General features: G+C 39.4%; 45 protein-coding genes (2 of these 45 running past the window's edge). 20 read left to right on the top strand and 25 right to left on the bottom strand.

Features of this window, described 5'->3' with window-relative positions:
* Both R2Q84_RS18030 and R2Q84_RS18035 read right to left on the bottom strand, forming a co-directional pair.
* On the bottom strand, positions 1-2013 hold the 5' portion of the coding sequence (locus R2Q84_RS18030) for an SLBB domain-containing protein (RefSeq protein ID WP_410478432.1). It extends 462 nt beyond the left edge of the window; the window shows 2013 of its 2475 coding nt (coding positions 1-2013); the start codon lies at positions 2011-2013; the stop codon falls past the left edge of the window.
* Positions 2014-2314: 301 nt separating this feature from the next.
* Positions 2315-3007, bottom strand: coding sequence for a hypothetical protein (locus R2Q84_RS18035; RefSeq protein ID WP_316817978.1), 693 nt, complete (start codon positions 3005-3007; stop codon positions 2315-2317).
* 178 nt (positions 3008-3185) lie between these two features.
* On the opposite strand from R2Q84_RS18035, the gene R2Q84_RS18040 reads away from it, so the two are divergent.
* Entirely contained in the window at positions 3186-3911 is a 726-nt protein-coding gene (locus tag R2Q84_RS18040; RefSeq protein ID WP_316817979.1) for a tyrosine-protein phosphatase, read from the top strand.
* 197 nt (positions 3912-4108) lie between these two features.
* Here R2Q84_RS18040 and R2Q84_RS18045 read toward each other — a convergent pair whose 3' ends face one another.
* The 6 genes from R2Q84_RS18045 to R2Q84_RS18070 form a co-directional block, all read right to left on the bottom strand.
* Complete coding sequence (locus R2Q84_RS18045; protein WP_316817980.1) at positions 4109-4303, bottom strand: hypothetical protein; 195 nt, start codon at positions 4301-4303, stop codon at positions 4109-4111.
* A gap of 99 nt (positions 4304-4402) precedes the next feature.
* A complete protein-coding gene (locus R2Q84_RS18050) occupies positions 4403-4942 on the bottom strand; it encodes a peptidoglycan-binding protein (RefSeq protein WP_316817981.1) in 540 nt (179 codons plus the stop codon).
* A complete protein-coding gene (locus R2Q84_RS18055) occupies positions 4861-5226 on the bottom strand; it encodes a hypothetical protein (protein ID WP_316817982.1) in 366 nt (121 codons plus the stop codon). The genes R2Q84_RS18050 and R2Q84_RS18055 overlap by 82 nt, the downstream gene beginning before the upstream one ends.
* Before the next feature lie 158 nt (positions 5227-5384).
* Complete coding sequence (locus R2Q84_RS18060; RefSeq protein WP_316817983.1) at positions 5385-6032, bottom strand: DUF6266 family protein; 648 nt, start codon at positions 6030-6032, stop codon at positions 5385-5387.
* A gap of 209 nt (positions 6033-6241) precedes the next feature.
* Positions 6242-6892, bottom strand: coding sequence for a hypothetical protein (locus R2Q84_RS18065; protein ID WP_316817984.1), 651 nt, complete (start codon positions 6890-6892; stop codon positions 6242-6244).
* Entirely contained in the window at positions 6889-7533 is a 645-nt protein-coding gene (locus R2Q84_RS18070; RefSeq protein ID WP_316817985.1) for a DUF6266 family protein, read from the bottom strand. Before R2Q84_RS18070 ends, R2Q84_RS18065 begins: the two co-directional genes overlap by 4 nt.
* 494 nt (positions 7534-8027) lie before the next feature.
* Between R2Q84_RS18070 and R2Q84_RS18075 the strand changes: the two genes are divergently transcribed.
* Positions 8028-8210, top strand: coding sequence for a hypothetical protein (locus R2Q84_RS18075; protein WP_316817986.1), 183 nt, complete (start codon positions 8028-8030; stop codon positions 8208-8210).
* 47 nt (positions 8211-8257) lie between these two features.
* Here R2Q84_RS18075 and R2Q84_RS18080 read toward each other — a convergent pair whose 3' ends face one another.
* Positions 8258-9088, bottom strand: coding sequence for a LytTR family transcriptional regulator DNA-binding domain-containing protein (locus R2Q84_RS18080; RefSeq protein WP_316817987.1), 831 nt, complete (start codon positions 9086-9088; stop codon positions 8258-8260).
* 361 nt (positions 9089-9449) lie between these two features.
* Here R2Q84_RS18080 and R2Q84_RS18085 point away from each other — a divergent pair, with 361 nt between their 5' ends.
* From R2Q84_RS18085 to R2Q84_RS18100, 4 genes are all read left to right on the top strand, one after another.
* On the top strand, positions 9450-10058 hold the full coding sequence (locus R2Q84_RS18085; protein ID WP_316817988.1) for a hypothetical protein: 609 nt from the start codon (positions 9450-9452) through the stop codon (positions 10056-10058).
* Positions 10059-10293: 235 nt separating this feature from the next.
* Positions 10294-10776, top strand: coding sequence for a MauE/DoxX family redox-associated membrane protein (locus R2Q84_RS18090; protein WP_316817989.1), 483 nt, complete (start codon positions 10294-10296; stop codon positions 10774-10776).
* A 25-nt stretch (positions 10777-10801) separates the two neighbouring features.
* Positions 10802-11053 carry a hypothetical protein gene (locus R2Q84_RS18095; protein WP_316817990.1) on the top strand — a complete coding sequence of 84 codons (252 nt, stop codon included), beginning with the start codon at positions 10802-10804 and terminating at the stop codon, positions 11051-11053.
* 62 nt (positions 11054-11115) lie between these two features.
* Positions 11116-12156: a hypothetical protein gene (locus R2Q84_RS18100; RefSeq protein WP_316817991.1), complete on the top strand. Its 1041-nt coding sequence runs from the start codon at positions 11116-11118 to the stop codon at positions 12154-12156.
* 6 nt (positions 12157-12162) lie between these two features.
* Here R2Q84_RS18100 and R2Q84_RS18105 read toward each other — a convergent pair whose 3' ends face one another.
* From R2Q84_RS18105 to R2Q84_RS18115, 3 genes are read right to left on the bottom strand one after another with little or no spacing between them, the layout of a single operon-like run.
* Entirely contained in the window at positions 12163-13482 is a 1320-nt protein-coding gene (locus tag R2Q84_RS18105) for a TlpA disulfide reductase family protein (protein WP_316817992.1), read from the bottom strand.
* Positions 13483-13489: 7 nt separating this feature from the next.
* Positions 13490-14914 carry a RagB/SusD family nutrient uptake outer membrane protein gene (locus R2Q84_RS18110; protein WP_316817993.1) on the bottom strand — a complete coding sequence of 475 codons (1425 nt, stop codon included), beginning with the start codon at positions 14912-14914 and terminating at the stop codon, positions 13490-13492.
* 22 nt (positions 14915-14936) lie between these two features.
* Positions 14937-17942 carry a SusC/RagA family TonB-linked outer membrane protein gene (locus tag R2Q84_RS18115; protein ID WP_316817994.1) on the bottom strand — a complete coding sequence of 1002 codons (3006 nt, stop codon included), beginning with the start codon at positions 17940-17942 and terminating at the stop codon, positions 14937-14939.
* Between the two features lie 884 nt (positions 17943-18826).
* Here R2Q84_RS18115 and R2Q84_RS18120 point away from each other — a divergent pair.
* A complete protein-coding gene (locus tag R2Q84_RS18120; protein ID WP_316817995.1) occupies positions 18827-19414 on the top strand; it encodes a helix-turn-helix transcriptional regulator in 588 nt (195 codons plus the stop codon).
* A gap of 359 nt (positions 19415-19773) precedes the next feature.
* On the opposite strand, the gene R2Q84_RS18125 is transcribed toward R2Q84_RS18120, so the two are convergent.
* The gene (locus tag R2Q84_RS18125) at positions 19774-20772 is read right to left on the bottom strand and encodes an Rpn family recombination-promoting nuclease/putative transposase (protein WP_316817996.1); all 999 of its coding nucleotides are present in this window, start codon (positions 20770-20772) and stop codon (positions 19774-19776) included.
* A 193-nt stretch (positions 20773-20965) separates the two neighbouring features.
* Here R2Q84_RS18125 and R2Q84_RS18130 point away from each other — a divergent pair, with 193 nt between their 5' ends.
* Positions 20966-22012 (top strand): hypothetical protein, encoded by a 1047-nt coding sequence (locus R2Q84_RS18130; protein WP_316817997.1) that lies wholly within the window; start codon positions 20966-20968, stop codon positions 22010-22012.
* Between the two features lie 95 nt (positions 22013-22107).
* Positions 22108-22686, top strand: coding sequence for an XRE family transcriptional regulator (locus R2Q84_RS18135; protein WP_316817998.1), 579 nt, complete (start codon positions 22108-22110; stop codon positions 22684-22686).
* A 33-nt stretch (positions 22687-22719) separates the two neighbouring features.
* Here the strand turns inward: R2Q84_RS18135 and R2Q84_RS18140 are convergent, their stop codons facing one another.
* The 8 genes from R2Q84_RS18140 to R2Q84_RS18175 all read right to left on the bottom strand — a co-directional run bounded on the left by R2Q84_RS18140 (position 22720) and on the right by R2Q84_RS18175 (position 34499).
* Positions 22720-23403, bottom strand: coding sequence for a phosphonatase-like hydrolase (locus tag R2Q84_RS18140; protein ID WP_316817999.1), 684 nt, complete (start codon positions 23401-23403; stop codon positions 22720-22722).
* Positions 23404-23450: 47 nt separating this feature from the next.
* Positions 23451-24737 carry a DUF5690 family protein gene (locus tag R2Q84_RS18145; protein WP_316818000.1) on the bottom strand — a complete coding sequence of 429 codons (1287 nt, stop codon included), beginning with the start codon at positions 24735-24737 and terminating at the stop codon, positions 23451-23453.
* 118 nt (positions 24738-24855) lie between these two features.
* Complete coding sequence (locus R2Q84_RS18150) at positions 24856-26052, bottom strand: DUF4998 domain-containing protein (RefSeq protein WP_316818001.1); 1197 nt, start codon at positions 26050-26052, stop codon at positions 24856-24858.
* A gap of 12 nt (positions 26053-26064) precedes the next feature.
* Positions 26065-27261: a DUF5000 domain-containing lipoprotein gene (locus R2Q84_RS18155; protein WP_316818002.1), complete on the bottom strand. Its 1197-nt coding sequence runs from the start codon at positions 27259-27261 to the stop codon at positions 26065-26067.
* Between the two features lie 19 nt (positions 27262-27280).
* Positions 27281-29218 (bottom strand): RagB/SusD family nutrient uptake outer membrane protein, encoded by a 1938-nt coding sequence (locus R2Q84_RS18160; RefSeq protein WP_316818003.1) that lies wholly within the window; start codon positions 29216-29218, stop codon positions 27281-27283.
* A gap of 50 nt (positions 29219-29268) precedes the next feature.
* The gene (locus R2Q84_RS18165; protein WP_316818004.1) at positions 29269-32724 is read right to left on the bottom strand and encodes a TonB-dependent receptor; all 3456 of its coding nucleotides are present in this window, start codon (positions 32722-32724) and stop codon (positions 29269-29271) included.
* A 32-nt stretch (positions 32725-32756) separates the two neighbouring features.
* The gene (locus R2Q84_RS18170) at positions 32757-33806 is read right to left on the bottom strand and encodes a FecR family protein (protein ID WP_316818005.1); all 1050 of its coding nucleotides are present in this window, start codon (positions 33804-33806) and stop codon (positions 32757-32759) included.
* Between the two features lie 117 nt (positions 33807-33923).
* Positions 33924-34499: a sigma-70 family RNA polymerase sigma factor gene (locus R2Q84_RS18175; protein ID WP_316818006.1), complete on the bottom strand. Its 576-nt coding sequence runs from the start codon at positions 34497-34499 to the stop codon at positions 33924-33926.
* A gap of 249 nt (positions 34500-34748) precedes the next feature.
* On the opposite strand from R2Q84_RS18175, the gene R2Q84_RS18180 reads away from it, so the two are divergent.
* Positions 34749-34946: a hypothetical protein gene (locus tag R2Q84_RS18180; protein ID WP_316818007.1), complete on the top strand. Its 198-nt coding sequence runs from the start codon at positions 34749-34751 to the stop codon at positions 34944-34946.
* Positions 34947-35018: 72 nt separating this feature from the next.
* Here R2Q84_RS18180 and R2Q84_RS18185 read toward each other — a convergent pair whose 3' ends face one another.
* The 4 genes from R2Q84_RS18185 to R2Q84_RS18200 form a co-directional block, all read right to left on the bottom strand.
* Positions 35019-36842 carry a RagB/SusD family nutrient uptake outer membrane protein gene (locus R2Q84_RS18185; protein ID WP_316818008.1) on the bottom strand — a complete coding sequence of 608 codons (1824 nt, stop codon included), beginning with the start codon at positions 36840-36842 and terminating at the stop codon, positions 35019-35021.
* Positions 36843-36864: 22 nt separating this feature from the next.
* Positions 36865-40236 carry a TonB-dependent receptor gene (locus R2Q84_RS18190; RefSeq protein WP_316818009.1) on the bottom strand — a complete coding sequence of 1124 codons (3372 nt, stop codon included), beginning with the start codon at positions 40234-40236 and terminating at the stop codon, positions 36865-36867.
* 228 nt (positions 40237-40464) lie between these two features.
* On the bottom strand, positions 40465-41670 hold the full coding sequence (locus R2Q84_RS18195; RefSeq protein WP_316818010.1) for a FecR family protein: 1206 nt from the start codon (positions 41668-41670) through the stop codon (positions 40465-40467).
* A 62-nt stretch (positions 41671-41732) separates the two neighbouring features.
* Positions 41733-42338, bottom strand: a complete 606-nt coding sequence (locus R2Q84_RS18200) for an RNA polymerase sigma factor (RefSeq protein WP_316818011.1) — start codon at positions 42336-42338, stop codon at positions 41733-41735.
* Between the two features lie 177 nt (positions 42339-42515).
* On the opposite strand from R2Q84_RS18200, the gene R2Q84_RS18205 reads away from it, so the two are divergent.
* The 10 genes from R2Q84_RS18205 to R2Q84_RS18250 form a co-directional block, all read left to right on the top strand.
* On the top strand, positions 42516-43112 hold the full coding sequence (locus R2Q84_RS18205) for an RNA polymerase sigma-70 factor (RefSeq protein WP_316818012.1): 597 nt from the start codon (positions 42516-42518) through the stop codon (positions 43110-43112).
* 57 nt (positions 43113-43169) lie between these two features.
* Entirely contained in the window at positions 43170-44096 is a 927-nt protein-coding gene (locus R2Q84_RS18210; RefSeq protein ID WP_316818013.1) for a FecR family protein, read from the top strand.
* A 177-nt stretch (positions 44097-44273) separates the two neighbouring features.
* Entirely contained in the window at positions 44274-47762 is a 3489-nt protein-coding gene (locus tag R2Q84_RS18215; RefSeq protein WP_316818014.1) for a SusC/RagA family TonB-linked outer membrane protein, read from the top strand.
* A 35-nt stretch (positions 47763-47797) separates the two neighbouring features.
* Positions 47798-49330: a SusD/RagB family nutrient-binding outer membrane lipoprotein gene (locus R2Q84_RS18220; protein WP_316818015.1), complete on the top strand. Its 1533-nt coding sequence runs from the start codon at positions 47798-47800 to the stop codon at positions 49328-49330.
* A gap of 22 nt (positions 49331-49352) precedes the next feature.
* A complete protein-coding gene (locus tag R2Q84_RS18225) occupies positions 49353-51212 on the top strand; it encodes an alkaline phosphatase (protein ID WP_316818016.1) in 1860 nt (619 codons plus the stop codon).
* Between the two features lie 159 nt (positions 51213-51371).
* Positions 51372-52508: a GDP-mannose 4,6-dehydratase gene (gene gmd, locus R2Q84_RS18230; protein WP_316818017.1), complete on the top strand. Its 1137-nt coding sequence runs from the start codon at positions 51372-51374 to the stop codon at positions 52506-52508.
* Positions 52509-52671: 163 nt separating this feature from the next.
* The gene (ileS, locus tag R2Q84_RS18235; RefSeq protein ID WP_316818018.1) at positions 52672-56067 is read left to right on the top strand and encodes an isoleucine--tRNA ligase; all 3396 of its coding nucleotides are present in this window, start codon (positions 52672-52674) and stop codon (positions 56065-56067) included.
* Between the two features lie 7 nt (positions 56068-56074).
* The gene (locus tag R2Q84_RS18240; protein WP_316818019.1) at positions 56075-56455 is read left to right on the top strand and encodes a TraR/DksA family transcriptional regulator; all 381 of its coding nucleotides are present in this window, start codon (positions 56075-56077) and stop codon (positions 56453-56455) included.
* Positions 56455-57057 carry a lipoprotein signal peptidase gene (locus R2Q84_RS18245; RefSeq protein WP_316818020.1) on the top strand — a complete coding sequence of 201 codons (603 nt, stop codon included), beginning with the start codon at positions 56455-56457 and terminating at the stop codon, positions 57055-57057. Before R2Q84_RS18240 ends, R2Q84_RS18245 begins: the two co-directional genes overlap by 1 nt.
* An 82-nt stretch (positions 57058-57139) precedes the next feature.
* Positions 57140-57671 carry the 5' portion of an SIMPL domain-containing protein gene (locus tag R2Q84_RS18250; protein WP_316818021.1) on the top strand. The gene runs 176 nt beyond the window's last position, so the window shows 532 of its 708 coding nt (coding positions 1-532); it begins with the start codon at positions 57140-57142; its stop codon lies beyond the right edge, outside the window.

Genomic DNA, 57671 nt, shown 5'->3' on the forward strand with positions numbered 1-57671 from the left:
CTTTTCTTCAGCTCCAACTTCCTCTGCACGTTTCAAATTAAGAAACTTTTTATCCTCCTCTTCCTTGTTATTAATGGCATTTTTATCCCCAGGGCTCACCTTTTCTGCACCTGGTCTTTTTAAAGATGCGCCATCCACATAAGCAATTGGGGTTAAACCTCCAGCTCTTTTAATCAAATCAGAAATTCGCTCATTTTTTTGAGTAATTGTATACATACCAGGATACAATACCTCTCCTTCTAATTTAACTTGTTTTTGAACCTGATAACCTTCAGAGCTCCTTACAGTCACCAAATCAAAAGGCTGAAGTAAAAATTTGTCATCAGATAATTTAAGATTCTGATCTACACCTACAATGAAAACTCTTGCAGTTCTTGCAGAATCCGAGCGTACATTACTATTTCTAACCCTTCTCGATATCTCTATACGATTTGGAGTTGCCCCTTCTTTAAAACCACCAGCCATTTGAATCAATGCTTCTAAACTGGTATTATCTGCATACTCAAAAGTACCAGGTGCTCTAACTTCACCTTGTATACTTAATTTATACTCATCGCGTAAATCAAATAGTGAAGAAATGGTTACCTTATCTTCTCTTTGTAAAGTGATATCTGGTTCTGTACCCGTTTGGATTTTAGCTACATCAAATGATATTAAAGCCAGGGTATTATCAGCATTTAAACGATTGATATAACCTCTGTTCAAAAAAGCATCTTCCGTTACACCTTCAGCTTTAGCGATCAGCCCTTTTAACGTAATTCCATTATCTAGAGCATAAACTCCCGGGCGAAAAACCGCACCCAAAATCTCTACTCTATTCTGGAACCTATCCAAAATTGCCTCTACAACATACTTGTCGCCATTTCTAGGTTCGTAAGCTGTAAAGTCTGCTGCATTGATATCTGTTATACGACGCTCTTTGTCTGTATTTTGGAAAGTCTTTATTTTAGCGGTATATGCCTGCGGTGTAAATCCACCTGCAAAACCAATCAAATCCTGCAAATGCTCCCCAGAAACCACCTCAAACAAAGCAGCTGTTTTAACTTCACCTTGAATCTCTACCCGTTTATCAAAAACAGGTACATTGATCACATCCTGATCCTGTAAACGAATATTATTTTGCTGAATTCCTTTCAAAAGAAAATCATACACATCAATCGTAGCTACGACCTTATTGTTACGTATGACCTGAATTTTACGGAATGACCCATTTAAAGAAGGTCCTCCAGATGCATACAATGCATTGTAAACAGTTGCCAATGAAGATAAAGTGTAAGTACCTGGTTTAGTGATCTGCCCGGTCATTACTACTTTAATGCTCCTGATATTTCCTAAATTGATAGATAAACTTGTAGCCCCAGAACGCAATGAAGGATAAGTTTTTGCCATAGCTGCACGAATCTTCGATGTGGCCTGATCAATTGACAAACCTCCAACCGAAACTCTACCTACATATTGTAAGTTAATTACCCCTTCAGGGCTTACCAGCAAATTATAACTAGCTTCGTTGTCACCTGTCAAATCGATCAGCAACTTATCATCAGGACCAATAATATATCCTTTTGGGGTAGCGATTCTTAAATTTGGTTCAAATTTGATATTGCCATTTCTGAAAAGCTCAGAACCAAATACTTTAGGCCCAATCTCCTCATCTTTTATCTTCTTTTCGTTGTCTACAGCTCCACCATCTGTAGTTTCACTCATTTCCCTACCAGTACTTCCAGTATTATCATCAGTTTGGATAGTGGTCACAGCCCCTTGCTTACGTACCTTTTCAACACGCAATTGAAGCTTTTGAATTTCCTCCTGCTTCATCCCCTGCGCTGCAGCCATTTTCCCTAATTGAGCTTCCGTATAGCCAATAGATTCTGCCTTTTTAATCATCTGCAAAATCTGCGCGTCTGATAGCTCATCCACCTTCACATCTGCATAATTCGACTGGGAAAAAGCCGTCTCCGTCATTAAAATAGCAAAGAAGAATATTATTGTAGTTATCGTTCTTTTAAAGTTCATATTATTGAGTAGAGAGTTAATGGTTATTATTTTGTTCATGAACGGCTTTTTATACAAAAACGTATAAAACCTGGTGATTTTGCGGAGTACGGATCAAAACTTGCCTAAACGGCTTGAAATCGGCATATCTATTTAGATTTGAGAGGTTAAAAAAAGCAGTTTTTAAAAAAAACATCACGTTTTCTTTATTACTGTTCAAAAATATATTGGTTAACTTAACTTTCATGTGGTAGATGTAGTTTAGTATCGGCTGCAAATATATTAATTTAATTGAATGTTGATTAAAAACGAGCATAGCGAACTACTTGGCCCTGCATATATTTACCTGAATACCTACAGAAATTGCATTGGTTAAAAATTCTGATTTGTTATATTTATTAACTGTCCGGGTATTGTTCGCATCCTGTGCTATTGTTTCTTGCCGCTCGTAAAAATAAAACCATTGAATACTACTTTCTGCAAACAGGGCCACCTGGCGTATTGGATAAATTTTAATCCCTATTACAGGTGCAGCAGTAAAACCGGTCTTACTTGTCTCAACAACACCAGAAAGTGCTGCATCGGGACCGTTCGTCAAAATCTTTTTCGAAATTACCGTTCCATCAAATTTATTTTCCCTGAAACCAATGTCAAATCCGAAATAAGGCTGTATTCTCGAAAAGTTTAGGTTTTTTTCGAAACCAATGGTAAAATTAAAATCCTTCACTTTTCCGTTCAACTGCTCGCAGTTTAAACAGTTATTGACAACTTCCATATCTCTTCTTATGTAGCTTCCTCCCAATCGATAACTGATCTGATTGTCGTTAAATTTGATCATCCCTCCATGAAAAACTACGTCTTTAAATTCTTCTTTCTTTTTTTGATTTAAAACTTTGGGCATTTGCATAATGCTATATCCCTTTACAGCTAAGCTGTAATTGTAATCATCACTCGTTTGGGAAAAAGCTGCATTGGATAACAATAGGGAGAGCGCGATAAGTAAAGTTTTTTTCATTAACATTGCTTAGGGCGGATTATATGTTTTCGGTTCAAATGTAAAATAATAATTACAATATCGAATATGTTTATGGTTTTCCATCCCTATGCACTTTTTGTGCCACAAATCAGAAATCACTACATTTATTATATAATTATAAAAAGTTAACATATCCTAAGCACCATAATTTTTATAGATGTTTTTTTTCAATAGGTCAAAATCCTCATATAACGATTTCAGTGCGATAGCAACAGACATGCACTCTCATCTGATACCAGGAGTAGACGATGGCGCTAAAGATATTGCAGACAGTTTACAGCTGATAAAAGGCCTAAGTGAATTGGGCTTTACAAAATTATATACCACACCACATACCTTACAAGATATACACCCGAATACTTCGGAAACCTTAAAAAATGGCCATGCGCAGTTGGATGGGAAATTACCGCATGGCATGACCCTAAACCTTTCTTCCGAATATTACCTGGACGAAGAGTTCAAAAAACAGCTAACAAGCAACCAGTTAATACCATTACCGGGCAACAGATTACTTGTAGAATTCAGCCAGATTTTCAGACCACATGATTTAGAAGAAGTGATATTTGATATTGGTATTAAAGGATACCAGGTTATTTTAGCACACCCAGAGCGCTATTTATTTTTTCATAAACAATTCAACTATTATACCCGGTTAAAAGAAATGGGCATTGAATTTCAGGTCAACGCCATGTCTTTAACCGAACATTATGGGAAAGGTATCAAATCCATCGCCGAAAAACTCATTGAGAAAGGCATGATTGATTTCATCGGGACTGACATACATCATGTGAAACATCTGGATGTGCTAAAAAAAGTACCATCCACTAAACATTATGCAAAATTAGTGGACAGCGGTTTACTTAAAAATACTGAACTGAATTAAGGGGTACTTCTTCCCTTTGAATTCCCCCAAACATATCTATACAAAACGTAGCTCATCACCACAGCAATGATCACCACCACATATAGCCAGCTACTTAGTGGTTCGGCTACTTTTACCCTAACACCCTGTTTAGCCTCTAATCTTTCTTCCTGGCTTATTTTACCAACCTTAACCTGATCAACCTGCTCTTTAACGTGCTAAATTTGGTAAAATCCGCTATCGTTCCAATATGTAAAGGTTCGGGTTTCTTTATCCGCATTTTTTAAAACCAGCTGAGTAGATTCCAGCTGGTTGGTTGATGATTGTGTAGCAGTAGCATTTGTTTTACTTGTTTTTTTGAATACACCACAGCCGGAAAGGCAGAAGAGTATTAGAAGAAGTATATTTTTCATAATCTTAAGCTTTTTTCTTTCTATGATCTAAAAAATTAGTATCTCAGAAAAGGCCTTTGCGCTTTTGCTCTTCGCAAAAGATGCCAGCCTTAGAAGAGATCACTCATTTTTTACCCAATCCGCAAAACGGTTTATACTTCTCACATGCCGCGTGCGGCGATACACACCATCACCTTCCCGACTCCCATTTACGTTGGTATTTCCTTCCATACTGAACACCCAGTTATTTCTAACTTCTTCAACAATCCCACAATGTGCAATTCTCTTTAATGAAGGATAATAAACACCAAATACAATACCCGGCCGCACCGCTTTGACCAATCTTTTAGCGGGGAATAAATCCGGGCTCCAAGCCGTCTTAGGCGCTGAATATCCAGCTTCTCCAAAAACAAAGGACACCCAAGCGGCACACCAGGGTGCCGGGGTTTTGATCCCGACGTAGCGGAGGTATTGCGCAATGCGCTCGCCACTGTTCGGAACATCGCTTTCGTAAACGCCCTCTTCTTTTCTCGCGGCAGCGATGATTGCCAGATAATGTCCATCATGCCCATAGCTACTTAAATTACTGCCGAAAACACGCCCAGAACTGTTAATAACAATAAGGCAAACGAAGCCCAGAAAAAACTTAATTGCTGCCATGATTCGAGTGTTTTAAATTGTGAAACCATATTGCCCAAAACAGGCAGACCTAAACTTGTCCAAAGCCTTTGCAAAAGCCACCAACATAATCCTGTGATCAGCAAAAAGGAAATGAGACTTAATAAAAGCAATAACCATATATTGGGATCGATCACACCAATAGTTGGGTCACCATTTATCACCAACCGCTGCACAACCGGCCAAAGCAATAGTAATAAACCCAATAACAACACCAGCAAATAGCTGCCTGCTGACTTTGTATTCATACCTGTTAATATATTCATGATTTCTATTTTAAGGTTCATTTAAATAATTTCAATCTCCCAAAACGGAAGCTTAAAAAGACCATTCGGAACTCGTGGGTTAACTGCACGTCACACAGGTGTCCGTCTTAGCCACGATTCACAAGCTCCAAACAATCTTCAATACTTAACTGCGCTGATTAAGCCACCGGTAACAATCCGATGTACACACTTCTGGAATGCAACTTTTTCTTCTTAGTAGAAGTAAAGCTGAAGAAACAGTGTACAGAATCACCTACGAAGTCGAGTGGAAGTGGCAAAGAATAATTGAGTGCCGAACGTGGGGCCGCAGCCTTTAACGACACAAATTGATTCTTTGTAGGGTTGTAAGCCAGCACATTGATCACATCCGTAGCATCTTTGTACTTGTTATCTGCACCATCCAGGCTCCAGTTAAAATCAACCGAAGCCGGAGCAGCCGTATCTACAGTAGACACTGACGGTACACTCAGTTTACCCTTGCTGAAGCTAAACTTGGTATAATCAAGCGTAAAGTTTGGGGCAACCCCGGTCACTGCATTTTTCAAGTGATAGGCAACCGCATCATTCATCGGCGAAGTTGAACCATTACCAGTGCGGTATCCCTCATCAATAAACTCACTCATGATGCTCAGGAAAGCGGTAACCAGACCAAATTTCATACGCTGATCAAGTTGCGTTTGAGTTGGTGGTTTATTGCTTTTACGAGGTAACGATTTGATCACGTTTAGATCCCTCCAGAATGCACCGGAGATGTTGCCTACTTTTTTGCGGAATCCACCAAGGATCCCATTTCTGATAATTCCCATTTTAAAAAATTAAAGTTTAAAAAATCTGTTAATTACATCCGTTGCGAGAACAACGATGCAGTACCACAAAGTCGAATGCAAATGATGATACAAAGAGAAATAATAAAATAACGCTGTGGCAGTCCCAGGGGGTACCGTACGCTACCTCTGAAAGCAGTAAAAAACCTCCTTTAAACCACTACGAGCCCAATAAAATTTTAATCAAAAAATTATGAAATTGTAAATTCATCATCCAGTTGCTTTGTCATTTTCACCAGCAAAGCCCTTACGGACTTTGCTGTAGTTTGTACCACCTGTTTATATTTGGTCATTAAACTACCGGAAGACAACTGCGCATTTCCCACACCCCGGGTAGTAAAATTTTTAGAAAGTGACACGATCAAACGACTTACTGGCCCGCTATCCAATACACCTGCTTTGTACAACAATTTGAAAAAGTAAGCCAGTGCTTCTGCAGATAATAAAACCCGAATGCGGTAATCCTCCGCAGCCCTCCCATACTCGGAATCTTGCTGAAGTCTGAAACTAACCGTGTAGCGTTCATCGAGATCCATAAGTATATGCTGTAGACAAGACTCAGTAAATTGATACAGACAGGCAGCGGCATCGGGTTTATCCGTATATTTGTACAATGCATTTAGCAAAAAAGTACAATCGTACTGCAACTGTTTCAAATGGCGCTCAACCAAACTATTCTTCAAACCTCCCATTACTTCAGTCTGCAGGATGTTCAATACCTCTGCCTCTATTAACGGAATCTCCTTTAGCCAGTAATCAACCTGTTTCTTATCCAATTGGTAATACATGGGATCAAGCTCTTTCAGGACTAATGTCCGGAGTGTAGTTAGCTGCGCATTCATAGTGGATCTATCCTTCCCAGGTATTCGCTATCCGCTACCTTTTTACCGTTTAAAGAAACCACACTTACATACACATCCAGCGGCTTACCAATCAGCTTAGGATTTAGATTAAGATCACATTTCAAATCAGATCTATTGCGGCCACCAACGAAACCATCGACCAGCTTAAGCTCCCTGTTGTAAACGATCAACATCACCTGATCATCGTAACACGAATCGTCATTTCGGTTTTGCTGCCAGGTAAGGCTGAGCAAATCTGGTGCTTTCAGCTCAAATTGCACAGCATACAACCGCGGCAACCGGCCTCTACTTAATACTACTTTAGCATAATCGATACTTAAATCAGGATACCTACCTACGATAGCCAAACGATAATTCTTCGAGAATGCCGCATTGATTTCAGTTTTATCCTTTGCATGATTTCTAAACCCAACGGTAACATAAGGATAGAAAGGCACCAGCCAATCCTGGACGAATTTGAATTTTTCTCTACTTGCTATTTGTGCAGGTGTTGCCTTTACACCCTCTTTATTTTCGCGCGGCATGGTACGCAAATACGGGGTTTGTTTCCATACTGCGCCAACTACTGAACCTAATTTACCGTGGATTGGCCCAAATATTCCACTACTTAATCTTGCCATGATGTTTATAATTTAAATGATCTATAATTTTTATTGATTTTTTTCAGATCCTTCGTCCGACGATTAGCCGTTTCCGAAGAAATTTTACTATCAGTTCTGTTTTGAACTATTTTTTATTGAAATTTTACCGAACAAAGCCGAACGAGGTCCGAACAAGGTCCCTCTTAAACACGACTTATTTATCCGGCTAAACACAGCCATCCTATAAGCCTGACATTGATCCAAAATTGTGTTTAAAAATGAGTGGTTAAGGGTATTTTTCTGTTCCATAACCTAAATGTAAATGGAATAAAAATAGCGCTTTGCGTTCTATGCGCCTAAAAACACTGCATGCGTAAAAGACATAAATAACACGTTTTCTGCGCTTTATATGACATTAATTTTATAAATTAGCGCATAAACTAATCTTTAACCTACTGCCCTTGTAGGTTCCGTGTAAGCAGTCGCTTGTACGCTATGTGCCACCTAATGAGCGGTTCTAAAAACCTTACGACATGGAAAGACTATATGTGGTTCCCAACGATGTGTGCAAAATAACCGGAAAGAAAATCAGGTACGCACAACAACTGCTAAAAAAATTAAGAGAAGATTTAAAAAAAGGCAAGCACCAGCTGATTACCAAAAAGGAGCTGGCCGACTACCTGGGAATTGATGTTGAAAATATCGTGTTGGATTAATATGCAATGATGTAGAAGGAGGGCGCAACATATGTTGAGCGCCCTTCTTATTCTCTAAACCACCATTCATTAAAACCAGCAATCCTTTCAGCAGAAATCTTTACATTCTCATTAAATTGGGATTTTAACACGATCTCGAGTTTATTTCGTTTCGGATTAGAAATCAATTGATCGATAATAGATCTATGTACAATATGGCGACGGCTAACCTTATGAAAATCCTCTTCGGATAACACAGCTATGGATTCCTCGAGCGTATGATGCCAATGTTCGTACACTCCCTCTGTATTCTTTGCAAAATGTACTTTACTTGAAATGGAAATATAAACCAGATTTTTTTGTCTAACATACAATACAAGCTTGTCGATCCCATTTTCAGCTAACATAGGTTGATCCTCTAAATTATGTTGTAGCCCCGACTTCTTACCAGTTAAAGTAATTAAGTAAGCGTAGTTATAATAAATATTGATGACCGTAATATAAATACAGATACATAAACTGTAAAGATTGAAAAACTGGGCATCAGCTATACGGATATCCTTGCTATCCAGATACCAGATATAAACTGCAAAATCAATAAACACAATGCTAAAAACACCATAAAAGAACTGAAGGAAGAGCCTCATCCATACTCCGGTATCCCATGGCCTTTTTTTATCCAGATAGCGCGTAGCAAATTTCACCAAAAGAATCATCAGGAATGCCAGGGTAGATCTAAATGAAATATCCAGCCAATAACCTTCATCAAGAAAGAGTTCAAGACAATTTCGCCCTCTTTTCAGTGCCATAAAGAAGTGAGTAGAAATTAACGCGAAAGGAATAGAAAAAAATAATTCATTAAAAATGGGTTCCTGGGCTTTTGATTTATTAGAGCGCATTGTTCAAAGATTTAGTTAAAAAAATTCGAATTTATGATTTTTCAGCAAAGAACAAATATCGTGATCATCTGAAAACCATGTAACTAAAAGAATACAAACGCCACTAATTCTCACAACCCATATAAATACCAATAAGTCTAAACAGGTCATTTCTGCGAAAATGGCCAAAACAACATCTACAGCTTATTGATAAAATTCATCTTTCTTAATTCAGCTTTAAAAACACTAAGAAGCGTTCATCTCACTTCGGAAACACTCGTCCAAGCTCGGAAACAAACTTTCTAAAATCCTAGGTAGTACTTCATAACGCCCTTTAAATTAGCTTAACGAAGACAGAATCGATCTCCAAACAAATGCGATTATGGAAACTTTTAAACTAAATACCATTGAAAAATATTTGCTAACCACGATGCATATTTCCCCGGAAAGAACCGAAGTGATACTTCCATATCTTGTTGAATTCGCGAGACTACAGAAGGTATTAAAAAATCAACTGATAGAAGTACCCGGCCCGGCAGCCGAGGGCAGGATATGGCTATCACTCAATGCGATGACACATAGTTACTCCATTTGTCAAAACAACCACAACTTGTGTGGCTGTATGATTTGGAAAAAACTTGAACTCATGGTATTTAGCGGCAGCTTAATTAATCATGTGGACCGCATTAACTATATACAGATATTGGAACCTGGTTATGTACTATCCATCTCCTATCCTGATGCACTTATTTTAAAAAGAGAATTTGACGAAATTAACAAACACCTGGAACACATTGCAGCCAAAAACGAACTGGCTTATCTACACCGTAATGTATTACTCCACGAACTACCGCAGCAGCGGGTACAACAATTTGAAGCCGAAAACCCATTATTTATAAAAGTTGCATCAGGCGATATCAAAGCCATGCATGTTGGACTGTCCAGGCAAGGGTATGCTGATCAGAAGAAAAAAATAAGCACAGAGCAATGATTATAAAACCAATTACACTAAAAGTGTAAACAGCTTTACCGTAAAGATGCAAAGCTGTTGCTAACACCTCATTGTCCTAGCTCCCTATTTTTGACATGAAAATTCCGGCAATTATACCAAATCAAAAAATTAACCTCTTCCGGATGGCATTAGCTGGAATTGGCCTAAGGGTTATACACAATCGAAAACATGCAGTATTTCCGGGTGGCGCCAACATGGATAAATAATTAAAAGCATGATTAGAAAGGAAGCAAAAAATATGAAAAAGGTTGACCTCATTGGCTATTCGTTTATGCTGCTGTTTTTATATGCTGCCACCAATAAATTATTGGATTTTCAAAAATTTAAAATGGAATTGGGGCAGTCGCCGTTATTGACCGATTATGCAACGGCAATAGCCTGGCTAGTTCCTTCAGTAGAGATCCTCTTAAGTGTATTACTCTATTTTAAAAGAACGCAGTTAATTGGATTGTACGCTTCATTTAGCCTGATGCTGATGTTTACCATATACATTATTATCATTTTAAATTTTGCAGAACGCATACCCTGCAGTTGCGGAGGCATTCTTGACCAGATGGGTTGGACTGAGCATTTGATTTTTAACCTCTCATTTGTGCTTTTGGCGGTAGCAGGCATTTTTTTACACGGAAAATTTAACCAAGATATTCTATTGCGCAATTTGAATCGGGAGAAGCTGAAAACCCGTAACCAAGAGTAGGCAAAAAAGAACAAAAATTAATATTATGAAAAAATTATTTTTCACCGCATTGGTTGCAGCGGTTGCAATCGGCGGAGCGTACGCAACAAATTCAACGTCAGACAAGCTTGTCATTCTTGCAAAACCTGCAGGATCAGCAGGACCTTGCAATACAACCGTTGTACCTTGCAATACGGCTTCCGGACCAGCATGTACAATTAATGACATTACCTATGCGAGGCAGAATCCGGTAACCGGTCTGTGCACAATTCCATTATTTAGGGACGCAAATCCTTAGTGTTATCATTTATTCTGCAGCGATCAATCCATGTTCGCTGCAGAATATTTAACATGTCGCAAATGAAAAAACTATATAAGCAACTCATCCTGGTTACGATATTATCTATACTGCCAATATCGGTCCTATTTCTGAAATATTACCTGAAGCATAATAGTGCTGCTTATGATTTCGAGAGGACAATAGAACAAACCATAAGTAAGGCTGTTAGGCTAGATGTAAAATACAATTCCTATTATTTTGCAGGCCAGTTCAAAGACAAAATTTACCTGGGCAACTATACTACAAACAATCATTTGCTTGAAATTGACACTGCATTAAGACTACGAAAAGCAATCAATATTGATGTTACAGCATTAACAAATAAACAAGAACCTCTAAAGATCTCTGTTACTGATGGTAATTTCTACCTCAGTAATGGTACTAACCGCACTATATATAAAGGAAAAGTGGGCAGCTGGCTTGCTGTCCCCCACAATATTTACATACCTTATTTTCATCAGAGCCTTCCTGTAAGTGATCAATCCATTGTTTTCAGATATGTAAACGCAAATAACCAGCAAAATAGCCTCAGAAAAGAAAACACCTTTTCCGGATCTTACGAGAACCTGAATTTGTTAGAAAAACATGTGGATGGCTTATTTTGTACGGACGGTATATTAACCAAAAATAACCTTCACCAACTGGTGTATATGTATTACTATCGTAATCAAATACTCATAATGGATACCAATCTGGTTCTAATAAAAAAAATAAAAACTATTGATCCAATTGACAGTACCAGATTCACTGTGACAAACAACAATAACCAGATCTCAAAAACCATAAACTCTCCCTCCCTATTGGTCAATGCAAACTGCTCATCCTGGAAGCAGCATCTTTACATACAATCGAAAATAATGGGTAGAAAAGAAGACCGCACACTATTTTTAGCCTCAACAGTGATTGATATTTACGACACAGAAAAAAACACTTATTTACACTCCATCTATTTGCCAAATCAAAATGGCAACTCAACAAAAAGTTTCCAGGTAATTGATAAATATATTTATACGCTATCAGATCATTTTATTACCCGGCACGATATTGAGTTGCCCTTATAAGTTTGATTATCGTTTTGTCGAGATTACCAAGATATCTACTTCTCGTTCCTGAATTGATAATTTCAGCCCATGAGCTGAAAGTTCCTGCTTTATCATTTCGTAATCCATTACACCATCTGCCTGTATCTTAATTTTGCCGAGTCTATATGTAAAATTAGTTTCGTCAACAACAGGATGGCTTGTTTTGTAAAACGCCGGGACATTAAATGTCAGCCCATCAATTAACTCTGTAACGGTTATACAGTTAACATCAATGCTGTTTTCGCTGATCCCCGAAACCATATCGCCATCTTTATAAGTGCTCAATTTTGTGGGGTCAATAGTTAATACAATACATTGCCTTTTCTGCTGCTCCATATGTGTTGTCAGTCCAAAATACTGTTCAAGATCTGTCAATATCTTACTTCTTAATACTTTTTCGGGCATATACTTATTAGTAATAAATTGATAAGTATACCAATTATCGACAATGGTATTGCCATTGATTCTCCGTACAAGTTTACTAGAGTCTAAATCCCTGAACTGGATGCGGGAATCTCTTACAGCCTGGCTTAGATTATCATTACTCCCATACAAGATCGCGAGCATCGATTTCACATCATAATTCCCAAAATATGCCATAGAAATCGATTTTTCTCTGTTGGATCCGAAACTGGTTACACTTAGTATATCAGGAGAGTAAGGGGTGATAACTGTATTCCACACGATATTTTTCCCACTATCATTCTTACCCATATTTCCATCAATATAAAGAGGCTTATCACAATCCATATAAACATCTTCTGTTACTTTAAGTGCTATATTTTGTTCCTTACCAGCAATTAGCCCAGCTATTGTAGTGCTGTTGATACTAAAACCATAAGTAACATATTTTACGGTTCCCGAGGGATCAATAAATATAACATGTGGTACCGATTCATAGGGAAACAATTCTTTAATTTTCTTATCGTCATACGCTACCGTCAGGTTCATTTTATAATTATGGATCCGCTCCTGCCGGTTAATGACTGAGCGAACTATGCTATCATTTTGGCCAGGATTAACCAGTACAATTTTAACCTTGTCTTTAAATTCTTCCTGAAGCTTGATCAGCTTGGGCCAGGATGCAACACAACTTGTACAATAAGAATCCCAAAAATCAAGGATTAATATTTTGCCTTTAAAATCAGTGATATTAAGTGTAGGTGCCGAATGATTGATTAGATTTTTAAATGTAAAATCGGGAACCTTATCACCGATACTTATTGGATTTAATTTTTCCTGAGTGAAAGCCAACACAGGGCTTATTAATACCAGGAAAAGGAGTTGTATGATTTTTGTTTTCATATAATTATTATTGATATCCATTATTTTGGTAGAGATTTGGGGCGTTTAATAGTTCAGATTCTGGTATGGGATATAGCGTATCGGTAGGCTGCCAATAAATGGGTTTTGTTACAGATAAAAGGATCTCCGCCCTTCGGGTTCTTTTTAGGTCCAACCAGCGGTGTCCCCATTCAGCAAAAAGCTCTGTCCGTCTTTCCTTTTCGACTGCAAAAAGAGCTTCAGTTTTGCTTAAACGAAATGTTAACGCAGGAATAGGATTGGGAATATCAGCGGTAGGTAAAGGCCTGGCACGCGTGCGCAACAGGTTAATGTCTGCTATCCCCTCTTCAATTTTATTCTGGTTGATTCTCGCTTCCGCCCGGATCAGGTACAGTTCTGCTAAACGAATCACCATAGAATACTCATTCAATACGGCAGCCCCACTTTTGATCTTATACTTAAAGGGATAATGCCACGACGTTGTACCACTGGTAAGAGTACCAACCCAATTAGCATTGCGCTTATCTCCTGACTCGAAAGCATCCAGTAATTCTTTACTGAGCATCACTTCCGATTCAGAGGTCGGTGGAGCATCTATGATATAAAGCAAGCCTTCATTTGTACTATGAGGATATAATGAAGGTAATGCAAATTGCAGAATGGCCTCTTTACTTTCATTTAAAAATACCCTATCCAGATCATTTTCAAGACTGTAGATACGCTGTTGGGCAATAATCAGTGAAGCCTCCTGCTCTGCAGCATACCAGTTATGATGATATAAATAGACTCTGGATAGTAATGCACTTGCTGCCCATTTGTTTGCCCTGATGCGTTCACTAACGGGATAATCATTATTCAACAGTGCCTTAGCTTCTATTAAATCCTTAATAATTTGTTCATAAATGACTTGTCTCCCAGATCGGCCTGCTTTTAAATTGATCTTGTAATCAGTTGTCAGTATCAAGGGAATTTCACCAAACAAATTGACCAGATAAAAATGACAAAAGGCCCTTATAAATTTGGCTTCTCCTTCCAGCTGCTTTTTTAAAATGGGGTTTAACTGTTCAGCCTGCGACAGGTTCTCTATCACCATATTGGCGGCATAAATAATCTGATAAGGCTCCTGCCATAATCCCGAGCGCAGCCCCTGGTTCCTTGCAGATAAGTTGTTTTCTGAGAATTGTTTTTTTTCTTCGTTTGTGCTTAGGTTAACAAAATCATCTGCGGATCTGCCGGCAAACAGCGTAACACTGTTAAAATAACCACTTGCAAAGCCCACACCATTACTTAACTTGGCATAAAGTCCATTTATAGCTGCAAGGGCTGTTTGGTCGGTGCTGTATACTTTTCTGGTGTCCAACTGCTCAACAGGAGAATCAAGCGAAATGAAGTCCTCGCAAGCGCAAAACAAACACAGCATGTTTAAGGCGATTGTTAATTTTATATATTTCATTAGATTTTAAGATTAGAATTGATCATAGATTTACCTGCACACCAAGGATAACTGTCTTTAGTGTTGGCAACGTTTTTACAAAAGGAACTTCAGGATCTCCTATATAGGAGCTGAAGGTTAAAAGGTTCTGCCCCTGAATAAAGAGTTTAATATTTGTTTTGTAAGCCAGTGCGGCTGGAAGTGTCCAGCTTAAGGAAAGGTTTTTTAGTCTTATGAATGAGGCATCAGAGAAATAGTCAGAATAGAAATGCGCATCAAACTGGCTGGTAACACTCCCGTAAGTTTGCGACACTTTTTGCGTGTTGCTTAAATCCCCCGGCTTTTGCCAACGATTCAAAACTTGTACGGGTTGGTTCTTGGGCACGCCCGGGGGTGCAAAGGATAGAATAGGAGCCCTTGTAGTTTTGTTGACAAACTGAAAGAAAATATCCAATTGAAACCCTTTTAAGGAAAAGCTATTCTGAAGGCCTCCGTAATAGTGGCTAGTCAATGATTTTTCGGCGGCCGTCCTATCAGCAGCATTTAATGTTTCGCTTTCATCTCTATCCTGAAAGGAGTAAATTCCCGTTTTTGGATCAACACCAAGATAATGATAGGTTATCGGGGTATATATCGACTTGCCGACCGCGTAGGTATTCGCATACCCCGAGCCCTTCAAGTTTGGATAGGAAAGTAATTTATTACGTGGAACAGTCAGATTCAACGATGTGTTCCATTTTAAGCTACTCCCCTTCATCACAGTTGCGTTCAATAGAAATTCCCACCCTGTATTTTGAACGGTAGCAGGCAAATTGTACTGAACGCTAGTAAACCCTGTAATATCTGGCAGACTGTAACCTACAAGCTGGTCGGACGACTTATTCAAATACCAATTTGTAGAGAACGAAAACCGATCATTAAAAAAGCTAAGGTCTAGTGCAAATTCCAGTTTTTTATTCGTCTCCCAGGAAAAATCCGGATTAGCCAGCCGAACCGGGAATATTGCACTTTCATTCTTATAGGAGTAATCTGAGGCGGCGTAGGTGGATAAATACCCGTAATTTGGGATCTGATCGCTTCCGGTTATTCCGTAACTACCTCTTATCTTTCCAAAAGAGAGAAACCGAAGGTTTTTATTGATTAGATTTTCATTAGAAAAGATCCATGCCGCTCCTACTGCACCAAAGTTTGCAAATTGCCGGTTGGCCCCAAATCTGCTGGATCCATCTCTTCTCCCTGTAAAATTAACAAAATACCGTTCTTTGTAGCTATAATTTATTCTGCCGAACAGTGCATTGTACTTATATGTTGAAGAGGCTGAACTTCCTCCTTTAAATGGGGCTGCTGAAATACTCTCTAAAAGTGAATCATTGGTATAACCAACTCCAGCGAGATTCTCAGCATTTTGTTGATCTTTCTGGAAAGTACTGCCCACAATTATATCAAGTTTACCAGAGCCTATAACCGACATATAATTAGCCATCGGCTCAACCATCCATGTGCTTACAGCATTAAAAGAAAGTTGGTTTATTCCGATAGCCCAGGGTGATGGTGATTGTGACGAAATGGGGGTAAGCAGGTTCTCCTTTAATTTAATACTGTTAAGGCCTACATTTACACTAACGCTAAGGTTATCATTCACCGTATGCTGAAGTTTTCCGCTTAGCATTGCAGTACTTGTTTTACCCAGATAAGTTTTTTTAAGGGCACTAAAAGGGTTGAGCCATGTAGCGCCCCCATTTTCATCCAATGCCCAGTTTAAATTTCCATTGCTTTCATAAATATCTGGTGCGTTGGGCGCGAGATCTATGTACTGGGTTAAATCAATTTGGGGAAGTGAATTGTTATCCAGTGCATAAGTTGTAGAAAAATTTAGATTTAGCTTTCTATTAAATGCAGAATGATTTACGTTCAATCCGGCTGATCCTTTTTGATCTGAAAAATCACCGGGAGAAACCGTGGTTTGTTTGCTATGGTTTCCACGAAAGGTATATTGTGTAAATTCATTCCCTCCACTAAAACTACTCTGTACATTGAACTGCCGGGCCGTTCCCCCTATCAGTTTTTCCTGCCAATCTGTATAGCGGGTTGGGTTCCAGGTTCCGTTTACATCATAATCTGTCACTGAGGGTATTGCACCATCATTTTTAAACGCCTCATTTCTAAGTTCCAGGTATTGTGCTGTATTTAACAAATCCAATTTCTTAGAAATTTTAGAAAACCCTCCGGAAATGTTCAGACCAATAGATTCATTGTTCTGTCGAGCTTTTTTGGTGGTAATCAGTATAACTCCGTTTGCACCACGCGAACCATATATTGCCGTTGCATCTGCATCCATTAATACTTCTATACTTTGTATGTCTGTATGACTAATGTAATTCAGCGGGCTAGAGTTTAAACTGAATCCCTCTACACCTAAGCTTGCTTCGGTAATCGAATTTGCAGGATATGGTATTCCGTCTACCAAATACAAAGGCTGCCGCCCATCGGCTCTTAAGCTATTCCTACCTCTGATTTCGATAGTATATCCCCCGCCATTAATTCCTGAAGACTGCTCAATATTTACTCCAGCCATTCTGCCTATCAATGCACCCAATACATTGTTCACCGGCTGTTGTGCTATTGTTTTTGCATCCACGCGGGAAATTGAACCTGTGCGTTCTTTATCTTTTACAGTATAGTACCCAGTGTTTATTTCAACTTCCTTAAGGTTCTGGTCATCGGTTTGCAGCGTGATAAGCAGTAACCCTTTTAAAGGGATCTGGATGCTGACGTTTTTAGTTTTGTGGTTAAGGTATGATACGGAAAGGTTATGAATTCCATTGGGCAGACTAAGCATAAACTCTCCTTTATCATTAGTAAGGATTGTCTGATTTGTGCTAGTGACTTTTACTACTGCACCAGGTAACGTTTCGCCGGTTGATGCAGAAATAACTTTACCTGATACCGCCTGATTTTTTGATAGAAATGGAGCGCCGGGACTTTGGGCATACGCATTTAAATTTAGGCAAAGCGTAGCCATTACGAGTGTTAATGTCGTTTTAAACATGATTATGTTTTAGTAGGTTAACTAATAAATCCTTTTGAGTATTAGCAGCTGCCAGCGCAAGCGCTTACGCCGACCCTGCTAAACGGCTGTGAGAAAAGCCATGTGAATGCAGTTAGTGGAATGTATCTGTTTGATCAACGTATAACTTATAGTTAAAGCATAATTTTCCCATTAGCATACGATTGCTTCATTTTTCAGAATTTCCGTTAGTTAAAGTTTAAAAATAAATTGTATCCCGATCCAACCGGCAGGCAAAAATAAAAGCACACTTCAGTATTTGCTTCAATGGAAAATTCCCGTTACCTTTAATTACGATTAAAAGAGTAACCGAGGGTTAACCTTGGTGTAGCATTTATGTGTACCTACGGAAGAGGGTGGTCTGAATTATATCGTCCGTCCTATCCAGGCGCAGAGAATACGTTCTTAAATAAGAGTTTTTGAGAATGCTTCACGTTATTGTAAACGGAGCAATTTTTAGCTGTTTCAGTTTGGTACGTTCTCATAGTCTTTATTTGGTTTTATCGAACAATGATACTCAAGAAGTAATGAGGTAAACGCTATTGAAAACCAATAGAGCGAATCTCAATGCTTTGAACGTGGTACCGCTAAGAACCACCTTGACCGAAATCAAGGCTCCCCAAAGACTGACATGAGATTCGTTCTACCGGATTAATATCGTAAAGATAATCAAATCCAATAGAAAGCGAACTCATGATCATCTCATAGGGAAAATTAGCGGTTTTCGTTTATGAGTGACATCGTTACAGCAGGGCTTAGATCCCTTACTTTATTTAGTCGCTTTTTTTACTACCACAAATATAATAAATGTATCTGAAAATACAAAAGTATTTAACAAAAATGTATCCAAAAATAACAAAAAAGAATTGGGAAAGACTATAAACAAAGAATTAGCAAGAGAAGTCTCTGCAAGAATTCAGGAACTCCTTAATGAAACAGGGCTAAAATTAGAAGGCCTGGCTGTTTTATCCGGCATTGGAAAAAGTGCAATAAAAAGCTATTACGCTACAACGATACCGATTTCAGTAGAAAACATCGCTAAAATCTGCTCGCCGTTCTCCTTAGAGTTATTCGGCTTTTTAAATTTCAAAACTCCTTTACCCGCTGGGTTGAAAGAACAGACGGCTTTCAAAGAATTCTACGATAAACACATCAAAAGTCATCCGGATTATTTTACAAGAAAGTCGAACAAACCAATGCAGTATAACGACAATGATAAAGGACGTCTGAAATACATTGTAAATGAAACCGATTACTTCTCCACTGAAAAGTTAACCGAGGAAATGGTTGAAGATTTTATAGAAATTTTCGGTGTAAAATATGAATCTGGCCGTTTATCACAAATGCTAAAATCTCATTTGGGTGTTTTAGACAAATTGCCGGCTGTTAAATTCAATAAAGATGGCAGCCTGTCTAAGAAAGAAGTGTTTAAATATGTGAAAAAGAAAAAATAGCCAGATACAATGTATCCGGCTATGTAAATATTTTAAAGCTAAAGTATAAGTTTTTCTATAACTGCGCGATAACGGCCTGTTTTTTATTTTGTTTAACCTGGCTCTTCAATAATTGTGGCGGCAAGCCGTTTTTTTCAATAGTCTTCCGGGCGGCCTCATTCTTTTTAAGGATAAAAGGATCGTTACTATGATCTCTTAAATTATCATTGATCGTGAAAGTCCCTTGCTTGACTCCAACTCTTTTAAAGCATTGATATACAAATACATAATAGTTAAATTCAATAAAGACGGCACCTATCTAAAAAAGAAGTGTTTAAATATGTGAAAAAGAAAAAATAGCCGGCATCAAAAACCTACCCTTAGATCGCTTGAATTTCTTCAATGGTAAGACCTGTAGCATCGGCAATAAGCTCTATTGCTATATCGCTCTTTTTTAATTTAAGAGCAGTTCTCACAGCTATTTCACGTTTTTCTATTTCAATTTTAACTCGTTCTTCTAGGCGGCCTTTAACCTCACCTTGCGCAAGACCTTGCTCAACGCCCTGTTCAATTCCCTTTTCAAAGCCCTGTTTAAGGGCATTCTGCAGCACATACTGTTCCCGACTGTAATTATCACGTTTTCTTTTAAGTTCTCTTTGATATAGACTCATCTCTTCTGGATTTAGATTACTTACTTCTGCTACTTCAAACAACTTCTTAAAAATAGGGTCGTTACTCAAAGGTAAAGGTATTTTATTCAATGTTTTCATATTCTTCAAACAATACAGCCATTTATCTTCGCTGCTTTGCAGTTCGTTTACTGTTTTATTGAATTTTGGCAACTCAATATAGATGTAACCTAGTTTATCATAAAACTGCAGTTTGGTACACATTTCTACCAGCCTTACATCATGGACATAGTGCTCAAGAGGAGTATTTTCAAATATGAAATCCATCACTACCACGAAATAAACCTCCGTAAGCTTGTAATCCCAATTTGAATCTACCGATCTCCCCTGTTCCTGGATAAGGTTGGCAGTATAAAATAATATCCTATCTTTAAAGTTGGCTTGAGTACCTTTTTGCATTTCTACCACAAAATTGACACCATTGTCACCTGTACAATATACATCGAATACAGTTCTACGGTTGTTTTTCTGATCTCCTTTGCGATCTGTTTTACCCAACTTCACGTCTTTGATCATCTTTCTTCCTTCAAACACACTATTTAAAAAATCTTTTAATAAATCAAGGTGGTTCTCTTTTGCAAAGAAGTGCCGAAAGGAGAAATCGAGCGTAGAATCTATATACCTTGAATTTACAGTTTTCGGGTTCTCTTTCTTTCTTGGCTGGATTACAGTACTCGTTTTTTCTTCCATTTCGCTTAATAAAAGTATTTCAGCAAACGTCGTAAGATCAGGAATGAAAAACCTTAATTAGTGCAAATTCAACGGAAATCACGGGATTATCAAGCCTAACCCATATAAAATATGCTTAGACATAGCCATCTTGACTTATTACAAAATGTTATTCCGTATAACCTTCAAAAAAAATTCATATCATTACATCGATATGAAAAGAATCATCCTCCCTATTTTTGCTTTTTTATTCTTTGGCTGCAAGAAAGATAAAACGAGCTCCCCTGTTCCTACGGTTAAGACTACAGAATACACATTCGATAATGACGCCAATTCCGGTCTGATGTTTAAGGATGGAGAATCGATAGAAGTGCTAACTTCAGAAGCCAGAAGATATGAAATAGGAAAGGTCCTGCGTGTAAAAGCCATTAATGCAACAACGATAGAGGTAGCAAATTTTGCCCCGGTTGATATTGTTGACGCCACCATCCTCTTAACAATTGAAGGTCAGGCAAAACCAATAAAACTATTTAGGATTGCCAAGATCAGGGCACATGCAGTACAGGAGATTAAATATCCCTTTATGGAAGGAAATACAAAATTTCTGAATATTGAAGATCAGGAAATTGACCTCGCACCATACAAAACAACCGGACTGGCTTTAAACCAGGTCTCTTTTGACTTTACCGGAGATACAGATTTAATCAAAAAACTCAAAACCCTGGCTAAACTGAAATGGAAAATTAAGTATCACGATTTTGATCCTGCTGATGACCCAACCAATAACTGGAAAGAAAATATAGACGCAAAAGACGTTAGAAGATACACCGGTCTTATGATCAACCTGGCATATTTAATACAGGCTGAATCAACCAAAACTGCCTTTATAGCTGAACCCATCACGGATAATAACAATGTCTTACTAACAACAGCACAAAAAGAGGAGGCATTGAAAAAGATGATCGATATTCCTACATTTAATTGTGGGTTAGTCGTAAATGTATCTGGTTTAGGAGGTGGTTATACTTTCGGCGTTGCAAACCATGTACTTAATGATTACCTGACTAATGATGTCAGTTTTATAGCGATACACGAAATTAGCCATATGATCGGCTATTCACACAGTTCGAGTATGACCTATCCCACAAATCCTGGGAACAGAGGTGCTGTTGTGGCAATGGGAACCGTTTATAGAGAGATGCTTACAAAAGACATTCTCCCTATCAAAACCAGCAATTATTATAAACCAGCAGATTTATAGCACCAGCCCTACCGCAGCAATAATGGAGATAGAAGAAGTAATTTAATTCCAATCCAAGAATTTTGGCGTAATTTGCCTGCTTTAATAAAATTGATATGCAAGACTATCTTATTGGGCTGGGAAAAAGACTTAAAGAAATCCGGAAAAAGAACAATCTTAGGATAAATACTGTTGCCGCAAATGCAGAAGTTAGCAATGGCTTGATTTCTCGTATAGAAAATGGCAGAACAATCCCCTCTCTGCCCGTATTGATAAATATCATTCAAGCTTTGGGAATGGAAGTCCCGGAATTCTTCAATGGAATACCAAAATCAAATAAAAATAATTTTATTGTTTCCAGAAAAGCGGACAATAGTATCATTGAGAAAGAAGACGATGCCAAAGGCTTTGAATACCAATACCTTTTTGGCAAACAGGTATCATCAGTAGGATTTGAAGCGGTACTCTTACAAGTCCAGCCCGGTTCGGAAAGACAAAAAGTAGAAACTGATGCTTATGAATATAAATACATATTAACCGGCGAATGTTCTTACATTATTGGAGAGGATGAAGTACTTCTAGAAGAAGGAGACTCTCTATTTTTTGATGGCCGGATACCTCACGTACCTGTAAACAGAGGGACTGTTCCCTCAAAAATGCTGGTGATCTATTTTCTCTTTCAAAAAGATGAGTAAACCCGTCAGAACAACAGGCTTACCCTTAATTTATCAGTTTAAAATAATGCTTTCCAAATCTGTAACATGTTGTAAGATGTAATCTGGCTTGGCCACTTCAAGCTGCTCTCTGTTTTGAGCTCCACTAAGTACGCCAACGGTTATTCCACAGCCTGAATTTTTTCCTTCCATAATATCAATTTCAGAATCCCCTGCCTTTAATACCTGACTGGAATCGGTGATACCAAATTGGCTCATCGCCTTATGTATCATATCGGGATGAGGTCTTCCATTCACAACATCATCGGAGGTAATTAATGCATCCACCTGTACACCTACACTCCAGTTAAGCTTTTCCATAAGCTTACTTGCTGTTTTCAGATCATATCCTGTATTCAGTACAACCTTTATATTACGTTTCCTGAGTTGTTCAAAAAACAATTCCATCCCATTATAAGTTGTGATGGCAGACTCTTCATAAGCTGTTTCCAATGCAATCTTAAAATTGGCAAAAATCTTATCGGCCAAAGGTTTAATATCTGTTTCGTTAGTACAGGCACTAAGCACATCTGTAATTGCTGTATGTTTTTCCTTCCCGGCCCCGTATTGCAAAACATCTTCCAATGTAACCTCAAAACCTTCCTGGTTTATCCCTTTTTGTACAGTCTTATACACCAGGTTATCTTCATTCACCGTGGTCCCCGCCATATCAAGCACCACCATTTTTATATCACTCATCCTAAATCAATTATGTATCTGTTTAAAATTTTCTATGTCTTTATAGTTCAATAGCTATAGGCAACTACCTTCTTCTCGATTCGCCTGTTAAAATACCACGTAGCAAAAACTGAAAGTATGAGCAGGAGTGCGGCCGACTCCAGGTTAAGCCATATGAAAAAGTGTCCCCATGTTTGTTTATAGCCCACAACTTCCTTAAGTAGCAGTACGATTACCGTACCTAAATATCCGAGGGCATCGGCCAAATAAAACAAGAAACCAACATTACCTTTAAAACTCAGCAACGCAACCAATCGTTCAAAAACGAGGCAGTGAAAAAGTATATAAGGCAGGTAAACACCAATACCAGTTGCCACCATCCACACTACAGGTGATATGAGCCCCCGGTCAAAGAGCAACGTAAATACAATCATCATTATAGCTCCGGCACCGGTAAGCAACATCCCTGTTGTAAATGCCCGGTTGTTATTTCGGATAAGCACCCCTCCTGCTGCTATGATCAGAACGACGATCGCAACCGGGATCTCCGTCAGCGTTACAATGTTAGGCGAACTTGAATGCCCTTGCTCTGCCCAGAATTCAACCATAAAATTATCCCTGAAGTCCCTGACTACAGTAAGAAGAATGTAAATACCTACTAATCCAAAATAACCCACACCGTTGGTTTTTAGAAACTCTTTGCGGTCTTTACTATACATAGGTACCCGCTCAGTCCTCGCCTTAATATCGTTCTCATCCGGCCCCTTGCTTTTACTGAGTGCCCATACCGATAAAAGGAAGAATGGGAAAAATAACAAGCCCGTGTAAAATGGCATCGTATATTCACCCGTATTGAAGTCCTGCATAATCACTAAACCAACCGTTTTAACAAATCCTGTCGAGAAAATAAATGTAGCACTCAGAGCGGCAGCAAGCAGTTCCGTATTTTTTCGCCCCTCTATAAAAGAGAACACAATTCCAAAAACCATACCCAATGGAAGACCATTAAGAAATAAGGCAAGTATCTTCCATCTTCCCGGAACAACAGCAAACAATCCCAGCATCAATAAAGCAAAAGTGACAAAGATGATCAGCCATCTCGCCCTTTTCGACTGAGACATCTCTGATATAACTTTAATACCTAAAAATTTTGAAACCATATACCCTAAAACCTGGCTGATCACCAGTATCGTTTTCGCATCAATACCAAGACCGAAAAATAGAGTAGTATACTGTCCTGCCAAAAACGATTTGCGGACAGCATACATTCCGGTATAACATACAAATACTGAAACGACAATTGCAAAGGTAGTTATATTTTTACTATTTGTAAATCTATTAAGAAAGTCAGACATAGGTCAAATCATTTAAGCACAAAATTAATGCGATAAAAGACGATATATGTTAACCTAATATGAAATAATCATTAACAATATTTACAAATAGTAAAAAACAGAAAGCCGGTTTAAAAATCTAAGGATTATACCAAAAAGAGATTTCGCTCATATGACTCTCCACACTATTATCAAGGGTTTTTATAACCCGGATCCGGATATACCTTACCGGAGGGATCCCATCCGACAAACTAACTTTGAAAGGCGCTTTTCCGTCATCCGCCCTTTCCACTTCCTTAAGCAATGTCCATCCCTTTGCTAAGGACTGATCCTTCCACCCACTATCGTTACCAGGTAATGTAGTAGCAGCATTTGCAATATCAGCAATTCCCCATACCTCAAATTTAACCGGGTTATGGCAGGCACAGTCTGTTCTGCCTATTTCTTCAAAAGCTGTCAGCTGATATACATCCCCCAGATCAATTGTAAAATGATGAGGTAAATCACCTCCCTGGGTATGGTATATATTCGGATATCCACCACCCTGACCGTCCCAGATAGACGCGAAGTTTGAACCATAACCATCTCCTGCAACATCATTAGGCAGGTTTATCTTTTTCCAAAGTGATTTATCCAGAGAAACATTCTGAATACTCAAAGAATCTTTAGAAAGGACAACAAATGAATCTATAGCCAAAGGGACTGGCTTATAATACGATTGATAATAAATTTTAGTCCCGCTTTTTAAATCCTTTATGGTTATGGTTGAAACATCAGCCTTCATTTTAACCTTCATGACAGCGTCACTTGTATTTTTGTAAGTAAGCTCAGTTCCAAAATACCCATTGTCAGGCGTATTCCAGTCAATTGAAACCTCTTTGGCCTGACCATTATACCTAACCTGATTAATTGTCCGGTTAGACAAAGATTTTTGATAATTGAGCCCGTACACCCGTAAATTGTTTTTCTCAACAGCCGCCGACTTGTTTCCATTACCGTCAAAAGAATGAATAACAAAAGTATGAAAGCCTTCTTCCAGTCCTTCTATAAATGCCTTTATGGTATCTTTAGGATTGTGGGTTGTGGCAGTAAAGGCCAGCGAATCGGCCTTATTATTCCAATATACCAGGTATTTTTTAACACGTTGATCCGGACTGGCTGGCCACATCAATAATGCACGGCTATTTCCCGTTCTATAAGATACAGCTGTATCAATACCCGGATAGATTTTTTCACCATCAGGAATGAAAGAGTGATAATCATCCCATTTATTACACCCTGCTATGACCAAAAGTATAGCTACACTTAAAAGCTTAAGCTCCTTTATTTTTTTCATAATTATTATAGATTATCTATCTCCCCAAAAAGTTAATTCCATCATGTGAAGTCTGCCTGAATTAGACCAGTTTTCGAGACACTCAAACCGGATGTACCTGACTTCAGGAGCAGTTAAAGGAAAAACAAACTCCTCGCCTGCCCTCACATAAGTCAGATCTTCGGGTGTGTTGGTACCCAATGGGCTCTTAGAAGGTTTAACAGATTCACAATCCCTTAATTTTGTCCAGCCCGAATAGGACCCCAAAGGATCTGGATTTACACTACCCCACATGGCCCACCTTTTTGGATTACCCCAGGCATATAAAAGGCCATCCTCTCTTTGATAGATTTTGAAGCGGCTCAGTTTGACAACTTTTCCAAGATCGAAAGTAATTCTGATAGGCATAGGAATACCCTCTTCAGAATGGAATCCGGCATTCATGTTATTATCCCAAAGATTAGATACAACCCATCCGTACGCAGAAGGATTATCGCCCGGTAAATTATATTCTCTAAACTTAGTCTTATCCAATACCTTTTCGAACAAAGGGGTCGTCTCTGTCCACAGGGTATCAGAATAGTTATCAAAACCATCTCTGACAAACACGCCAAATTTCCGCAGCTTATTTTCAAACCCTCTGGCTACCACATTTCCCAATTCCGCAGAAGTGTATACCGTCTCCGCTGTGTAATACTCATTGTTACGGTTTAGTGTGACAATAGAAATCGCAATTTTCGCTTTAGAAGGATTTTCAAACTGGGTGGCAACCCCACCAAAATCAGTCAATAATTCCAGCGACGACAATACTGTTCTGAAAGGAGGAGTTCCCGGATTTACCTTTACCGTAATGGGTTCCGATTTTTCTTCGGAAGCGCTAACGGAATACAGCTGAACGTTATATTCTCCATTAGTATTAAAGCCGTCCACAGTAATTTGATTTTGATAAACAGAGGACTTTGCCTGTCGCTTTTTATGCGTAACCTTATTGATCTCATATTCAGCCATGATATAGCTGGGAGATATTCCATCTTTTTCTGCCGGAAGCGAATAAGTAATCGTTGCTCCGCCATCAAAATTAGTAACCGAAATATTGCTTACTAATCCGGGCTTACCCGCTTTTGCATTAATCGGTTTTTGTGTATCTGTTTTTGTACAAGACACAATGAGTAACCCTAACAAAAACATGGAGTTCGCCAGCAATTTATAGTTATTTGTTATCTTTTTCATACCATTCAATTAACTGGTTTTACCAACCAGGGTTCTGTACAAGGTTTTTGTTTGTAATGATTGCATTTTCGGAAATTGGAAAGAAGTAATCCCTTTGTTTAAAAATAGAAGGATATAGGAACTGAACACGATAGTATGTTTCGGTTGTGGTGCCTAAAATATTCCATCCGCTAAGCGGCTGACTTAAAAAAGTGGCTGCAGTTTTCCAACGCCGGATGTCCCAGAATCTTTTACCCTCCAGGGCGATTTCGATCAGACGTTCACGTTGGATTGCTTCCCTTAGCCCATCTTTAGAAAGAGGTTTTGATGATTTAGTTGAATGCGCAGCATAAGATGATACGATGCCATCTAAGCCTGCCCTTGTCCGTACCAGATCCACATATTTATAAACATCTGATGAAGGCCCTGCTGATTCGTTCAATGCTTCAGCATACAATAAATATAATTCCGAAAGGCGCATAATAGGCCATGGATAATCTTCTATCGTATAGCTATTGCTCGCAAAAGTTATAGAATTGGCATAGTTAACCAGTTTTTTAGGGAAATAACCACTAATATTGAAATTGGTGCTATTTCCTGTCCCTGCTGTTTTCCCAAGTTTATGCTCTACATAATAAGGATTCTTATCATTAAGCTGTCCGCTGCCATACCATACCCCACCGTCAAAGCCCAGGTTTGCATAAAACCGTGGTTCTCTGTTAAAATTAATTTCGGCTGTAACGGTCCCTTCTTTAATATTAAACCTGTTATCCGCATCTCCCGTTCTCAATTTTGTAAAGCGTTCGGTAAAATTGAATGACGGATCTTCCTCAATCGGAACTCCGTTTTTACTATAAAAAAGTTCTGCGATTTTTATAGGTACTGCCAGATTCTGAGATATGGCACTCACATAGCCCACCGGAGAAAGCTGTGCCTGTGCATTTGCCTGCAAACCACGATATCCTCCCGCCGAATAAGAATTAGAGCCGCCCCAAATAATCTCAGTATTCCATTTCTCAGTAATGGCCCCTCTCACGTTCATCTGGGTGAGGGTAGTATCGGATAAATTGTAAGTGTTGGTACGGGGCGTAAAGTAATAGAGTTTCATCCCGACAGCGTCACATGCATCAATCGCAATTTTACAGGCCGCTGCCGCCTTATCCCACTTCTCTTTAGAGAATACAGGGTTCATTAACTGGGTTCCATTACTATTTTTAAAGTTTGCATAGTCCGCATTTCCATTAAAAAGTGGACTTGCAGCGGTAACCAATACTTCCGCTTTTACACTCAGCGCTATGTTACGGGTAATCCTGCCCAACTCAGAGGCTTCACTCATTAATACAACCGGAAGATCAGGACTTGCTTCATCCAGTAGCTGAATGATGTAATTCACCACCTCGTCTGCAGGATCTCTGAAAACCCTCACCTCTTCAACAGAACTGGAAATCGGCTTATTTGTTTTTATAATTGGAATTGGGCCATACATTCTTAATAGATAATAATGATAATAGGCCTTTAAAAACTTTACTTCAGCAACCCACCTCTTTTTTTCGTTTGGGGTGATGTCAATGATCTTATCTACATTTTCGAAAAAAATATTGCAGTCCCGCAAAGCTCTAAAATATGGTTTTCCACCATTGTCGCCATCCCAATAATTTCCATATGGAGATACCACATTCTGCTTGCCCATCGGGATAGCGAACAGATTCGGATTTAAATCCCCGGAATAATTAGTGGGATAGTTAACCACATACTCATCCCCTCCCATTATTCCTACATTGGAGGCTGCATCTCCAAAATTAGGCAGGTAACTATAACAGGTGAACAGGAATTTCTCTGCTTCATCGCGGTTCCTGAAAGCATAATCAATTGTAGCCACATTATCCGGCACAACATCCAGATATTTTTTGCAGGAAACCAGTGACATCAGACTAAAGAGTACAACTGGTATATATTTACTTAAAATAACTTTTTTCATACTTAAATTATATTTTGACTATCAGCCTTTCCAGGCATTCTAATTGGTTATTAAAAATTAATATTTAAGCCCAGGTTAAATACCTTTTGAACCGGATAGCCTAAACCATTTCCTCCCATTTCAACATCCCACAACTTAAAATTGCTGATCGTTGCCAGATTGGTTCCATTCACATAAACCCTGACACTTTCCATCCTTATTTTTTTCACCAGGCTCTTCGGCAGTGAATAACCCAACTCAACTGATTTTAACCTCAGAAATGCTCCGTTTCTCATAAACCAGGAGCTGGTTTGGTAATTGTTATTGTTAAATTCATGTGTGGCCGAAAATCTGGGCCACATCGCATACAGGTCACGGTTCTCTTCCGACCAATGACTATTGGCATAGGCTTTCAACAGCGCATTTTCACCAATCGCATAATTAGCATTGTCAACAAAAGGGGCCGTCGCTCTCGTGTCAATCCAAAATGACTCCCTGCCCACACCCTGCGCAAATGCAGAAAAATCAAATTGCTTGTAGCTTGTTGAAAAACCAAAACCATATACAATTTCAGGAGAGGTAGGTAAACCTAAAGGAACCCTGTCTAATGTAGTAACCTGCCCATCTCCGTTAACATCGGTATATTTGATATCTCCGGCACCATAAGGCCCGAAATTTTGTTTGGGTGCATTCAAGGCATCTTTTTCATCAATAAAAAGACGTTCTGCAATATATCCCCAGTTTTGACTAAGTGATTTACCTACATGACTAAGGTAAGGTGCATTTGGATATTCCGGTTCTTCATAAATGGTAAATTTACTACCGGAATAAGTCAGGTTACCGCGTAATGCAAATGAGAAATCGTTGCTCACATTTACATTATAATCTACCGAAAGATCTACCCCTGATGCCTTGGAAGCGCCAACATTAGCAAATGTAGCCGCAGATAAGCCCATGGTACTCGGGACAGACGAGCGCTGCATTAAAATGTTCGTCCTATCCTGACGCCAGTATTCAGCAACCACATTAAAGTTATTATTAACACTTACTTCGAGCGCCAGGTTCAGTTGCTTTGATTTTTCCCAGGTAATGTCTTTATTTTCATAGGCATAAATGGAGATTCCCGGTCTGTAGTAAGCACTATTGTTATAACCAAAAGACGCCCCCTTTCTCGAGTCATTCATCTCTACATTGGAGAGGTAAAAAAAACGTTGGTCTTTATTACCAATAGCATCATTTCCCACCAGTCCAAAAGATCCTCTCAACTTAAATTTAGTGATCACCGAAGCTAAACCAGACCAGAATTTTTCGTTAGAAACCATCCATCCTGCACCAATAGTTGGGAAAAAACCAAATTGTTTGTCCTTATGGAACCTTTCCGATCCATTATACCCAAAATTAAACTCTGTAAAATATTTATCATTAAAATTATAGGTTACCCTTCCTGATACTCCGGTATTGCGATGGGGAAGTGAAATTTTAAGATCTGCAGCGCTTGGGTCAAGGCTCTGCTCGAGTGTAGAGATCAAACTTGCAGAAACGTTATGTTTACCAAAAGCGCGGGAATAATCCATAGCAGCCAGAATGTACAAATAAGAAGTGGCCTGTCTTGACCCAGGCTGATAATTTAAGTACTCTGTGGGATTATTGTCCCTGTTCAGAAGAGATAAAACGTATTGATTTGAGGCCGCATCCCATAAACCAACGTTATAATAATATGGATTATAATTCCGGGTAATCTCGAAAGAAGAATAGCGGTTTGTACTTCCAATAGTCCGGAAAGATAAACCAGAAACAATAGCCCCCAGGTCCTGAGTGAATTCGAGCTGCGCAAGCATCCTGGAAGTGGAAGACTGCCGGTATCCTTTAACAAGGTCGGCATATGGGTTTATGTATTGTCCGCCTACACCTGAGTTACCAAACAAAATATGCTGGGTATACCTGTTAGCGCTATCCGGCTCATAATAGGCGGGGAAAGCCGTTGAGCTAGCCTGAATAATCTTATTGTATATTCCGGTACCACCATCGATCGGTCCATTATAATCATCAAACGTACCTGAAAGCCTGACAACCATTTTTGTAGTCGGCGTTAGGTTAACATTTACATTGGAACGAAGGAGATAGGTATTTAAACGGATGTTATTATTAAAATTGTTAACCTGAGGTACGTTTAGTATCCCGTTATCCCGGTTCAAACTCCCGGAAACATAATATTGTGCGACAGCACCACCTCCACTTACACTTCCATTGAACCTTTGGTTCATTGTATTTTTCTTCAATAGCATTTTTTGCCAGTCTACCCGGGGATATACATAAGGGTTGTCGCCGGCAATAGTATGATCGATTTGACTCGCGGTGTAACGTTCGTTCAGATCTCCCCTGGTCAGCTGAGCTTCCCGATACATTTTCATATAGGTAATCGGATCTGAGAGCTCTATATTTTTAGTCGGCTCCGAGATTGTATTTTCCGCCCGGAAGTTTACTTTGGCCTTACCTTCCTTCCCCTGCTTTGTTGTAACAAGGATTACCCCATTCGCTCCTCTTGCCCCATATAAAGCTGTGGCGCTGGCATCCTTTAACACCGAAAAGCTGGCAATATCGTCCACCTGCATCCTGGCCAGATCGTTAGCTGTAAGCTCGATGTTGTCAATTAGTATCAGTGGGACATTGTTCACCCCAAATGTGGTAATCCCCCTTATAAAGAACTGGGCGTTATCCGCACCTGGCTCTCCGCTGCGCTGATAAGCGATCATTCCGGCAATGCGTCCGGCAAAGGCTGTTGTTAAGTTGCTTGAAGGCACCTTTAACTCCCCGGGTTTGATACTGGTAATAGATGCAACTACACTTGCTTTTTTTTGCGTCCCGTAAGCCACTACCTGCACTTCATCCAGTGCCGATTTCTCCTCATGAAGCGTAATGTCAATAGTGCTCTTGTCTGCTAAACGCTCTACAGCTACAAAACCTACCATCTTAAAGACGAGAACAGCCTTAGGGGGAACCTGCAAAGAATAACGCCCGTTTTTGTCCGTACTGGTTCCAATACTACGTTTGTCCTTAACATACACCGATACACCAACCAGTGGCATCTTGAGAGAATCCAGCACAACTCCCTGGACTACCGTATCCGCGCGAACGGCCTTCTTTAAATCAGCCTTCCTTACAGGTACAACAGCCTCTTCTTCAGTAGGCAATACGGCGATGATCCCGCCCGATAAATTAAAATAAAGTTTTGATTTAGAACTCAGTTCCCTAAGCAACTGAACCAAGTTCCGCTCTTTTTTAGGGAGATCAATAAGTTGAACATCATTTATATCCTTTGGGCTATAGGAGAACCGAAAACCCGACAGGCTTTCAATTTTCGCAAAGACCTTCAGAATTGGCTCACGCTTGAACCCAATCGAATACAGTTTATCTTTCGTTACAGCCTGGGCCTCTGCACCAATCACCAGAGACTGGCAAAAAATGGTAAAAAACAGTATCGAAAAGTAAAAGAAAACGCAAGATCTGGGTAGATTTTTTTTTCTCATAATTTAACTATGGTTTAGGTTTATATTGGTTTTTATGGCTTATTGGGACCGGGTAAGAAAACTATTTTTTGGTCCCTGATTTCCCAGCTGACCTGATTGGTGAAGCTGATAGAGTTGAGAATAGCTGATAATGACTTTTTAGAATAATCTCCTGTCAACCGTTTAAACTGGCAGTTGCAGGCACTTAAATCAATTTGAACCCCGTAAAATAATTCCAGTCGGTTAACAATTGCTTTCATATCAGAATTGTTCAGGTCCAGTTTAAATTCTGTAAGATCTTTCAACTGCTCATTATCAATTTTTCTCTTCTGGGTTTTCAAGGTTGCGTTATCGACAACCATCGTTGTTCCGGGTTCAAGAAATGCTTCAGTTTTACGCGTCGGTTCATTTACTTTTACTTTTCCTGCTACTAATAATACAGAGGATAGGTTCCCCTTTTCAAAGTCACGCACGTAAAAAGCAGTACCTATGGCGGTAGTTGTAGTATGTTTGCTATAAACAACAAATGGTTTAGCCTTATTTGAAAAAACTTTCAGATAAACCTGTCCGCTAATAGCGATTTTCCGGTCATCACTATTGAAATCTTCTGAGATAATGAGTTTACTTCCGGGATATAAGATTGCCTCTGTACCATCGCTTAGCTTGATTAGATTGCGTTCAGTAAAAGGAGTGGTTATCGTTTTACCTTTTATGTCATTGAAAGCATATTCTTGCTTTGGCGCTGAGTTCCGTAAGAAAAATATAATTCCCGCGATCAGAAATAGTGAGGCCGCAATGCCTGAAAATAATGTTAAAGCAGATCGTTTATCCGTCCTAAAATTATACCTGGATTTTTGTTTAGGGTTAACCTCATAGAATCGTTTTTTAAACGCACCCAGTTTTGCCTCTATTAGTGATTCCGGCATTTTCCCGGTAAGCAATAAGACCATTTCCTTTGCCTGGACATAAACAATCTCATCTTCGGGGTTATTCTCAATTCTTGTACTCCATGGATCAGATTGTTTAACGTCATCATTCAGACAGTGATCAATAAAAGACGGATCTGCCAGGAGTCCCTCTATAGTAGGTTTAGATTTGTTCATAGTTTACCACGTTACTATGACATAGTGTAAACTAATTGAAATTTCTACCTGTTAATTTTCATCTTTTTTTCAAAAAAGACATAACCAACTGAAAACAAGGGAGAAAAAAATAAGAAATTAAACCCGCAGTAGTATCATCAGCACACTCAAAGGCACTTTCAACTCATTTTTCAAGGATGATAAAGCCTGATGAACATTATTATAGATTGTCTGAGTCGCCAATCCTGTTATTTCAGCGATTTCCTCACACTGAAGGTTATCATAGAATTTATATATAATAAGTTGTTTTTGACGTGCAGTCAACTTATTTATGGCATTAAAAATCAGCACCCGTCTTTCTTCTTCAACTTGTAATTGCACAATATAATCTACAATGGACTGCTCATACAACTCAGTTTCAGGCACAAGAATTCTTGCATCAATGTTCTGCTGGCGAGTGATTTTGCGACGTAAATAGGTAAAAAGATAACTCTTAACATTTGAGACCGGCCGGAGGCTATTTCGGTTCTCCCATAACTCTAAAAAGACCTCGCTAATTGCATCCTCTACATCCTCCTTTGCGCGGGACAATGAAAATCCATAGTTAAAGAGTGGATTAAATAATTCTCTATACAAATTAAAAAGGGCCTCCTCCTGCCCCTTTCTTAAATCAGACCAATGCAGTTCTAAATCGCAAAAATAATTTTCAACCATTACCAATATCTTAAAACACTGAACAAAAATTATTGTAAGAGATTACACTCTATGATCCGGACTTCTATATAAATACTCAAACAATATCTGTAACTTTTTTGGATAAATTATTAAATATTATTGGCATACTAATGTATTTTTTTGTCACCCCATGGACATTCAAAATAACGCATTAAAAATGAAACAGGAAGTTTAAATTTTCGATTTTATTTTCTTTACTTTGTCTGATTATTAACCTCCTATCTATCTATGCTACGCTCAGAAGAAACCCCAAAAATTAAAACAATAAACATCTCTGAATTAACAACAGGCTCAATTCTCGCAAACCTTGGTGAAGTCTTAGAAATTGAAGAAAAGGAAGACTACTATAGTCTCATCATTTCACGAATGCAGGAAAAACAGGTATTTAAATTCAACAAGCTGACGCCGTTGATTATAATAGATTAACTTACAAAAAGCCTAAAAAAAGGGCGTGCCATAAATTCATGGCACGCCCTTTTAAACATAAATTAAAGCTAACTACCAGCCAGGGTTCTGAACAACCAATTTATTCTTTTCAAGCTCGTTATAAGGAATTGGGTAAAGATATTGCTTCGTTTCGAAAACACGTCTTTGAACAATTGTCCGCTGAAAGAAATCGGTCGGATCGCCATCCATATTCATCCCGTAAAAATCTCCACCTTGCCTGTCTTTTCCATTAGGGTTTTCAGCAATCATCCATCTTCTCACATCAAAATAGCGCTGACCTTCGGTACAAAGTTCAATCCTGCTCTCTCTGCGTATAGCTTCTCTTTGCAGGGCCTGATTACCAACTATCGTTACATTTAACAATTCCAGTTTTGGTAAACCAGCACGCTCTCTTACTAAATTTACATACCTCAATACATCCGGGTTGCCAGGTTCTACTTCATTTAAAGCTTCTGCATATAACAAATAGAATTCTGCCAATCTAAAAACGATAGACGGCCTGAATACAGCAGCAACACCAGGACTGGTCTTATGTACCTTTCTACTAAAACGTTTATAAAGTAAATAGCCGCTTATGGTAGACTGACCACTTCTATCATTTGGAGAACCTTTGTAGAAATTGATTTCCCTATTAGTAATGTGCCATTTCCTACCCGCAAAAAATACAGTATTATAAAAGCGCGGTTCTCTATTGATCCACATGTTAGAGACATTTACACCATTATATGGACTTTTACCTGTCTCCGTGTATAAGGGCGAAGCGGGCAAAAACCCGGAATTATTAATGGGCAAACCATCTTTCATATAAAAATCATCAACCAGCTCTTGCAGCACTGCAGTACTTCCCAATCCGTTGGGTTCGCTTCTGGGGGTCGACCGACGATCCAAAGCATCACCATCCATACCTCCCCATCCAGTTTTTGCTGTAGCCCAGATAATTTCTTTGTTGTACACCTGAAATAAATCGTAAACTGATTTTTCCGGATCTAAAATTCCGTTTGTAAATGCTTTATAAAGCTCATAATTACCCTGTTCAGCAAAATTGATCAGTTCTTTAGTCGCGGCCAGCGCCTTATTCCATTTGGTCTGGTCTTTTGCCGGGAACAGTTTCTTACCATCTTTATTGGTTGTGTTTAAGGCCGGAACATATTCACCGTTCAACAACGGACTGGCGGCATACATCCATAATTTCGCTTTTACAGCCAGTGCAACACCTTTAGTAGGATTAGCCAGAAAAAGTTCATCTGTAATTGCAGCTTGCGGTAACAATGACATTACACCGGTAAGTTCCTTATCAATAAACGCGACCACCTCATCAACGGATTGTCGTTCTAAATCTAATTTTCCGGTAGGCTCAACAAAGCCTGTTACAATCGGGACCGGTCCATATTGTTCAAATAACAGGTAATGGTAATATGCCCGCATAAACAATACATTGGCTTTAAGTTTTTTAAACTCGGTGTCGTCCAACATATCAGCATCTGTACCTGTGGCTGGTATCGGCTTTGCCTTTTCCAGGAAAATATTGGCCTGCCTGATCAACTGGTAAAGCATATCCCAACGCTGAAACCCCATACTAAGCGAGTTTTTTGGCGAAATATTGTAATTTACAACATCTCCAAAACCCGTAGCAATTTCGTCTGACATACCCGTCCATGGATTACCAATACCACTGGCCCCGATAATAGCAGAATAATCTGCCACACCAGACATCACATTGGCATACCAACGCCTGGTATAGGCCGGATTTTCGAACACCTGATCTGTTGAAGTAAGGCCTCCCGCCAATTCATCAGATACATCTAAATAATTTTTCTTACAGGACACTAAGGCCGCGAACATGAAAAATATAAGGATTGATAAACTAAATTTCATCTTTATGTATTTTAAATTCTATTTAAAATGTGAACTCTAAGCCAAAGGTATAGGTGCTTGGAATCGGGTAGGGATTGTCATTAACATTCGCCCCGGTTTGCTCCGGGTCATAATATTTAACATCATCCCAAACAGCCAGGTTATAGCCCATTCCATATATCCTGGCTGATTGGATCTGGAATTTATTTAGCCATTTTTTTGGCAGGTTATAGCCTATTTCTACATTCTTTAACCTTAAAAAGCCTCCATTTCTTAGCCAATAAGTACTGGCTACGGTATTGTTAGCATTGTTAACATTAGAGCTGTGCAACCTTGGCATTAAAACATCTTTTCCCTGGTTAGCTTCAGTCCACCTGTTTAAAGCAAAAGTCCTGTAGTTAGACTGATCCACTCCCCATGTAAAAGGGTGCCAGCCTTCTCCGATTACCGAACCAAAAACTACAGACGCATTTGCGGTTCCCTGAAAGAAAGAGCTTACATAAAACCCTTTGTATTCCACATTCAACCCAAATCCATAAACAATTTCCGGGTTGTTAGGATTACCTAAGCCACCTTTTTGACGGTCGAACTGATCAATTTTGCCATCGTTATTTAAATCCTTGTACTTAATATCACCTGGGCCTAATCTTCCTCCCAAAGATGGTACAGGCAAGCCCGGTTTTAGCGTATAAGATTTTGTACCATTAGGATTATCTATTGCAGTGAAATCATCGGCAGAATAAAAACCATCAGCGATATACAGCGTTTGTTCGCCAACTCTTGTACCTGTAAAAGCCATCCATGGATAAGGCGTTTTTAACTCATCATATTCGGTAATTTTATTGCGTGCATAAGTAAATGTACCCCTTGTGCTGAGCTTAAAAGCTCCAACCTCATGTCGGGCATCTAAACTGGCGTCGAAACCACCGTTTTTTACTTTACCATAGTTTTCCCAGGGGGCAGTCCTAAATCCGGCAACCCCAGGTATGGTCCTTCTTTGCAATAAAATGCCCGTTCTCTCTGACCTAAAATAATCGGCCACGATTTCTATTTTATTATTCAGAAAGCCAATATTTACACCATAATTCTGTTTATCTTCAATTTCCCATCCTAAATAAGGAGCTTCAAAACGAGATTCAGTTATGCCGGCAGCATATCCATTAGTACCTCCTGCACTTGTCATACCCTGACTAAAGCTTGCCCCCGCAAAGTTATATTCCGGTCTGTATAAAAATCTGGCACCTCCGGTATTGTCATTTCCTGTACGGCCGATTGAAGCCCGTAATTTCAAATTAGAAACCACCTGCCTTAAGCCTTCAGGATAAAAAGATTCGTTAGACAACTGATAACCCAGTCCCAAAGCAGGAAAAAATCCAAAGCGGTAATTTTTAGCGAAGGCCTCACTACCAGTGTAACCAAAATTACCTTCAACAAAATAACGGTTTGCGAATGCATAAGTTAACCTGCCAACCAAACCTTGTTTTCTAAAAGCAAGTGCCTGATTATGCTGCTGGGTTTCTTTTTGCATATAAAGTGCCATTGCACCAATGGTATGTTTTCCAAAAATCCTGTTGTAATTTAAGGACGTTTCTATATATACTTTTTTCGTGGCGTTATTATTTTCAGTCGGTTCTCCCATATCCGGACTGCCGGAAAAAGTCTTGGAAAATATCAGCTTTCCATTAGCATCCCTTCCTGTTGCATTGTACCTGCTCGGATTATAGCTTCTTGCAGAAGTGAATGTTCCGTCGTAATCATAACTTACATTACCTTTGAATACCAACCCATTGGTAACAAAATCCAGCTTTTGGTTTAAACGAACATTAGATTGTATACCGCTTCTCCACTCTTTTGCATAACCAGAGTTCATTAACATATTATATGGGTTACGCATCTGCGAATCCCGCTCCTGGAGGAATGTAGCGATGGTGCCATCACTGTAAACGGCAGGGAAAGCATGCGGGGGTGTAATCAGCATTTGTCTGAATATTGTGCTTGTTCCCACGCCAGGATAATTTGTCAATAAATATTGTCCGCTGAGATCCACACTAACGGTTGTAGACTTGGAAATATCTAAATCAATATTACTGCGGAGGTTAAATCTTTTCAAACCGATATTGGTATCGTATTTTTCTCCGGGATCATCTTTAAAAATACCATTTTCTCCGAAATAAGCACCAGATACGAAATAGCGGGCTTTTTCGGACCCTCCACGTACATTTAATGTATACCTGTGATTGTCTGTTCTTTTTCTAAGCATTTCGCTCATCCAATCGGTACTGGGATACAGGTCCGGATCTATATTATTTCTATAATTAGAAATGAGTTCATCACTGAATCGCGGAGCGATCCCATCGTTAGACAAAGCTTCATTAAATAAAGTTAAATAATCGGCCGATCCTACAAATTCAGGTGTACGGGTTGGCTGTGCGATGCTATGTTCTGTTCTGAAAGAGATTACCGGTATTTGTGTTTTACCTCTTTTAGAAGTGATTAATATTACACCATTGGCACCTTCTGCACCATAAACGGCTGTGGCCGCAGCATCCTTTAATACCGAAAAAGTTTCAATCTCATCGGGTTCAATATCGTTAATACTTCTCGGTACACCATCCACCAAAACCAGTGCTGCACTTCCACCGGCAAACGTACTTACACCACGGATCCAAAACTCAGAATTATCATACCCGGGTTCTCCTGAACGTTGTATGGCAATTAAACCAGAAACCTGTCCCGCAATGTTATTGGTTAAACTTCTCGTCGGAAACCTTAGCTGTTCCCCTTTAACAGTACTTATTGAACTCACTACACTTTCCTTTTTTTGCGCTCCATATCCAACTACCACTACATCGTTGAGTTTATTCTCCTCACCTGTCATGATCACATTGATATCATCAATTCCTCTAACAGCAATCCGTTGTTTTGCATAACCAATATAAGAGAACTCCAGGCTATCTCTTAAATCTGCTTCGATACTATATCTGCCTAAATTATTGGTTTGAGCAGTAGTGCTTTTCCCCAACACCTTCACAGATACACCTGGAATCGGCAAACCCAGCTGATCTTTGACAAGTCCGGAAATTTTAAGCCAGAGTGCTCCTTTCTTTACCGGGGCCTTTATTTTCTCCTTTACTACAATAGTTTTCGAATCTATCTCAAAAGTAAAAGGTTGATTTAGAAAGCAAAGTTGCAAGGCTTCTTCCAAATCAACATCCTTCACATTTATAGAAACAGGTTCTGCATTCCGGATATTGTTAGAAATCACCATTAAGTTGTAGCCGGTTTGTTTTCTGATAGACTTCAGGATATTCTCTAAAAGTGCTCTCTTTTCAATAAGGGTAACCTTTTTTTGGGCATTGCTTTTTGCATTTACCTGCATTAATCCCGCTATTAAAATAATAACTATTAGTTTCATAGTTAGTATAATTTTATTACGCGCACTGTGATTACAGTACAATTTAAAATTGTAAATTTTCATACATTTGAATAGTTTGGTTTAGGAAGATGAAAGGGGGTACAAACCCGGCTCATCTTCAGTTTCAGATAAGAATTATTGATGTAATTAAATGTCTAATCCAAATTTATTGACCAGGGGCACAGCCATGCTCCTGGTTTTTCAATCTGATTAAATCTAAAAAGTAGATTAAGGCATAACCAGTATCCTCCTTCCTTTCAGCTTAAATTTAAATTTGTCCGTTTTCTCCAAAATATCTAATACTTCCGCAAGGCTCGTGCTTCTGGAAACCGCACCTATCATTTCAACATGGTTCAAATGTCCATCGTAAGAAATATCCACGTCATACCATCGCGCAATTTTTCTCAAAATCCCTTCTAAGTTGTCATTTTCAAAAATAAAGAAGCCATTTTTCCAGGATACCACCTCCTCTACATCCACATTTTTCACCTCAAACCTGTTACTGCTTAATATCGACTGCTGCCCGGGTTTTAAAATCTTGCTTACTGAGGCTGAAGTAACACGTACAGATCCCTCAAGCAACGTCGTCTTTGCGATCTTATCATCGCTATAGTTACTCAGGTTGAAATGAGTACCCAAAACCTCTATTTCATCCTGTATTCCGGAAGACGATACTGAAATTACTTTGAAAGGTTTGCTCTTGTCTTTTGACACTTCGAAATAAGCTTCTCCACTCAACTCAACTCTCCGCTCATTAAAACCAGCAAATGTTTGCGGAAACTTCAGTGATGATTGGGCATTTAGCCAAACCCTCGTACCATCCGGAAGATTAATCCTGTACTGCCCTCCTCTCGGCGTTTCTAAAATATTATACTTAAAATGTTGTTCAGCATCTGGAGCTGAATTTTCTTTTGTCACCGTATATATTAATTCACCTTCTTTTGTTTTGACGATTTTTATTCCTGATTGATTAACCAGTTCCCCGTTCTTAATATCAGACAACGATAATTTAGAACCATCGAACAAGGTTAAAATTGCCTTATTACCACCAGGCTGAATATTATTAACGAAGCTAATCGCAGTCCTACTGTTATTGTAAGCATTTATAAGAAAAAATATGGCAGCTGAGAGTGTTAAAAAAATTAATGCGGCTGCAGCGTATTTATGAAAGGACTTCGTTCTTAATCGCTCCATGCGCCCAGGAGTCTCTATGATTTCGCTATTGATGATCAGCGCCAAACGCTTATCCAAACGCTGTCTGATTTTTTCGTCAATCTCGCCTTTAACATCTTCCTCCAACACCGAGGAAATCAGCCCCAGATACAATGCCTTATGCTCGTCATCATTTACATTGTCCAGAAAATTATCCAGCTCCTGTGCAGAACAACGGTTATTTAACAAATTATAAAACTCTTTTGAGACGATCTTCTTCATTGTCTAAAGCTTTCTTTCAGTAAAGACGCTTCAAAAAAAAATATGGGGGGGATGTGAATAAATTATTTTTCGTTAAAAAGTATAAATAAAAATATACCTACTGAAACATCAAGGTTATTCAATAGATATTCTTTAACCAAATGATTTGCCCTGGCGAGATATTCTTTAACAGTATGTGGCGATATTCCCATTTCTGCAGCAGCCTGTTTATAAGTATAGCCCTCTATTCTGCATAATTTATAAACCTTGCTTTGCTGCTCCGACAATTTACTTAAGGTCTGCTCTAATGCTTGTTCACTTTGCTTTAGATGCAATGCTTCTTCAATGTGAGAATAGTGTTCGGTTACAATAGCCTTAAAGCGTTCATACATTTTTTTGTCACGCTGTAGTTTTCTAAAAAAATCATAGACCAGGTTCTGCCCTATTCTATACAGATAGGATTTGAAATCAACGTTTACTTCAATAATCTCCCGCTTTTGCCAAATTTTAACAAACAGCTCCTGAACCAGTTCTTCAGCCATCTGCTCATCCTTTACCATTTTTAATATGTTGACGTACATTTTAAAACTGTACATCTCATAAAGTTCAGTAAATGCAGATTGACTACCATTTCTAAGGTCAGCCAGCAAATCCCGTTGGTCAATATCTTCTTCTTGCTGCAAAGCCATTAGAATGTTGAGGTTATGTGTAGGTTATAGCCAAATATAATTACTTATATGTAATATAGTCTATAATTTCTCATTAGGCTTACTGGCAAACACCCCATATGGATAACCGCATAGCTCGGGGCGTATCCTTTTCCTGATCTTAACTTTAGCTTAACACCTGCATTATACCTTTGAGGCATGTATAATGCCATTGATACTGACGACAAATTACTTCTTGGGTTACAAAAAGGAGATCAGTCGGCCTTTAAGGTTTTATATGACCGGTACTGGAAAGAAGTTTACAAGATGATATACCGCAGGCTAAACGATGAAGAGGCCGCTAAAGATATTGTCCAGAACATTTTTGTAAATCTATGGATTTCAAGAAAAGCCATCAGTATTGAAAATACCCTTGCCCCATATTTAAATACAGCTGCGAAGAACAGGACCATTAGCTTTTACAAAAAGAACCTCGCAGACTTCTCCAGGAACAGCACCTTTCAGGATGATCAACAGCAACATTCTATTGAGCATAAATTAGAAGCAAAGGAACTGAATGCTTTCTTTAAGGAAGAAATTGAGAATATGCCCGAGACAATGCGAAAGGCATTTGTGTTGAGCAGGGAAGAAAACAAGTCCATCCGTGAAATTGCTGCAGAGCTTTCTTTATCAGAACAAACTATAAAAAACAACATCTCTCAGGCTTTGGAGCGACTTAAAAAGAGAACAAAAAGATATTATTCGGACCCTACAAGCCTTGCCACGCTGTTTGCAATCACCTTAACAAAACTTTAACGTATACATAACCGGCGCTTAAAGTACTTTTTGACTTTGGCGATGATGAGTTAGTATATGGGTAAGACAAACACTAACGTAAAAAAAGATTTAGACCAACAGGCCACAGCCTGGTTCTACAAAACAGATGACAAACTTCCCTTTGACGCTTTTGGAGACATAAATAAAGAGAACCGGATTAGAAATGAAATCTTTAATCAGGTTAATAAGGAAATAAACCAGCGTAAAAGCATTAAGCTATTTTTTGTAAAGGCTGCAGCAGTTCTGATACTTGCGGCTTCAATAGGTGTTGCTGTATACAGACCTGCCAATACACCCGAAGTAAAGAATAATCAGACCTGGACTACCTATAGCAGTCAGCCTGGAGAAACAAAAACCATCATCCTCACAGATCAGTCGGAAGTTACTTTAAGGCCCGGAACAAAGTTATACATACCTGCAACATTTACTACCGACAGTAAGCGCGTGGTGAAACTGGAAGGTGGAGAAGCTTACTTTTCAATTGCCAGAAACCCTAAACGCCCTTTTCTTGTTCAATCCGGACAAATTACAACACAAGTATTGGGAACTGCATTTAACATTAAAAACAAATCGGATGCAAGCGAAATTGAGGTCGCTGTATCACATGGAAAAGTACAGGTCAATGATCAGACGCATCGCCTGGCTTATCTGACCAAAGGAGAGCTCATCAGGTTTGACACCAGATCAGGCGCTTTTAAACTTGACCACATCAACACCAGCTATGTAGCAGCATGGAACAAGTCGGCCATAGAACTTGACAATGTATCCTTTAAAGAGCTGGCCTACATATATAACAGCCGTTACAGCACTGAACTTTTGGCTCCCGATGTAGAGCTAGCGCAATTGAGGTACACCCTGACCATCCGCAAAACAGACGATGCCCAGCGCATTTTAAAAATCATAGCAAAAATTCACGGACTTCATACAAGAACTGAAAATGGAAAAATAATACTGTATAGATGAAAAAGAGACTACTGTTACTGGAACTAACAGCAGCCTCTATATAGGATGCCAAGGGCATCGCTATTTAAAAAATTGAGTTATTCAACATTTTAATCAAAAATAGGAAACCATCATGATTTTCCAAATTATAAAATCACGATAGCCTGTCACCATCATTACCGTACAAAAAAATAGAAAATGAAAAAAATTATACATTCTATATTCAAGATATCGACTGTACTAGGCTGCTCTATGTTATTTCTCTTTTTAACGACCAGTCAGCTTTATGCAAAAAACTTATTCAGCCAGGGTATCTTAAAACAAAGGATATCTATTTCCTTCGATAAAGAAAACCTGGAAACAGCGATTCAGAAAATTAAAAAGAAAACAGGCCTGAACTTTGCCTACGACCCACAAGCGTTAAACCTTAAGAAAGCCGGGGTTAGCAATGCTGCCTTTAGAGACGAACCTTTGGAGCACATCCTTCATAAATTACTAACGCCATATGCCATTTCGTACCAGGAGTATGAGAATTCAATTGTACTTGCAAAGAGTAAGAACATTACCGGCGTAGTAACTGATGCCCATACAAAAAGTACCATTCCGGGTGTAAGCATCAGGGTTAAAGGAAGTACACAGGGTACGGTATCAGATAACAAAGGACATTACCAGCTAAGTGTTCCGGATGAAAAAGCAGTACTTGTATTTGCTTTTGTAGGCTATGCATCTAGGGAAGTTACAGTGGGTGACCGTCAGGTGATCAACATTGCTTTGTCTGAAAATGACAATAAACTAAACGAGGTAATGGTTACTGCGCTGGGAATTACCCGTGAGGCCAAATCCATAGGTTTCTCTGCCCAGAAGGTGGATGGGAATCTGTTACAGGAATCACACGAGACTAACCTCTTGAATACACTTAGTGGCAGAGTCGCTGGTGTACAAATCACCAATGCATCGGGCGGTGTAGGTGCTTCGGCCAACATACAGATTCGCGGACAAAACTTCGTTAGCGGTTACAATTACAACAACTCCCCTCTTTTTGTGGTAGACGGGGTACCGGTAAGTAACAACAACGAGCAATCTACCCGCGCCTATACAGGCAGACAGGATTACAACAATCCGAACTTAACCAACGGTGAAGGAGAAGTGGATTATGGTAATGCTGCAGGAGAGATCGATCCCAATGACATCGAATCGATAACGGTATTAAAAGGTCCGAATGCGGCAGCACTATATGGATCGAGAGCCGCTAATGGCGTTGTACTCATTACCACCAAATCTGGTAAAGGCACTAAAGGTGTTGGCATTTCTTTTAACTCGCAGGCCAGCTTTGAATCGCCATTAAAATTACCTGATTACCAATACAAGTATGGTCAGGGTCGCGATGGGCAGTATGCTTATGTAGACGGAATGGGTGGCGGCACCAATGACAACATCATGGAAAACTGGGGCCCTGCAATGAACGGTCAGCTGATTCCTCAATTCGATTCGCCAATAGATCCGGCAACAGGTAAACGTATTCCTACACCATTTGTGGCTTATCCTGATCAATTAAAAGACTTTTTTGTTACCGGGCAGACTTACACCAATAACTTATCAATTGCCAGCAGCAATGATAAATTGAATTTCCGCTTGTCGTATACCAATGCGGAGCAGACCGGTATTGTAGAGAATACCGGCTTAAGTCGCAATACCCTGGGTTTAAATGCAGGTTACAACATTACCCAAAAGCTGAAAGTAGATGTAAACATGAATTATGTAAATACAGCCAGCGACAACAGAACTAGTTATGGTGCAAAAAATGATGATGCCATCATGAAAATTTTCCTGTACATGCCTAGAAACGTTAATGTAGAAAGTTTGAAGAACTACTGGTTGCCAGGTTCATCAAATACCTTACAAAATACACCTATCTATAGTCCAAACGGAGCAAGACTAAACAACCCTTACTTTGTGGCCAATGAAAACCTGAACGGTAATAACCGCGATAGGGTTTATGGCAACGTAAAGTTGAGCTATGACTTTATGCCGAATTTAAAACTGATGGTAAGAACGGGTCGTGATTTTTATAACGACAAGCGTACCATGAGACATGCGACTTCTACTGCACAGTTTGTAAATGGATACTACCAGGAAGATGATGTCTATTTCCTGGAAACCAACCACGACTTATTACTATCGTACGATACTAAATTTAGCAGCGACTTTACCTTTAACGCAAACGCCGGAGGGAACCTGCTTACACAGAAATCTAAAAGACTAGGTGCTATTGCTGGTAGATTAGCGATCCCTAACGTATACAACTTGTCTAACAATGCCATTCCAATTGTAGCGGGGAATACTTATCAGGAGAAAAAAATAAACTCCATTTATGCGACAACCCAATTGGGCTACAAAAACGTAATGTTTTTAGATTTAACAGGTAGAAACGACTGGTCGAGTGCTTTACCAAAACAGAACAATTCTTATTTCTACCCATCTGCCTCACTGAGTGTGGTGGCATCAGAGTTGTTTAACCTGACTAGTCCGGCAATAAGTTTTCTGAAATTAAGAGGAAGTGTTTCTTCTGTACGCAGAGATCTTGAACCATACCAAACGGCGGCAAACTTCCAGATTTCCCAGGGATGGAATGGTGAAACGGTAGCTGTTCACAACAATAACTATCCGAATGCGGACATCCGTCCGGAAAAGGTAGATTCTTATGAATTTGGTTTCGATTCCCGCTTTTTAAATAACCGTATCGGTTTGGATGTGACTTATTACAAAAGTACCACCACCGATCTGATCATCCCTGTTACTTTGAACCCTTCGGCAGGTTACGATACGAAACTGATGAATGTGGGTAAAATGAATAACCAGGGACTAGAGGTAATGCTGAATGCTACACCTCTTAAGTTTAAGGACTTTAGCTGGGATATGTCGGTTAATTTCGCCCTAAACCGCAACAAGGTAATCTCACTGGCTGAAAACATCGGGATTTCCCGTATTCGTCAGCTGGAAAGATGGGCATCACTGGAATTACGGACCTTAAATACCAAGGGTGACGGTTCCTTCGGTTCTCTATACGGAGATTACCTGATTTACAATAATGCAGGCTTAACCCATAAAAATGGTTTGCCACAGGAAGAAAATGGCGACTGGGGTTTTCTGGGTAACGTAAACCCTGATTATACAGCTGGAATCACCAATAACTTCAGGTACAAAAAGCTATCCCTGAGTGTATTGTTTAGCTTGCAAAAAGGTGGTGTGGTACATTCCCGTACTTATATTGAAGGGATTAACGCAGGTAGTTTAAAAGAATCTTTAGTAAACCGCGATGCAAATGGTGGTGGAAACATGATTGGCGGCGGTACTGATATTGACACTGGTAACCCAAATGCCACAGAAGTAACGGTAAGAAACTACTGGCGCGCCTACTATAACAATGATGCCATTGCAACTTTCGATGCTTCTTACCTGAAATTAAGAGAAGTTAAATTAAGCTATGCATTGCCAAATTCGTTGTTGCATAAAATAGCTGTAAAAACAGGTTCCATTTCTGTTGTTGGTCGTAACCTCTTGCTTTGGTCGGACGTACCAAACATTGACCCGGAAGTTTCGGCTTATGACGGTCAGTTTCAAGGTGTAGAAGCGATGTCCCTTCCTTCGTTAAGAAGTATCGGTTTTGCACTTAACCTTAATTTCTAAATCCTTTTAAATTAAATTCTATAAACATATAGCAAATGAAGAAGTTCTCTATAATAACCGGTGCTATGCTCCTATTGCTCAGCTCCTGTGGTAAGTTTGAAGAAATAAATGTGAACCCCAATAATCCGGCTACAGTACCTGCCGAGATGCTGTTACCGCCAATTATTGCGAGTGCCGCAAATGCGATGAACGGTAGTGGCACACGTGCCGGCCAATATGTGCAACACCTGGCCTGGCTGGGGGGCACCAGTGAAGAAGATGGAAGATATAACCTGACAGGTGCTTCGTACAGAGAGGAATGGAATGGCCCGATGCGTTTAATTAAAGATGTAAACCAGCTGAAAGATATAGGTGCCAAAAGTAACCTTCCTCAATATGTTGCCGTAGCATCAGTTCTTAAAGTATATATCCTTTCATTAATGTCTGATGCCTATGGTGATATTCCTTACGATGAGGCTGGGATGGGGAACGTGAGCGGAATGGAGTTTGCTCATTTTCAGGCGCAGCAGGACGTATACGGACTAATGCTTAAGGACCTGGAATCCGCAAATCAGCAGTTCAAGAACCTACCTGCAGGGACGACAGTGAAAAGGGATATTCTTTTTGGCGGTAGCATTAATCGCTGGAGGAAGTTTGCTAATTCACTTAAAGTACGAATCCTGATGAGGCAATCTGCCAAAATAGATGTTAAAGCAGCAGTTACCACCATATTTAACAACCCTGCAGAATATCCCGTGTTTGAGGGTAACAGCGACCAGGCTACATTGACCTATAACAATGGTACAGATTTGTATTACTGGTTTATTCAAAACCCTCCAGCGGATGGTAGTGGTGTAGATTTTGGTGGCAACACCAGGATAAGTGATGTAATGGTAAACCTGTTGAAAAGCAAGAACGATCCAAGGCTGACTATCTTTGCTGCGCCGACCAAGAATTCTTATCTCGCGAACGCAGCAAATGCCGCAAAACCTTTGGAGTATAGAGGTCAGCGTGCCGGATTAAGCAATGCAGAACAGAAGGCTGATTACACCAGTACTGGCCTAAACAAAGATGATTATTCCGTAATAGGCAAGAGAATCCGTAAAGAAAACCGGGCGTTTTTAATGACTTTCACGGAACTCATGCTATTAAAAGCGGAAGCCATTCAACGCAATATGGGTGTGAATGGAACAGCAGCAGAAGCTTACCTGGCAGCAGTTAAGGCTTCATTGGAAAAATGGCCTGCAGTTGGATCAGCAACACAGTCGGAAACGCCATATATCTCTGAAGAACAAAAAAAGGCTTACCTGGATCAGCCTTCGGCGGGACTTTCTCCTGTAAATCCAACACAGCAAATTGCCGAACAACTATGGATAGATGCTTATCTGAATGGTTATGAAGGATGGGCTGGATGGAGAAGACTGGGATATCCTCAATTGGCTCCAGGGCCTTCTGTCTTATCTCCAATACCGGTTCGATACGTATACTCGGATAATGAGCAGAACAATCCAAACCTGATTCTTTGGGTACAACAAAATATGGGTGGCAAAATGCCGACACATAATACTAAAGTTTGGTTTCAGCCTTAACCGCTGATCAGTAAAGAACAGAATGATGAAGATGATAAACAAAAGAACGAATACGCTACGGGCAGCAATTTTTTGCCTGATGGTACTGGGTACCGGGCCGACTACATACGCGCAGCAATATGAGGTAGGCAAAAATGCCCACTCTCATAATGATTACATGCAAAGTCAGCCTTTTTATGCCGCACATGGCAATCACTTTGCTTCTATGGAAATTGATGTTTTTCTGGAGGGGAATGAATTATATGTAGCGCATTATAAAAAAGACATCGATACTAAACATACAATTGAAAGCTTATACATCGAACCTCTTTTGAGACAAATAAAGCTAAACGGCAATAATAAAGCTTATAAAGATGGGGGTAAACTACAGTTTATGATTGACCTGAAAACTGCTGGCGAACCTACTTTGAGATGTCTTGAGGCTAAACTAAAACCCATCCGTCATTATTTCGATGTAAAGAACAATCCGGATGCTGTAAAGCTGGTGATTAGCGGAGCAGCACCTGCTCCAGATCGGTATAAAGATTTTGATGAGATCTTTTTCTTTGATGGAAGACGTAATACCCCTTATACAGCTGAGCAGTTAAAACGGGTGGCCTTTTTTAGTGCCGGATTCCAGGAATTCAGCAAATGGAACGGCTTGGGCAGAATGGTCACCCCCGATTCATTAAAAACAAAAAACTTTGTAGACTCGGTACATCGTGTAGGCAAACCGGTACGTTTCTGGGGGAACCCGGATACAAAAACCTGCTGGCAGACTTTTATTAAAATGGGGGTTGATTATTTGAATACAGATTTGCCGGCAGAAATGGCTAAGTTTCTGAATAATTATCCGAGCAACAACTATACCGCTAGCAGTAAACACAGCATTTACCAGCCGACTTATAAGACTGATAATGGGAAAACAAAACCTAAAAATGTGATTTTGTTAATCAGTGATGGATCCGGGCTTTCCTCTTTCTGGGCGGCTGCAACTGCTAACGGCGGATATCTGAATGCAACGAACATCAAACACGTAGGTTTTTCAAATACTTCCGCGGCGAATGATTACACTACTGACTCTGCCGCTGGTGGTAGTGCGATGTCCATAGGCGAAAAAACCAATAACCGTTACATCGGAATGGATGCCAATGGAAAGGAAGTACCGAATTTACCGGAACGACTGGCTAAAATAGGCATACGTTCGGGAATTGTGAGTAATGACCGCGTAACGGGTGCTACACCTTCAACGTTTTTTGCACACAGAACTGAGCGTGATCAAAGTGACAGTATTGCAGCAGATTTGAGCCGCAGTCCTGCCGCTCTGGTTATTGCCGGTTATCATGATGCTTTTGGCGCCAACAACGATGCAATATTAAACCGCGTTAAAGCTGGCGGTTTTGAAGTCTACAAAGGCGTTGCAAACCTACCTAAAGCTGATAAAAACAAGAAAGTACTTTGCTTTGACGGCGATCGTCCGGAAGAGAATTTCAGGATGATCGAACATGCTTTTGACGAAAGTGTAAAGTTTTTATCAGCCGACAATAAAAAAGGATTTTTCCTGATGGTCGAGGGTGCGAAAATTGATCATGGTGGACATAGTAATAAGCTGAATATTACGATTGATGAGTATCTGAGCTTTGACAGAGTGATTGGTAAAGCCTTACAATTCGCCGATAAAAATGGCGAAACGCTGGTTATCGTCACTTCAGATCACGAAACTGGTGGCTTGATCGTATTGGATGGTAATTATAAAACGGGAACCGTTGTGAGTACCTACACCACTACTGACCATACTGGTTTACCTGTTCCTTTGCTAAGTTATGGCCCTGGAGCAGATAAGTTTACCGGCTTTCTGCAAAATTTCGAAATTCCGAATAAGGTTTTTGAATTGTTGAAATAGAGATTACGGTATCAACTGATTTAAAACCGCTGTTTCCCTTGTGGAGGCAGCGGTTTTTCAATAAAGCTAACCCCAGATTGCCTTCTTTAATGATAACCATCTTTAGGAAAAATAAATAATTCCGTATGTTTACGGCTGCAAATTAAAATACATAAATTGATGAAGGTTGCGTTAATAACGGGTGTTACAGGACAAGATGGTGCATATTTAGCAGAATTTCTGCTTAAAAAGGGATACTTTGTACACGGTTTAAAAAGAAGGGCTTCCTCATTCAATACAGACAGGATTGATCACTTATACCAGGATCAGCATGAACAAGGTGTACATTTTAAACTGCATTACGGTGACCTTACCGATTCCACCAATTTGATTCGGATCATCCAGGAAACTCAGCCGGATGAGATTTATAACCTTGCGGCCATGAGCCACGTGCATGTAAGCTTTGAGATGCCTGAGTATACGGCCAATGCTGATGGTGTTGGAACTTTAAGGTTATTAGAAGCCATCCGCATTTTGGGGATGGAGAAAAAAACTAAAATTTACCAGGCTTCAACGTCTGAATTATATGGATTGGTACAAGCCGTTCCACAAAGTGAAACCACTCCTTTTTATCCCCGTTCTCCTTATGCCGTAGCAAAAATGTATGGTTACTGGATTACAGTAAACTATAGAGAAGCCTATAAAATGTATGCCTGCAACGGAATTTTATTTAACCATGAAAGTCCGCTTAGAGGGGAAACATTTGTCACCCGTAAAATTACACGTGCAGCTTGTAAAATAGCATTAGGATTACAAAACTGCCTGTATTTGGGTAACCTTTCTGCACAGAGAGACTGGGGACACGCCAAAGATTATATTGAAGCAATGTGGTTAATCCTTCAGCAGGAAGAACCTGAAGATTATGTTATTGCTACAGGCATTACTACCACGGTAAGAGATTTCGTAAAAATGAGTTTCGCGGAACTAGGTATTGAAGTTGAATTTAGCGGCAAAGATCAGCACGAGCGTGGTGTAATCATTGATGTAGACCAGGAAATGGTTGCGAAGCTCGGCTTAAATGATACCTATCTGAAACCAGGTACCATAGTGGTACAGGTGGATGAAAAATACTACCGTCCGACGGAAGTGGATCTTTTACTGGGCGACCCTACAAAAGCCAATACCAAACTGGGCTGGAAACCTAAGTATAATTTGCCTTTACTGGTACAGGATATGATGCAGTCAGACCTGCACCTGATGAAGAAAGATGAGTACCTGAAACAAGGTGGCTTTAAAACCCTGAACTATTTCGAATAGTCAACAGAGGCCTGTTTTCCCGTTTTCTTTACCCATTATTTTAATCCGGCATCGGCTCAATTCCCCTTTTGTAAAAGGTTTAGTGAAGGATTAGGTTTTACACTTCAATCTTTCATTCTAAAACCTTAACTTTGCGTCCTTAATTTTTGGAGATACTTGATTGATGTATAGGGAATTTAAACAACTAGAACTAGCTAAAATAGGTAAAGACATTCTTGAATTTTGGAAAGCGGAAAACATCTTTGAAAAAAGCATTTCAAGCAGACCGAAATCAAACCCCTTTACCTTCTATGAAGGACCGCCCTCGGCAAACGGAATGCCTGGTATTCACCACGTAATGGCAAGGGCTATTAAAGATATTTTTTGCAGATACAAAACCCTTAAAGGTTACCAGGTAAAGCGTAAAGCCGGCTGGGATACCCATGGTTTACCTGTTGAACTGGGGACAGAAAAAGAACTTGGAATTACCAAAGAAGACATTGGTAAAACCATCTCCATTGAAGCATATAACGAAGCCTGCAAAAGAACCGTAATGCGCTATACTGATGTATGGAATGATTTGACCGAAAAAATGGGTTATTGGGTTGACATGAGTGACCCTTATGTAACTTACAAATCAAAATACATGGAATCGGTTTGGTGGTTACTGAAACAGATTTACGATAAAGGCCTCCTATACAAAGGCTATACCATACAACCTTACTCGCCAAAAGCCGGTACTGGATTAAGTTCGCACGAGGTAAACCAACCTGGTGCTTACCGTGATGTGACGGATACCACCATTGTTGCACAGTTTAAAGCATTAGCGGAAACCCTGCCTGCTTTTTTACAGGGATTTGGCGATATACATTTGATGGCCTGGACCACAACGCCATGGACTTTACCATCCAATACCGCTTTAACTGTTGGTCCGAAAATAGACTATGTACTGGTAAAAACCTTTAACCAATACACCTTCCTCCCGGTAAACGTAATTTTAGCTAAGAACCTGGTTGGAAAACAATTTAACAAAGCCTATTTTGAAAGTACTTCTGAAGAAGATTTCAGCAATTTCGCCGCCGGTGATAAAAAAATCCCTTACCAGGTAATTGCCGAATGTAAAGGAAATGATTTAGTTGGGATTAAATACGAACAGCTACTTCCTTATGTCCTTCCTTACCAGAATCCTGAAAACGCATTCCGTGTAATTGCCGGTGATTTTGTGACTACTGAAGACGGAACCGGTATTGTACATACAGCGCCAACTTTTGGTGCCGATGATGCTAAGGTAGCCAAAGAGGCTATACCAGAAGTGCCACCAATGCTGGTATTGGACGAAAATGGCATTCCGGTACCCCTGGTAGATTTACAGGGTAAATTTACATCACACCTGGGCGACCTTGCCGGAAAATATGTAAAAAATGAATATTACAACGAAGGCGAAGCACCAGAGAAGTCGGTAGATGTAGAAATTGCCATCCGGTTGAAGGAAGAGAACAAAGCTTTTAAAGTAGAAAAGTATGTCCACAGTTACCCACACAGCTGGAGAACTGATGAGCCTCTTTTATATTACCCGTTGGATTCCTGGTTTATCAAGGTTACTGATGTAAAAGACAGGATGTTTGACCTGAATGAAACCATCAACTGGAAACCAAAATCAACAGGTGAAGGCCGTTTTGGAAACTGGCTTAAAAATGCCAACGACTGGAACCTTTCTCGCTCCAGGTATTGGGGAATTCCACTGCCGATCTGGAGAACGGAAGACAAAAAAGAAGAAGTACTGATCGGTTCTGTAGAAGAACTGTACAACGCTATAGAAAAATCAATTGAAGCAGGCTTCCAGAAAGAAAATCCATTTAAAGGATTTGAAATTGGAAATATGTCGGAAGAAAACTACGACCTGATCGACTTACATAAAAATGTAGTAGATGAGATTGTATTGGTTTCTCCATCAGGAAAACCAATGAAGCGTGAAAGTGACCTGATCGACGTATGGTTTGATTCGGGAGCAATGCCTTACGCGCAATGGCACTATCCTTTCGAGAACAAAGATAAAGTGGATGGTGGTACAGACTTCCCTGCCGACTTTATCGCAGAAGGTGTTGACCAGACCCGTGGATGGTTCTATACTTTACATGCAATAGGAACCCTGGTGTTTGACAAGGTTGCTTATAAAAATGTGGTTTCTAATGGTCTGGTACTCGATAAAAACGGTCAAAAGATGTCTAAGCGCTTAGGCAATGCTATTGATCCATTTATCACATTAAACGAATTTGGCCCTGATGCGACACGCTGGTACATGATTTCGAATGCAAACCCTTGGGATAACCTGAAGTTTGATATAGAAGGAATTGCTGAAATCCGCCGCAAATTTTTTGGAACACTGTATAACACTTATGCGTTCTTTGCACTATACGCAAACATTGACAAGTTCAAGATCAATACTTTTGACATGACACCGGTTGCGGAACGTAGTGAACTGGACCGCTGGATCCTTTCTTTATTACAGACCCTGATTGCTGAAGTAGACGAGGCATACAATGCATATGAGCCTACCAAAGCAACAAGAGCTATACAAACTTTTGTAGATGAGCACCTGAGTAACTGGTACATTCGTTTATCACGCCGCCGCTTCTGGAAAGGTGAGATGACAAAAGATAAAAAAGCAGCATACGAGACGTTATATACTTGTCTGATGAGTGTAGCAAGAATCATGTCGCCTGTAGCCCCTTTCTTCTCTGACTGGTTGTTTAAAAACCTAACAGATAAAGATGAGTCTAATAACTTTGAATCGATACACCTGACCATCTGGGACGACGCCATCGATCCAAAACTAATCGACACTGAGCTTAACGAAAGAATGCACCTTGCACAGGACATCTCTTCGATGGTTTTATCACTCCGTAAGAAGACAGGCATTAATGTTCGTCAGCCTTTAGCTAAAATTTTAATTCCTGTACTGGATAATAAATTTGCAGAAAGAGTTGAGCTGGTAAAAGAACTGATCTTATCGGAGACCAATGTAAAGGCTATAGAATACATTACTGATACTGCGGGCTTTATCAAGAAAAAAATCAAGCCAAATTTCAAAACCTTAGGACCAAAAGTAGGCAAAGACATGAAAATGGTAGCCGAACTGGTAAGCAATATGGGACAGGATGAACTGGCAAATTTTGAAAACACAGGCAAATTCGCAGTTAGCGGCACGGATTATGTGATTGAGTTGAGCGATGTTGAAATCATTGCGGAAGATATTCCGGGATGGCAGGTGACTAATTTGGGAAGCTTAACTGTAGCGCTCGATGTATCCATTACAGATGCACTTAAACAGGAAGGCCTCTCACGTGAGCTGATCAACAGAATTCAGAACTTAAGGAAAGAATTGAATTTTGAAGTAACAGACAGGATTATGGTAACTTTACAGAACCATAATCTTATAACTGAAGCGGTAGCACAAAATAAAACATACATTTGCTCGGAAATCCTAGCAGATAACATTAACTTAACCGAAACTTTAGATAACGGAAACCAAATAGTAATCGATGATGTTGAATTACAAATTTTGATTTCACAACAGTAATTTTATTATGGAAAAAGAAAAAACAAGGTATTCTGACGTTGAATTACAGGAATTTAAAGACCTAATCCTGGAAAAACTGAGAATGGCAAGACAAGAATTTCTTGATTTGACCAACTCATTGAGCAGCCCTAACTCGAACGGAACGGAAGATACTTCTGGTACTTATAAAACATTGGAAGATGGTTCGGCGACATTAGAGAAAGAGCAACTGAATCAACTGGCAGCCCGTCAGAAAAAATTCATTGAGAGTTTAGAAGCAGCATTGGTGCGTATTGAAAACAAAACTTATGGTATTTGCAGGGAAACCGGTAAACTGATCCAGAAAGAGCGTCTACGTGCAGTTCCTCATGCTACTTTAAGTATGGAAGCTAAACTGAAGCAGTCGTAATGAAAGGCTATACAAAACCTTTATTAATTATTTTCTTTGTCTTAGTAGCTGATCAGCTGTTAAAAACATGGATTAAAACCAATATGTACCTGGGGCAGGAATTCAAAATTATCGGCAACTGGTTCATTATCCATTTTACTGAAAACAACGGTATGGCCTTTGGTCTGGAGTTTGGCGGTGAATTTGGCAAACTGGCTTTATCTTTATTCAGAATTATCGCTGTTGCCGGAATTGGTTATGGTTTGCATTATCTGATCCAAAGAAAATATCACAGAGGACTGATATTGAACGTGGCCCTGATTTTTTCAGGTGCTTTGGGAAATATCATTGACTCGGTTCTGTATGGTAAAATATATGGGTATGCCGGCTTGTTTCACGGTCGTGTAGTAGATATGTTCTACTTCCCGATCATTCAAGGTGTTTTCCCTAGCTGGGTACCAATTTGGGGTGGTGAAGATTTTATCTTCTTCAGACCTGTATTTAATATAGCAGATGCGGCGATTTCTGTTGGGGTAATATTGATCCTGATCTTCCAGAAAACTTATTTCAAAGAAGAGAATGAGGAAAAAATAGGCCTTAATAATGAGATGGTTGAAGATTAATTATTTATTTTTTTAAGTATCTGTATGGAATCGGCACGAAAGTTACATCTATACTTCAAATACAAATGAAAAATATCATAATATGAAAAAATTATTAAGCCTTGCCATTGTTGCATTATTTAGCGTAAGCGCGATGGCTCAACAAGTAGATTTACGTAAGAAGATCAATGTTAGCGGATCTGCTGAAGCAGAAGTTACTCCTGATATCATTTATATCAGCATTTCTTTAAAAGAATACCTTAAAGATGGTAACAGCAAGAAAAAAGTAGACATTACCACCCTGGAAAATGAACTGTTTAATGCAGTGCAAAAAGCTGGTCTGGATAAAGAAAACTTAACGATCAATAACCTTTCGAGCTATACTGCTGCTGCTGAGAAAAAGAAAAACCCTGATTACTTAGCCAGCAAACAATATCGTTTGAAAGTATCAGACCTGAATAAATGGAATTCCATTATCGGTGGTGTAGATCCAAAAGGAGTTGCTTATACCAGCATTGAGAGCTATGATTATTCGAAAATTGAAAGTTTAAAAAAAGAGCTTAAAATTAAAGCCCTGTTAGCTGCAAAGGAAAAAGCGACTTACCTGGTAACCGCACTTGGCGATAAACTGGGCA

The organism is Pedobacter nyackensis, assembly GCF_032678475.1.
GTDB lineage: Bacteria > Bacteroidota > Bacteroidia > Sphingobacteriales > Sphingobacteriaceae > Pedobacter > Pedobacter nyackensis_A.

Coding starts and splice junctions, on each gene's coding strand:
- R2Q84_RS18035 (WP_316817978.1), bottom strand. CDS start 3,007: ATGAAAAAAACTTTACTTATCGCGCTCTCCCTATTGTTATCCAATGCA.
- R2Q84_RS18040 (WP_316817979.1), top strand. CDS start 3,186: ATGTTTTTTTTCAATAGGTCAAAATCCTCATATAACGATTTCAGTGCG.
- R2Q84_RS18045 (WP_316817980.1), bottom strand. CDS start 4,303: ATGAAAAATATACTTCTTCTAATACTCTTCTGCCTTTCCGGCTGTGGT.
- R2Q84_RS18050 (WP_316817981.1), bottom strand. CDS start 4,942: ATGGCAGCAATTAAGTTTTTTCTGGGCTTCGTTTGCCTTATTGTTATT.
- R2Q84_RS18055 (WP_316817982.1), bottom strand. CDS start 5,226: ATGAATATATTAACAGGTATGAATACAAAGTCAGCAGGCAGCTATTTG.
- R2Q84_RS18060 (WP_316817983.1), bottom strand. CDS start 6,032: ATGGGAATTATCAGAAATGGGATCCTTGGTGGATTCCGCAAAAAAGTA.
- R2Q84_RS18065 (WP_316817984.1), bottom strand. CDS start 6,892: ATGAATGCGCAGCTAACTACACTCCGGACATTAGTCCTGAAAGAGCTT.
- R2Q84_RS18070 (WP_316817985.1), bottom strand. CDS start 7,533: ATGGCAAGATTAAGTAGTGGAATATTTGGGCCAATCCACGGTAAATTA.
- R2Q84_RS18075 (WP_316817986.1), top strand. CDS start 8,028: ATGGAAAGACTATATGTGGTTCCCAACGATGTGTGCAAAATAACCGGA.
- R2Q84_RS18080 (WP_316817987.1), bottom strand. CDS start 9,088: ATGCGCTCTAATAAATCAAAAGCCCAGGAACCCATTTTTAATGAATTA.
- R2Q84_RS18085 (WP_316817988.1), top strand. CDS start 9,450: ATGGAAACTTTTAAACTAAATACCATTGAAAAATATTTGCTAACCACG.
- R2Q84_RS18090 (WP_316817989.1), top strand. CDS start 10,294: ATGATTAGAAAGGAAGCAAAAAATATGAAAAAGGTTGACCTCATTGGC.
- R2Q84_RS18095 (WP_316817990.1), top strand. CDS start 10,802: ATGAAAAAATTATTTTTCACCGCATTGGTTGCAGCGGTTGCAATCGGC.
- R2Q84_RS18100 (WP_316817991.1), top strand. CDS start 11,116: ATGAAAAAACTATATAAGCAACTCATCCTGGTTACGATATTATCTATA.
- R2Q84_RS18105 (WP_316817992.1), bottom strand. CDS start 13,482: ATGAAAACAAAAATCATACAACTCCTTTTCCTGGTATTAATAAGCCCT.
- R2Q84_RS18110 (WP_316817993.1), bottom strand. CDS start 14,914: ATGAAATATATAAAATTAACAATCGCCTTAAACATGCTGTGTTTGTTT.
- R2Q84_RS18115 (WP_316817994.1), bottom strand. CDS start 17,942: ATGTTTAAAACGACATTAACACTCGTAATGGCTACGCTTTGCCTAAAT.
- R2Q84_RS18125 (WP_316817996.1), bottom strand. CDS start 20,772: ATGGAAGAAAAAACGAGTACTGTAATCCAGCCAAGAAAGAAAGAGAAC.
- R2Q84_RS18130 (WP_316817997.1), top strand. CDS start 20,966: ATGAAAAGAATCATCCTCCCTATTTTTGCTTTTTTATTCTTTGGCTGC.
- R2Q84_RS18135 (WP_316817998.1), top strand. CDS start 22,108: ATGCAAGACTATCTTATTGGGCTGGGAAAAAGACTTAAAGAAATCCGG.
- R2Q84_RS18140 (WP_316817999.1), bottom strand. CDS start 23,403: ATGAGTGATATAAAAATGGTGGTGCTTGATATGGCGGGGACCACGGTG.
- R2Q84_RS18145 (WP_316818000.1), bottom strand. CDS start 24,737: ATGTCTGACTTTCTTAATAGATTTACAAATAGTAAAAATATAACTACC.
- R2Q84_RS18150 (WP_316818001.1), bottom strand. CDS start 26,052: ATGAAAAAAATAAAGGAGCTTAAGCTTTTAAGTGTAGCTATACTTTTG.
- R2Q84_RS18155 (WP_316818002.1), bottom strand. CDS start 27,261: ATGAAAAAGATAACAAATAACTATAAATTGCTGGCGAACTCCATGTTT.
- R2Q84_RS18160 (WP_316818003.1), bottom strand. CDS start 29,218: ATGAAAAAAGTTATTTTAAGTAAATATATACCAGTTGTACTCTTTAGT.
- R2Q84_RS18165 (WP_316818004.1), bottom strand. CDS start 32,724: ATGAGAAAAAAAAATCTACCCAGATCTTGCGTTTTCTTTTACTTTTCG.
- R2Q84_RS18170 (WP_316818005.1), bottom strand. CDS start 33,806: ATGAACAAATCTAAACCTACTATAGAGGGACTCCTGGCAGATCCGTCT.
- R2Q84_RS18175 (WP_316818006.1), bottom strand. CDS start 34,499: ATGGTTGAAAATTATTTTTGCGATTTAGAACTGCATTGGTCTGATTTA.
- R2Q84_RS18180 (WP_316818007.1), top strand. CDS start 34,749: ATGCTACGCTCAGAAGAAACCCCAAAAATTAAAACAATAAACATCTCT.
- R2Q84_RS18185 (WP_316818008.1), bottom strand. CDS start 36,842: ATGAAATTTAGTTTATCAATCCTTATATTTTTCATGTTCGCGGCCTTA.
- R2Q84_RS18190 (WP_316818009.1), bottom strand. CDS start 40,236: ATGAAACTAATAGTTATTATTTTAATAGCGGGATTAATGCAGGTAAAT.
- R2Q84_RS18195 (WP_316818010.1), bottom strand. CDS start 41,670: ATGAAGAAGATCGTCTCAAAAGAGTTTTATAATTTGTTAAATAACCGT.
- R2Q84_RS18200 (WP_316818011.1), bottom strand. CDS start 42,338: ATGGCTTTGCAGCAAGAAGAAGATATTGACCAACGGGATTTGCTGGCT.
- R2Q84_RS18205 (WP_316818012.1), top strand. CDS start 42,516: ATGTATAATGCCATTGATACTGACGACAAATTACTTCTTGGGTTACAA.
- R2Q84_RS18210 (WP_316818013.1), top strand. CDS start 43,170: ATGGGTAAGACAAACACTAACGTAAAAAAAGATTTAGACCAACAGGCC.
- R2Q84_RS18215 (WP_316818014.1), top strand. CDS start 44,274: ATGAAAAAAATTATACATTCTATATTCAAGATATCGACTGTACTAGGC.
- R2Q84_RS18220 (WP_316818015.1), top strand. CDS start 47,798: ATGAAGAAGTTCTCTATAATAACCGGTGCTATGCTCCTATTGCTCAGC.
- R2Q84_RS18225 (WP_316818016.1), top strand. CDS start 49,353: ATGATGAAGATGATAAACAAAAGAACGAATACGCTACGGGCAGCAATT.
- gmd (WP_316818017.1), top strand. CDS start 51,372: ATGAAGGTTGCGTTAATAACGGGTGTTACAGGACAAGATGGTGCATAT.
- ileS (WP_316818018.1), top strand. CDS start 52,672: ATGTATAGGGAATTTAAACAACTAGAACTAGCTAAAATAGGTAAAGAC.
- R2Q84_RS18240 (WP_316818019.1), top strand. CDS start 56,075: ATGGAAAAAGAAAAAACAAGGTATTCTGACGTTGAATTACAGGAATTT.
- R2Q84_RS18245 (WP_316818020.1), top strand. CDS start 56,455: ATGAAAGGCTATACAAAACCTTTATTAATTATTTTCTTTGTCTTAGTA.